At 59.7% G+C, this 56,885-nt stretch carries 53 protein-coding genes (1 of these 53 only partly in view); 25 read left to right on the forward strand and 28 right to left on the reverse strand.

Annotated elements, in window-relative coordinates; genetic code table 11:
* A protein-coding gene (locus tag FHP24_RS17200) for a MarR family winged helix-turn-helix transcriptional regulator (protein WP_139677447.1) crosses the window boundary here: on the reverse strand, positions 1-298 show its 5' portion. The gene continues 194 nt to the left of window position 1, outside the view; only the first 298 of its 492 coding nucleotides appear in the window; the start codon lies at positions 296-298; its stop codon lies off the left edge, out of view.
* A 302-nt stretch (positions 299-600) separates the two neighbouring features.
* On the opposite strand from FHP24_RS17200, the gene FHP24_RS17205 reads away from it, so the two are divergent.
* Together FHP24_RS17205 and queF are read left to right on the forward strand one after the other, a co-directional pair.
* A complete protein-coding gene (locus FHP24_RS17205; protein WP_281287448.1) occupies positions 601-1,545 on the forward strand; it encodes a cation diffusion facilitator family transporter in 945 nt (314 codons plus the stop codon).
* Complete coding sequence (queF, locus tag FHP24_RS17210) at positions 1,542-2,006, forward strand: preQ(1) synthase (RefSeq protein WP_139677449.1); 465 nt, start codon at positions 1,542-1,544, stop codon at positions 2,004-2,006. The genes FHP24_RS17205 and queF overlap by 4 nt, the downstream gene beginning before the upstream one ends.
* Positions 2,007-2,115: 109 nt before the next feature.
* Here the strand turns inward: queF and FHP24_RS17215 are convergent, their stop codons facing one another.
* Positions 2,116-2,943, reverse strand: a complete 828-nt coding sequence (locus FHP24_RS17215; protein WP_139677450.1) for a DUF2076 domain-containing protein — start codon at positions 2,941-2,943, stop codon at positions 2,116-2,118.
* A 97-nt stretch (positions 2,944-3,040) separates the two neighbouring features.
* Positions 3,041-3,625 carry a HupE/UreJ family protein gene (locus tag FHP24_RS17220; RefSeq protein WP_139677451.1) on the reverse strand — a complete coding sequence of 195 codons (585 nt, stop codon included), beginning with the start codon at positions 3,623-3,625 and terminating at the stop codon, positions 3,041-3,043.
* A 178-nt stretch (positions 3,626-3,803) separates the two neighbouring features.
* Between FHP24_RS17220 and FHP24_RS17225 the strand changes: the two genes are divergently transcribed.
* Positions 3,804-4,433: an ATP-dependent Clp protease proteolytic subunit gene (locus tag FHP24_RS17225; RefSeq protein ID WP_246091792.1), complete on the forward strand. Its 630-nt coding sequence runs from the start codon at positions 3,804-3,806 to the stop codon at positions 4,431-4,433.
* A gap of 126 nt (positions 4,434-4,559) precedes the next feature.
* On the opposite strand, the gene FHP24_RS17230 is transcribed toward FHP24_RS17225, so the two are convergent.
* Positions 4,560-7,256, reverse strand: a complete 2,697-nt coding sequence (locus FHP24_RS17230; RefSeq protein ID WP_139677452.1) for a bifunctional diguanylate cyclase/phosphodiesterase — start codon at positions 7,254-7,256, stop codon at positions 4,560-4,562.
* A gap of 225 nt (positions 7,257-7,481) precedes the next feature.
* Between FHP24_RS17230 and FHP24_RS17235 the strand changes: the two genes are divergently transcribed.
* The 5 genes from FHP24_RS17235 (at position 7,482) to leuA (ending at position 14,192) form a co-directional block, all read left to right on the forward strand.
* Entirely contained in the window at positions 7,482-8,165 is a 684-nt protein-coding gene (locus tag FHP24_RS17235) for a winged helix-turn-helix transcriptional regulator (RefSeq protein ID WP_139677453.1), read from the forward strand.
* A gap of 120 nt (positions 8,166-8,285) precedes the next feature.
* Entirely contained in the window at positions 8,286-9,131 is an 846-nt protein-coding gene (locus tag FHP24_RS17240) for a class I SAM-dependent methyltransferase (protein WP_139677454.1), read from the forward strand.
* A gap of 265 nt (positions 9,132-9,396) precedes the next feature.
* Positions 9,397-10,833 carry an endo-1,3-1,4-beta-glycanase EglC gene (locus tag FHP24_RS17245; protein WP_139677455.1) on the forward strand — a complete coding sequence of 479 codons (1,437 nt, stop codon included), beginning with the start codon at positions 9,397-9,399 and terminating at the stop codon, positions 10,831-10,833.
* A gap of 107 nt (positions 10,834-10,940) precedes the next feature.
* Positions 10,941-12,122: a benzoate/H(+) symporter BenE family transporter gene (locus tag FHP24_RS17250; RefSeq protein ID WP_139677605.1), complete on the forward strand. Its 1,182-nt coding sequence runs from the start codon at positions 10,941-10,943 to the stop codon at positions 12,120-12,122.
* A 357-nt stretch (positions 12,123-12,479) separates the two neighbouring features.
* Entirely contained in the window at positions 12,480-14,192 is a 1,713-nt protein-coding gene (gene leuA, locus FHP24_RS17255; RefSeq protein ID WP_139677456.1) for a 2-isopropylmalate synthase, read from the forward strand.
* Positions 14,193-14,267: 75 nt separating this feature from the next.
* Here leuA and FHP24_RS17260 read toward each other — a convergent pair whose 3' ends face one another.
* From FHP24_RS17260 to FHP24_RS17270, 3 genes are all read right to left on the reverse strand, one after another.
* Positions 14,268-15,125 carry an anti-sigma factor family protein gene (locus FHP24_RS17260; protein ID WP_139677457.1) on the reverse strand — a complete coding sequence of 286 codons (858 nt, stop codon included), beginning with the start codon at positions 15,123-15,125 and terminating at the stop codon, positions 14,268-14,270.
* Complete coding sequence (locus FHP24_RS17265; RefSeq protein WP_139677458.1) at positions 15,122-15,607, reverse strand: RNA polymerase sigma factor; 486 nt, start codon at positions 15,605-15,607, stop codon at positions 15,122-15,124. The genes FHP24_RS17260 and FHP24_RS17265 overlap by 4 nt, the downstream gene beginning before the upstream one ends.
* A 90-nt stretch (positions 15,608-15,697) precedes the next feature.
* Positions 15,698-16,657 carry a metallophosphoesterase family protein gene (locus FHP24_RS17270; protein WP_139677606.1) on the reverse strand — a complete coding sequence of 320 codons (960 nt, stop codon included), beginning with the start codon at positions 16,655-16,657 and terminating at the stop codon, positions 15,698-15,700.
* A 65-nt stretch (positions 16,658-16,722) separates the two neighbouring features.
* Here FHP24_RS17270 and FHP24_RS17275 point away from each other — a divergent pair, with 65 nt between their 5' ends.
* On the forward strand, positions 16,723-17,211 hold the full coding sequence (locus tag FHP24_RS17275) for an NUDIX domain-containing protein (protein WP_139677459.1): 489 nt from the start codon (positions 16,723-16,725) through the stop codon (positions 17,209-17,211).
* A gap of 143 nt (positions 17,212-17,354) precedes the next feature.
* Here FHP24_RS17275 and FHP24_RS17280 read toward each other — a convergent pair whose 3' ends face one another.
* Together FHP24_RS17280 and FHP24_RS17285 are read right to left on the reverse strand one after the other, a co-directional pair.
* Positions 17,355-17,804: a hypothetical protein gene (locus FHP24_RS17280; protein ID WP_139677460.1), complete on the reverse strand. Its 450-nt coding sequence runs from the start codon at positions 17,802-17,804 to the stop codon at positions 17,355-17,357.
* Between the two features lie 211 nt (positions 17,805-18,015).
* The gene (locus tag FHP24_RS17285) at positions 18,016-18,999 is read right to left on the reverse strand and encodes a glutathione S-transferase family protein (protein ID WP_139677461.1); all 984 of its coding nucleotides are present in this window, start codon (positions 18,997-18,999) and stop codon (positions 18,016-18,018) included.
* Positions 19,000-19,300: 301 nt separating this feature from the next.
* Here FHP24_RS17285 and FHP24_RS17290 point away from each other — a divergent pair, with 301 nt between their 5' ends.
* A complete protein-coding gene (locus FHP24_RS17290) occupies positions 19,301-19,801 on the forward strand; it encodes a GNAT family N-acetyltransferase (protein WP_139677607.1) in 501 nt (166 codons plus the stop codon).
* 70 nt (positions 19,802-19,871) lie between these two features.
* Positions 19,872-21,185 carry an MFS transporter gene (locus FHP24_RS17295; protein WP_139677462.1) on the forward strand — a complete coding sequence of 438 codons (1,314 nt, stop codon included), beginning with the start codon at positions 19,872-19,874 and terminating at the stop codon, positions 21,183-21,185.
* Between the two features lie 40 nt (positions 21,186-21,225).
* Here the strand turns inward: FHP24_RS17295 and FHP24_RS17300 are convergent, their stop codons facing one another.
* Positions 21,226-22,200: an MBL fold metallo-hydrolase gene (locus FHP24_RS17300; RefSeq protein ID WP_139677463.1), complete on the reverse strand. Its 975-nt coding sequence runs from the start codon at positions 22,198-22,200 to the stop codon at positions 21,226-21,228.
* A gap of 94 nt (positions 22,201-22,294) precedes the next feature.
* Between FHP24_RS17300 and FHP24_RS17305 the strand changes: the two genes are divergently transcribed.
* Entirely contained in the window at positions 22,295-23,281 is a 987-nt protein-coding gene (locus FHP24_RS17305) for a LysR family transcriptional regulator (RefSeq protein WP_139677464.1), read from the forward strand.
* Between the two features lie 3 nt (positions 23,282-23,284).
* On the opposite strand, the gene FHP24_RS17310 is transcribed toward FHP24_RS17305, so the two are convergent.
* Genes FHP24_RS17310 through FHP24_RS17335 form a run of 6 tightly spaced genes read right to left on the reverse strand, consistent with a single transcriptional unit; the run spans position 23,285 to position 31,045 of the window.
* On the reverse strand, positions 23,285-23,704 hold the full coding sequence (locus tag FHP24_RS17310; RefSeq protein WP_139677465.1) for a GNAT family N-acetyltransferase: 420 nt from the start codon (positions 23,702-23,704) through the stop codon (positions 23,285-23,287).
* Positions 23,705-23,735: 31 nt separating this feature from the next.
* A complete protein-coding gene (locus FHP24_RS17315) occupies positions 23,736-24,155 on the reverse strand; it encodes a GNAT family N-acetyltransferase (protein ID WP_139677466.1) in 420 nt (139 codons plus the stop codon).
* A complete protein-coding gene (locus FHP24_RS17320) occupies positions 24,155-26,221 on the reverse strand; it encodes a hypothetical protein (protein WP_139677467.1) in 2,067 nt (688 codons plus the stop codon). The genes FHP24_RS17315 and FHP24_RS17320 overlap by 1 nt, the downstream gene beginning before the upstream one ends.
* 12 nt (positions 26,222-26,233) lie before the next feature.
* Positions 26,234-29,089 carry a DUF4159 domain-containing protein gene (locus FHP24_RS17325; RefSeq protein ID WP_139677468.1) on the reverse strand — a complete coding sequence of 952 codons (2,856 nt, stop codon included), beginning with the start codon at positions 29,087-29,089 and terminating at the stop codon, positions 26,234-26,236.
* Positions 29,086-30,003, reverse strand: coding sequence for a DUF58 domain-containing protein (locus tag FHP24_RS17330; protein WP_139677469.1), 918 nt, complete (start codon positions 30,001-30,003; stop codon positions 29,086-29,088). The genes FHP24_RS17325 and FHP24_RS17330 overlap by 4 nt, the downstream gene beginning before the upstream one ends.
* Before the next feature lie 28 nt (positions 30,004-30,031).
* On the reverse strand, positions 30,032-31,045 hold the full coding sequence (locus FHP24_RS17335; RefSeq protein WP_139677470.1) for an AAA family ATPase: 1,014 nt from the start codon (positions 31,043-31,045) through the stop codon (positions 30,032-30,034).
* 195 nt (positions 31,046-31,240) lie between these two features.
* Between FHP24_RS17335 and FHP24_RS17340 the strand changes: the two genes are divergently transcribed.
* Genes FHP24_RS17340 through FHP24_RS17350 form a run of 3 tightly spaced genes read left to right on the forward strand, consistent with a single transcriptional unit; the run spans position 31,241 to position 33,770 of the window.
* Positions 31,241-31,864 carry a DUF1285 domain-containing protein gene (locus FHP24_RS17340; protein ID WP_139677608.1) on the forward strand — a complete coding sequence of 208 codons (624 nt, stop codon included), beginning with the start codon at positions 31,241-31,243 and terminating at the stop codon, positions 31,862-31,864.
* Positions 31,861-32,511: a CoA pyrophosphatase gene (locus tag FHP24_RS17345; protein WP_139677471.1), complete on the forward strand. Its 651-nt coding sequence runs from the start codon at positions 31,861-31,863 to the stop codon at positions 32,509-32,511. The genes FHP24_RS17340 and FHP24_RS17345 overlap by 4 nt, the downstream gene beginning before the upstream one ends.
* Positions 32,508-33,770, forward strand: coding sequence for a CCA tRNA nucleotidyltransferase (locus FHP24_RS17350; protein WP_139677472.1), 1,263 nt, complete (start codon positions 32,508-32,510; stop codon positions 33,768-33,770). Before FHP24_RS17345 ends, FHP24_RS17350 begins: the two co-directional genes overlap by 4 nt.
* Before the next feature lie 57 nt (positions 33,771-33,827).
* Here the strand turns inward: FHP24_RS17350 and FHP24_RS17355 are convergent, their stop codons facing one another.
* The 3 genes from FHP24_RS17355 to hemF all read right to left on the reverse strand — a co-directional run bounded on the left by FHP24_RS17355 (position 33,828) and on the right by hemF (position 35,448).
* Entirely contained in the window at positions 33,828-34,016 is a 189-nt protein-coding gene (locus FHP24_RS17355; RefSeq protein ID WP_139677473.1) for a DUF1059 domain-containing protein, read from the reverse strand.
* A gap of 119 nt (positions 34,017-34,135) precedes the next feature.
* Entirely contained in the window at positions 34,136-34,408 is a 273-nt protein-coding gene (locus tag FHP24_RS17360; protein ID WP_139677474.1) for a hypothetical protein, read from the reverse strand.
* 125 nt (positions 34,409-34,533) lie between these two features.
* Entirely contained in the window at positions 34,534-35,448 is a 915-nt protein-coding gene (hemF, locus tag FHP24_RS17365) for an oxygen-dependent coproporphyrinogen oxidase (protein ID WP_139677475.1), read from the reverse strand.
* 181 nt (positions 35,449-35,629) lie between these two features.
* Here hemF and FHP24_RS17370 point away from each other — a divergent pair, with 181 nt between their 5' ends.
* Positions 35,630-35,887, forward strand: a complete 258-nt coding sequence (locus FHP24_RS17370; protein ID WP_139677476.1) for a hypothetical protein — start codon at positions 35,630-35,632, stop codon at positions 35,885-35,887.
* Positions 35,888-35,915: 28 nt separating this feature from the next.
* Here the strand turns inward: FHP24_RS17370 and FHP24_RS17375 are convergent, their stop codons facing one another.
* Together FHP24_RS17375 and FHP24_RS17380 are read right to left on the reverse strand one after the other, a co-directional pair.
* A complete protein-coding gene (locus tag FHP24_RS17375; protein ID WP_139677477.1) occupies positions 35,916-37,568 on the reverse strand; it encodes a Na/Pi cotransporter family protein in 1,653 nt (550 codons plus the stop codon).
* A 126-nt stretch (positions 37,569-37,694) separates the two neighbouring features.
* Positions 37,695-38,159 carry a tRNA (cytidine(34)-2'-O)-methyltransferase gene (locus FHP24_RS17380; RefSeq protein WP_139677478.1) on the reverse strand — a complete coding sequence of 155 codons (465 nt, stop codon included), beginning with the start codon at positions 38,157-38,159 and terminating at the stop codon, positions 37,695-37,697.
* 370 nt (positions 38,160-38,529) lie between these two features.
* Here FHP24_RS17380 and FHP24_RS17385 point away from each other — a divergent pair, with 370 nt between their 5' ends.
* The 3 genes from FHP24_RS17385 to FHP24_RS17395 all read left to right on the forward strand — a co-directional run bounded on the left by FHP24_RS17385 (position 38,530) and on the right by FHP24_RS17395 (position 44,522).
* A complete protein-coding gene (locus FHP24_RS17385; protein WP_139677479.1) occupies positions 38,530-40,383 on the forward strand; it encodes an ABC transporter ATP-binding protein in 1,854 nt (617 codons plus the stop codon).
* 213 nt (positions 40,384-40,596) lie between these two features.
* Positions 40,597-42,525, forward strand: coding sequence for a HAMP domain-containing methyl-accepting chemotaxis protein (locus FHP24_RS17390; protein ID WP_139677480.1), 1,929 nt, complete (start codon positions 40,597-40,599; stop codon positions 42,523-42,525).
* Positions 42,526-42,656: 131 nt separating this feature from the next.
* Positions 42,657-44,522 carry an ABC transporter ATP-binding protein gene (locus FHP24_RS17395; RefSeq protein ID WP_139677481.1) on the forward strand — a complete coding sequence of 622 codons (1,866 nt, stop codon included), beginning with the start codon at positions 42,657-42,659 and terminating at the stop codon, positions 44,520-44,522.
* Positions 44,523-44,527: 5 nt separating this feature from the next.
* Here the strand turns inward: FHP24_RS17395 and FHP24_RS17400 are convergent, their stop codons facing one another.
* A complete protein-coding gene (locus FHP24_RS17400; RefSeq protein WP_139677482.1) occupies positions 44,528-45,472 on the reverse strand; it encodes an endonuclease/exonuclease/phosphatase family protein in 945 nt (314 codons plus the stop codon).
* A gap of 378 nt (positions 45,473-45,850) precedes the next feature.
* Here FHP24_RS17400 and petA point away from each other — a divergent pair, with 378 nt between their 5' ends.
* From petA to FHP24_RS17425, 5 genes are all read left to right on the forward strand, one after another.
* Positions 45,851-46,429 (forward strand): ubiquinol-cytochrome c reductase iron-sulfur subunit, encoded by a 579-nt coding sequence (petA, locus tag FHP24_RS17405; RefSeq protein WP_139677483.1) that lies wholly within the window; start codon positions 45,851-45,853, stop codon positions 46,427-46,429.
* Between the two features lie 11 nt (positions 46,430-46,440).
* A complete protein-coding gene (locus tag FHP24_RS17410) occupies positions 46,441-47,775 on the forward strand; it encodes a cytochrome b (RefSeq protein ID WP_139677484.1) in 1,335 nt (444 codons plus the stop codon).
* A gap of 23 nt (positions 47,776-47,798) precedes the next feature.
* Positions 47,799-48,680, forward strand: a complete 882-nt coding sequence (locus tag FHP24_RS17415; protein ID WP_139677485.1) for a cytochrome c1 — start codon at positions 47,799-47,801, stop codon at positions 48,678-48,680.
* Positions 48,681-48,775: 95 nt separating this feature from the next.
* On the forward strand, positions 48,776-49,321 hold the full coding sequence (locus FHP24_RS17420; protein WP_139677486.1) for an adenine phosphoribosyltransferase: 546 nt from the start codon (positions 48,776-48,778) through the stop codon (positions 49,319-49,321).
* 82 nt (positions 49,322-49,403) lie between these two features.
* Positions 49,404-50,015, forward strand: coding sequence for a LysE family translocator (locus tag FHP24_RS17425; protein WP_139677487.1), 612 nt, complete (start codon positions 49,404-49,406; stop codon positions 50,013-50,015).
* On the opposite strand, the gene FHP24_RS17430 is transcribed toward FHP24_RS17425, so the two are convergent.
* From FHP24_RS17430 to ychF, 3 genes are all read right to left on the reverse strand, one after another.
* Positions 50,012-50,479 carry a MaoC family dehydratase gene (locus FHP24_RS17430; RefSeq protein WP_139677488.1) on the reverse strand — a complete coding sequence of 156 codons (468 nt, stop codon included), beginning with the start codon at positions 50,477-50,479 and terminating at the stop codon, positions 50,012-50,014. The two genes, FHP24_RS17425 and FHP24_RS17430, sit on opposite strands and share 4 nt — an antisense overlap.
* Entirely contained in the window at positions 50,476-50,946 is a 471-nt protein-coding gene (locus FHP24_RS17435; protein WP_139677489.1) for a MaoC family dehydratase, read from the reverse strand. Before FHP24_RS17435 ends, FHP24_RS17430 begins: the two co-directional genes overlap by 4 nt.
* Positions 50,947-51,014: 68 nt before the next feature.
* Positions 51,015-52,118, reverse strand: a complete 1,104-nt coding sequence (ychF, locus tag FHP24_RS17440; RefSeq protein ID WP_139677490.1) for a redox-regulated ATPase YchF — start codon at positions 52,116-52,118, stop codon at positions 51,015-51,017.
* A gap of 212 nt (positions 52,119-52,330) precedes the next feature.
* On the opposite strand from ychF, the gene clpS reads away from it, so the two are divergent.
* A complete protein-coding gene (gene clpS / locus FHP24_RS17445) occupies positions 52,331-52,639 on the forward strand; it encodes an ATP-dependent Clp protease adapter ClpS (protein WP_139677491.1) in 309 nt (102 codons plus the stop codon).
* 10 nt (positions 52,640-52,649) lie between these two features.
* On the opposite strand, the gene pth is transcribed toward clpS, so the two are convergent.
* The 3 genes from pth to FHP24_RS17460 all read right to left on the reverse strand — a co-directional run bounded on the left by pth (position 52,650) and on the right by FHP24_RS17460 (position 56,696).
* Positions 52,650-53,372: an aminoacyl-tRNA hydrolase gene (gene pth, locus FHP24_RS17450; RefSeq protein WP_139677492.1), complete on the reverse strand. Its 723-nt coding sequence runs from the start codon at positions 53,370-53,372 to the stop codon at positions 52,650-52,652.
* Between the two features lie 154 nt (positions 53,373-53,526).
* Positions 53,527-54,264, reverse strand: coding sequence for a substrate-binding periplasmic protein (locus FHP24_RS17455; RefSeq protein WP_139677493.1), 738 nt, complete (start codon positions 54,262-54,264; stop codon positions 53,527-53,529).
* Between the two features lie 56 nt (positions 54,265-54,320).
* Entirely contained in the window at positions 54,321-56,696 is a 2,376-nt protein-coding gene (locus tag FHP24_RS17460; protein WP_139677494.1) for a putative bifunctional diguanylate cyclase/phosphodiesterase, read from the reverse strand.
* Positions 56,697-56,885: the final 189 nt, after the last annotated feature.

Here is a 56,885-nt window from a genome sequence, read left to right on the forward strand (position 1 = left end):
TCTGACGGCGGCGCTGGTCGTCGTCGCTGACGGAGATATCCACAAGTCCGGCGTCTGCCAGCTGTCCAACGGCGCGGGTCGCTCCCGGCTGGGAAATGCCGACTGCTTCGGCGATTTCACCGACGGTCAATGCGCCATCCCTGTGGAGCGCAGCCAGGTAAGGATACTGGGTGACCTGAACGGTGACGCCATGCCCCTGCATGATGCGTTGCGTATCGGCCTGAAGGTTTTCTCCGATGCGCTTGAGGCGACTGCCCAGCGTCAAAAGGCCCAGATCACGGACGATATCCTCGGTCACAAAGTCAATCCTCAGGTTCATATGCAGTGTTATATAACGTGTTATGTTTATTTCGGCAAGCCTCTTTTTTCAACGGAACTGTGGCGTGATGGAGTCACAGCAAGATGCGAGCGGTGCAGGTGTGAATAATGGGGTTTTGACAATCCTGATCGATTGCGCCATATGCTGCTGCATCAGAAACCGCCGCTGCGACACACTCGCAGCGGCGGTTTCGCCGTTTTGGAGCATAGTTTCTGCAAGTCGTTTGCACCTGCAGGAAGGCGCACCCGCAAAGGGTGCCAAGGTTTGAAAAGGATAGACCGGTGAATACGGCGCTTACGAGAGATCGGGCCATTGTCGAACGGCTCGCATTCTGGGGCATCCCCATCTCAATTGGGGTCATGGGCCTGAAGATGCTGGCCTGGTGGGTGACCGGCTCCGTCGCGCTGCTGTCGGACGGGATGGAATCCTTTGTCAACGTCACCGCGGCGTTCATCGCCTATTTCGTCATCCGTTATGCGCAGCGGCCGGCCGACCACGACCACCAGTTCGGTCACCACAAGGCGGAATATATTTCTGCCGTCATCGAAGGCGTGCTGATCGTCGTCGCCGCAATCCTGATCATTCAGGAGGCGTGGGGTGCGCTATTTGCGCCGTCCGTGATGGAAGCGCCGGCGCTCGGCCTGGCGATCAATGCCGCCGCCGGTGTGGTCAACGCCATATGGGCAACGATCCTGATCCGGGTCGGTACGGCGCATCGGTCGCCGGCGCTGACGGCAGACGGCCATCACATCATGTCGGATGTTGTCACCTCCGCCGGTGTTTTCGTCGGTCTTATCCTCGCGGTCGTCACCGGTTATGCGATCCTCGATCCGCTGCTCGCCATCCTCGTCGCCATCAACATTCTCTGGCAGGGCTACAAGGTGATTTCCCACTCGCTCGGCGGGCTGATGGACAAGGCACTCGAGCCGGAGGAAGAGGCCGCGGTGCGCGAGGCGATCACCACCCATTCCGAGGGTGCGCTCAACGTGCACGACCTGAAATCGCGGCGGGCAGGGGCCGTTGCCTTCATCGATTTTCACCTCGTCGTGCCGGCTTCGATGTCGGTCGGGCAGGCACATGATATCTGCGACCGCTTGGAAGATGCGATCAAAGAGGTTATTCCCGGCGCCACATTGGCGATCCATGTGGAGCCCGAAGGCGAGCGCGTCCATGGACAGAAGGTGGAAATCGAAGCGCATATCAGCGCGGAAGGAATAGCAAAATGACAATGACGGATGTCAGCGGGCTGTCACAGCTCGGAAAACAGGTGGACGCGCCGAAGAGCCCGGAAGAAGCGGTTCTGGAACGGGTGCCGAACAGCAATCAGGGCATGGATTACGTGACGCGCTTCACTGCGCCGGAATTCACCTCGCTCTGCCCGATGACGGGCCAGCCGGATTTCGCCCATATCGTGATCGACTACATTCCGGATGCCTATCTGGTGGAATCGAAGTCGCTGAAACTGTTTCTGACGTCGTTCCGCAACCACGGTGCGTTTCACGAGGACTGCTCGGTCTATATTGCCAAGCGGCTGGTCGATCTGCTTGCGCCGAAATGGCTGAGGATCGGCGCCTACTGGTATCCGCGCGGCGGCATTCCGATCGACGTCTTCTGGCAAACGGGTGCAGTGCCTGAAGGGGTGTGGCTGCCGGATCAGGGCGTGCCGACTTATCGCGGCCGCGGATGAGAAACGGTTGGGCTTAATTGGTTTAAAGCATCGGGAACTAATGCCTTAAACCTCAACACAAAAAGCGCCGGCATCGCTGCCCGGCGCTTTTTCCTTGCTGTCGTGGTGGTCAGACGTCGAAGCTGTCGTCGTTGCTGCCGAAGTCATTGCTGTCGGAAGCCGCGCCGTTGTCGTCGTTCGGAAAATCGGCCTGCTGCCAGCCGTCATTGTTGTTGTCGTTACCGTTGTTATCCGAATTGTCGGATGCTTCGCGGATCGCGTCGTCGCCGTAATAATTGTTGACGACGGTTTCCTCGACGGCCGGTTGCTCCGAAGCGCCGAAGGAACTGGCGCCTGCCAGTGGATTGCCGAGACCTGCACCGGCCATATGGTTGCTGAATATGCCAGAAAGCGAATTGGCAAGCAGCATGCCGCCGGCAACGCCGGCCGCGGTGCCGAGTGCACCGGTGAGAAAACTGCTGCCGGCCGAGGGGCCGCGATTCGCGTTGCTGCTCCATGGAGCCGAAGCCTGAGGGCTGTATGGCGGGGGAGGTGCGCGGTAACCGTCATCATAACCGCGCGGGCCTTCATAACTCGGGCGCGCACCCCAAGGGCCGGACGCCGGAGCAGAAGATTGCTGCACCGGAGCCTGCTGGCGAGACTGCTGCGAGCCGAAGATCGAGCTGAGGAAGCCGCCGCCCTGTTCTGTCTGCCGATGGTCGCTCTGACTTGCCTCAAGCTCGTGGATGCGATCTTCCAGTTCGCGGATGCGGTTGGATGCGGCTTCCAGCCCTTTTTCCTGCACGGCGACCGCCTGGGCGAGATAATAGGTCGCGTAGGGTTGCTTGCGGGTTTCGCTATCGATCAGCTCTTCCGCTTCCCGATCCCGCGGCGTGGCCGAGGCGGTGCGGACGCGATCGAATAGGCCGTTGAGAAGCTGGCGTTCTTCCGGTGACATATCTGCCTCCTTGGGCAAGTTGGATGCCCAAGGACGTAGGAGGCGATTGCGGCTTTTCCAATCGCAGTCGGATTAAATTGCGGTAATGCGCGAGGGCTCAGCCGAAGGCCAGCGACAGGCCAAGCAGAGCCGTGGCACCGCCGAGAATGCGGGCAACGTGGGGGCTGAAGCGGGAAATTCCGAGGCCGAGGGCAATGCCTGCAAGGTGCAGAAACGCTGTCGCGAAGACGAAGCCGATGCCGAACTGGAGTGCGCCGGCGGAGCCGAGTTCACCACCATGGGCATGGCCGTGGAACAGCGCGAATACAGCCACGATCGCTGCGCAGACCGCCGTCGGCAGGCGGACCGCGATGGCGACGAGGAGACCGAGAGCGATGACGGACGCCAGAATCGCCGGTTCGACGAAGGGAAGGCCGATGCCGGACAATGCCAGCGCAAAGCCGATTGCCATCGTGCCGACAAAGGCTGCCGGGACGATCCACAGCGCACTCCTGCCGCCGCCCTGCGAGATCTGCGCGGCCCAGAGACCGACTGCGGTCATCACCAGAATATGGTCCATGCCGAAGAGCGGGTGTGAGAAACCGGCCATGAAGGAGCCATGCTCCTCCGGGTTGAGATGCGCAAAGGCGGGTGCCGCCGCGGCAGCAAAAATGACAGCGGACAAGGAAAGGCGTCTAAACATTATGGTCCCCTTTATTCTGTAAGGCCTTCAAATAAGGCAGAGAATAGGACGCCGAACTTCCCGATGTCCACCGCAATTGCAGGCTCTGTGCCCACAGGTTTCTACGTCATTCACCTTATGAACGAGGTTCGTGGGAGCTTCGAACCACTCTCCATTGTTTTGTGGCCGCGAACGCATTATGTCCGATGTTATGAATCCCATGCAGGAGACACTGACTGTGCTGAACGACGAAGACGACAACGACGACAAGACCAAGGAATTGCCGCTCGGCAAGGAAACAGAGGCGAATCTTTTCAAGTCGCGCTCGATCTTCATTTACGGTCCGATTACCCAGGAATTGGCGCAGAAGGTCAACACGCAGCTCGTCGCACTTTCGGCAGCAAGCGACGACGATATTCGCATCTATGTGAATTCCCCCGGCGGCCACGTCGAATCGGGTGATTCCATCCATGACATGATTAAGTTCATCAAGCCGAATGTCTGGATGATCGGAACCGGCTGGGTGGCTTCTGCAGGCGCGCTGATCTATGCGGCTGCTCCGAAGGAACGCCGGGTCGCTCTGCCGAACACGCGTTTCCTCATCCATCAGCCGTCCGGCGGCACGCGTGGCATGGCATCGGATATCGAGATCCAGGCCCGCGAAATCATCAAGATGAACCAGCGCCTGATCAAGATCTTCTCGGTGGCCACAGGCCAGACGGAAGAAAAGATCGCCAAGGACATCGACCGTGACTATTGGCTTTCCGCCGAGGAAGCGGTGTCCTACGGCCTGGTGTCGAAGATCGTGACCTCGCAGAGCGAAATCTGAGACGGCACGTCCGATAGTCAAATTTGAAAAGCCCCGCGGTCGTGGACGTGCGGGGCTTCTTTGTGATTACCACCGCGAGTGGTGCGCGGGGATTAACGTTCTACGACGTCAGAGCTGGCGAGGATATCATACCGCTTCTCTGACCTGTAATCCGCTATGCTCGGTTCGCGCCTGCCAGTTCTCGACGAAGGTGATGAAGTCCGAGGCCGGAAGAGGCTTGGAGAAGGCGTAGCCCTGAAGCACATGGCATCCGAGATTGCGCAGGATTTCGATATGTCCGCTCGTTTCGACCCCTTCGGCGACGATTTCGATGTCCTGTGATTTCCCGATTTCGATGATCGAGGCGACCAGCCTGCGCTGGGATGCCGAGGCCTCGATGGGGGAGATCAGCTTGCGGTCGATCTTCAGGCGCTTCGGCCCGAGTTCGATCAGGCTGACGATCGACGCATGGCCGGTGCCGAAGTCGTCGATCTCGATGTCTATGCCGAGCGATTTCAGCCGGGTGATTGCCGTGCGCAGGTCTTCATCCTGATCATCGAAGGAAATCGATTCCAGAAGCTCGAACGACAGGCTGCCGGGCGCAAATTGCAGACCCGCCAGCCGGTCGAACATACGTCCATCCTTCAATCTCTGCGCCGATATGTTGACCGAAAGATGCGGGACATCCAGCCCGAGCGCTTTCCAGCGAACCGACTGGAACAACGCCTTTTCCAGAATGATCGCATCAAGGTCTGCCGCGCGGTTCAAACTCTCGGCGATATCGAGAAAGCGATCCGGTGCAAGCGTGCCGCGGTCTGGGTGCTGCCAGCGTGCCAGTGCCTCCACGCCGACGATCTGCAGCGTCCTGGCATCGAATTGGGGTTGGAAATAGGGAATGATCTGGTCGTGTTCCAGCGCCGTCAGGAACTCATCCGAGATCGTCTTGCGCAACACGGCTGCCATTCGAAGCTCGTCGGAGAAGATTTCGAAGCGGTTGCGGCCGCGCTTCTTTGCCTCATAAAGCGCGATATCGGCGTTGACCAGAAGCTCGCGGGGTTCTTCCATTGCCACCGTCTGGCAGGAGATGCCGGCGCTGCAACCGATACGGCATTTCTGGCCGCCTATGTCTATCGGTCTTGCCAGCGACCTGACGATCGCCTGGGCAAGTTCACGCGAGCGCCGCTCGACGGATGGGCCGATTGTGGCGATGACGAATTCGTCGCCGCCCACGCGGGAGGCGAATTCATCCGGGGTGACGAGGTCAAGCAGGCGCACCGTGGTCTGTCTCAGAACCTCATCGCCGGCGGCATGGCCGAGCGTGTCGTTGACTTCCTTGAAGCGGTCGAGATCCACATGAATGAAGGCAATTCGGTGGCTTGCTTCCGCCTTACCGCTGCCTGCTTCCATGAACTGGTCCAGGAAGCGCCGGTTGGGAAGGCCGGTGAGTGCGTCGTGGAGCGACTGGTGCTCCAGTGTCCTGCGTGTAGCCCTGAGCTGGACATTCTGCTCTTCCGCCTGCGACTGCGCCTCGCGCAGCTCTGCCTGCAGAAGCATGTCCTTCGTCACATCCCAATTGGCTCCGACGACCCGCATCTCGCGGCCGACTGGACGGTAGAACCTGCCATTGGCACGGATATGTCTGACTTCGCCCGCCGAGGACACAACCCGAAACTGGGTATTGTATGCCCTCTCTTCGGTAATCGCCTGTTGGAAGACATGTTGGACATTGCTGAGGTCATCTGGGTGAATCGCGTTCTTCCAGTCATCGTAGGAAAACATCTCGCGATCGGGAGCCCCGTCATACATTTCGCGCATCCGCCTGTCCCAGATCAGGCTGCCGCTGGCGGGATCGAATTCCCAGACCCCGATTCCTGAAGCGTCGAGAGCGAGACCCAGGCGGTGGGTGACGGCTGCAAGCTCCTCCTCACGGTGCTGCAGCGTGACGAGGTTGCGATGCCGCTGTCTCATCAGCAGGCCGGCCCAGATGAGAGGCGCGATGATGCCGATCGCGACCAAGGCGGCGTAGATCCGGAATGTGAAGATCGACGGAGGTGCCTGGACCCAACCTCCCTTCGGGACCGCAGCCAGATACCATGTGTCGTATCCGAGTTCGATACGTGTACGCACCGCGTCTTCGGCAAAGACTGTGGGATCGCCGACAAAGACATCCTTGTCGGAAGGCTGTGGCCGACGCGCTATGGCAATGTCCAGAGATTGTTGGTCGGAGCTGAGATTGCTGTCCCGATAAAGCCGCTCGGCATCGATCACGGCAGAAACGATACCCCAGAAGTGGCCGTTGCCGATCGCAAATACCGGGTAGCGGGCAAGCAACCCGTGGCCGCCCTGTGAGAGCTTCACCGGGCCTGCGACGGTGGTCTTGCGCCGTTTGATGGCTTCGAAAACCGATCCGGCCTGTTTCGGATGGGCATTGTAATCCTGCCCGATGAGTTGCTTGTTCTCGTCGAAGGGATAGACGTGCTGGACCACGAGGTTTGGGGCTGCGACGACGTTTCGCAATTGCGAGGGAACGCTGAAAATTCGTTCTGACAAGGCGGAAAACTGCGACTGCGTCATGTTGGGATTGGCCGCGATCGCTGCAACAAGTCCCTGGATGAGGTTCACATTGCCATGGATCTGGGTTTCGAGGCGGGATGAAACCTGGGCCAGGCGCTCGGACGCGACAAGCCTCTGTTCTGACAGAAAACGCTCGTGCTCTTCATGGTCTGCCTGAACAAAGCCGATAGCCACCGCAACAATGACGGCGATGGCGGGAATAAAATAGCTGAACCCAAAAGTCTTATGGATTGGCCGCACGGATTTGTCCCAGGAAGAAAAAATAGCCATCGAATATTCCGGTCGTATGATGGCATAAGGTCACAGACAAACTTTAAGATTATGCTTTTGTGACACTGGTTTGGCCTCGAAAACGGTCCTTCTACTGCAAATGAGGAGCCGGTTCGGTGGTAGCCGGCACCCTTTCCGTGTCTCCATTTGTTCTTGCTCGCTACAGTTTATGGACTGGACCCTCCAAATCCGAAGGCGCATAATTTCCAGCGGGGAGGGGTGGCGATGCAGGATGATGGATACAATCAGTTTTGCCCGATCGCCAAGGCCTGCGAACTGATCGAGCCGCGCTGGACCCTGTTGCTGCTTTCCGAAATGTGGTCCGGGTCTACGCATTTCAATGAAATTCGCCGTGGAGTGCCCGGCATGTCGCCGACGCTGATGTCCAAGCGGCTGAAGCAGATGGAGGTGAACGGGTTGGTGACCCGTTCAATCAATGAAAGCACCGGTGAGATCACCTACCTGACGACGAGGATTGCCGACGAACTCGGGCCTATTGTCCGGGAACTCGGCCTCTGGGCGCATCGCAATATCGACGCCGATGTGACTCTCGAAAACCTCGATGCCCGGCTTCTGATGTGGAACATGCGCCGCAAGATCGATGCGGAAGCGCTGCCCAAACGGCGGCGCAGCGTCATCGAGTTCAGTTACCCCGAACTGCCACGTGAAGAGCGCCACTACTGGCTGGTGAACAAGCCGGGTCAGCCGGTGGACCTCTGCCTGATCGATCCCGGTTATGACGTCGATCTCTACATAACGGCAGAGCTGAAGGCGATGACGGCGGCATGGATGGGGCTTTCAGGCCTCAAGGCCGAGATTGAGCGAGGCAGGATTTCATTGGTCGGCGACGCGGATCTAGCATCGCGGATCGACAATTGGATGGTGCGCAGTTCGTTTGCCGCCTGTTGATCCGATCCATTTTCTGTATCGGGTCCGGTTCATTTTCTACACTGGAAACACCGGCATGCGATGGAGCATCCTCCAATCACCACCCGATCCATCGGGCAGTTGCAAACGGGAGGAATGACAATGCAGACAGCAAATCTCAACCTGTCGCATCCTGCGGCAACAGCGGCAGCAGACCTTGCCGCCGTCAAGGCGCGCCAGCAGGGCGCCTGGGCATCGGGCAATTATGCGGTCGTGGGCACGACGTTGCAGATCGTCGGCGAGACGCTTTGCGAGGCTCTCGATCTCAGGGCTGGCGAAACGGTTCTGGATGTCGCGGCTGGCAACGGAAATGCGACGCTTGCTGCGGCCAGACGATGGTGCCAGGTCACATCGACCGATTATGTGCCGGCCTTGCTGGAACAGGGCAGGCGGCGTGCCGAGGCGGAAGGCCTCAGCGTGAACTTTCAGACAGCCGATGCCGAAGCTCTGTCCTTTGCCGACAATCATTTCGACGTCGTGCTTTCCACCTTCGGCGTGATGTTCACGCCCGATCAGGAGAAAGCTGCCTCCGAGTTGCTGAGGGTGTGCCGTTCAGGGGGGCGGATCGGTCTTGCCAACTGGACGCCGGACGGCTTCATCGGGCAATTGTTCAAGACGATCGGGCGTCATGTGCCGCCACCGGCCGGCGTGCGACCACCTTCACTTTGGGGGACGTCCGGGCGGCTGGAGGAGCTGTTCGGCCATGCGGCCGGGATATCCATCACGCAGCAGGATTTCGTCTTCCGCTATCGTTCGGCGGATCACTGGGTACAGGTGTTCCGCACATGGTACGGACCTGTCCACAAGGCCTTCGCCGCGTTGCCGACCGAGAAGCAGGCCGACCTGGAAAAGGAGCTTGTTGATCTCATCGATCGCTTCAACCGGGCCGAGGACGGCACGATGGTGGTGCCAAGCGACTATCTCGAGGTGATCATCGCGAAGCGCTGATCACTGGCGGGCCGGCGTCTGCAAACGAGGATGCAGGCGTTCCAAGCGCCGTGTGCCGGTATTGGCACACGGCGCCGGTCGCATGATCAAAAATAGACGGATGTTCCGCTTCGATACGGAAAAGCCGGTTGTTTAGCTCAGGCTTAACTCTGCAGTCCGGTTGTCGGACAAAAGTGATGCATTGTTGGAAAACTTAACCGATCAAGCTGTTAGAGTGGCTGCGGGAGGATTTTGGAGGAGAGCCACTCAAACAGGAGCAGTTTCAATGACGAACTCCATTTCGAATGCGCTTGGTGTCGCACTTTATTACAGCGGCAGCTCGAAAGCCTGGTTTTCTGCGACAGGCTCCGGCCCGATCCAGTACGGCACCGCAGGGAACGACTCCATGTGGGGCGACAGTTCCGTCAACGTCACCATGACGGGCGGAACAGGTGATGACATCTACTATCTCTATTCCGATAAGAACCGCGCCGAGGAAAAAGCCGGCGAAGGCGTCGATACGATCGACACATGGATGAGCTACACACTGCCGGAGAATTTCGAGAATCTCAGGGTAACCGGCGACAACCGCTATGCCTTCGGTAACTCGGCCGACAACATCATTACGGGCAGTTCGAGCCGGCAGACGATTGATGGCGGGGCTGGAAATGACGTGCTGATCGGCGGAGGCGGTGCCGACACATTCATCATTTCTAAGGGGAACGGCACCGATCTCATCGCTGATTTCAGTAGCGACGATAGGATACGGCTCGACGGTTATGGTGTGACGTCTTTCGACCAATTGATCAGCCAATCCTCGCAGCAGGGCAATGATCTCTGGCTGAATCTGGGGAATGGCGAAAGTGTCGTGCTGGCCGGTACGACGGCTGATGATCTCAGTGCGGACCAGTTCGAACTGAATCTCGATCGTTCCAGCCTGACGCTGAGCTTCAACGAGGATTTCAATTCGCTCTCGCTTTTCGATGGCCAGGACGGCGTCTGGGAGGCCAAATACTGGTGGGCACCGGAGAAGGGCGCCTCGCTTCACACCAACGGCGAGCAGCAATGGTACGTCAACCCCGCATACGATCCGACAGCATCCGCCAATCCGTTCTCGGTGACGGATGGCGTGCTGACGATCAGGGCGGAGCAGACGCCGGATGCGCTTTCCGGTGAAGTCGAAGGTTACGACTATACGTCCGGCATGCTGACGACCCATGCTTCCTTTGCGCAGACCTATGGTTATTTCGAAATTCGTGCGGACATGCCGGATGAACAGGGCGCTTGGCCTGCCTTCTGGTTGCTTCCGGAAGACGGTTCGTGGCCGCCGGAACTGGATGTGATCGAGATGCGCGGGCAGGACCCGAATACGTTGATCATGTCGGCCCATTCGAACGAAACAGGTCAGCAGACATCGGTCATCAAAAATGTCGCCGTGACGGATACCGAGGGTTTTCACACCTACGGTTTGCTGTGGGACGAAGACCATATCACCTGGTATTTTGACGATGTGGCCGTTGCGCAAACGGACACGCCGGCCGACATGCATGATCCGATGTATATGATCGTCAATCTGGCGGTCGGCGGCATGGCTGGCACACCGTCTGACGAGCTTCCCGATGGCTCGGAAATGAATATCGACTACATCCGCGCCTATTCGCTGGACGACCTGGAAGCATCGAATACCGCTTCTGCCGTTCAACCCAGCGAGTGGCTTCTCTGATCGATCGCTTCAGGCGAACGGTTTTGGCGTGACGAGGCTTGCAAGGGGCAATGGATTTTGATCTTGAGGGATCAGACTTCCACCCCTTGCCAAGTTTTCGGTCGCCCATGCTCAAGGATTTTTCTCCCTCGGCCCTGACGATGGGGCTGCTGACAGCCTTTGTCGGTTTTGTCAGTTCCTTTGCCGTGATCATGCAGGGATTGCAGGCTATGGGCGCGTCGTCCGAGGAAATTGCCTCGGCGCTGCTTGCCGTCTGCATCGCGCAAAGCTTGCTGACTGTATTCTTTTCGCTCCGCCATCGCATGCCGGTCATGATGGCGTGGACGACACCGGGCGGTGCGCTTCTGGCGGCAACCGGTGCGATCGAGGGCGGTTTCCCGGCGGCCGTCGGAGCCTTCGTGCTCTGCGGCGTGATGATCGCGCTGTCGGGGTTTTTCCGGCCGCTCGGACAGATGATCCGCAAGATCCCGGCACCGATTGCCAACGCCATGCTTGCCGGCATTCTCTTGAGTCTCTGCCTTGCGCCGGTGAAGGCAGTTGCCTTCAATGCGGCGCTCGGGTTGCCGATCGTGCTGACGTGGATGGTCGTGGTATCGAGGTGGCGGCTCTGGGCCGTGCCGGCGGCGCTCGGCGCCTTCATCCTCGTCTTGATCTTCGGCGTCGATCTGCCCGATGATGTATTCGGCCAGATCGGGGCTGCCATCCATCCGAGCCTGATCTGGGTGCCGCCGCTTTTCACCTGGCATGGTTTCATATCGGTCGGACTACCGCTGTTTATCGTCACCATGGCGTCGCAGAATATTCCGGGAATTGCTATTTTGAAGGCGCATCATTACGAGCCGGCGCCTGGGCCGCTGTTTGCCTCGACTGGCATATTCTCGACCATCATTGCTTTCTTCGGCAGCGTGCCGGTCAACCTTGCGGCGATTACGGCGGCCATGTGCGCCAGCGAGGATGCGCATCCCGATCCCAAGCGGCGCTACTGGGCTGCGGTGATCGGTGGGGCAGCCTATACCGTACTTGGGCTGATTGCTGGGGGGATCATCGCGTTTGTCTCGATGGCGCCACCGATTCTGCTTCAGGCGGTTGCGGGTCTTGGCTTGATCGGTGCGTTCTCGAATGCAGCTTTTGCCGCCTGGCGCGAGCCGGAGACGCGCGAAGCGGCGGCGATCACCTTCCTCGTCACTGCGTCGGGTGCCACGTTTGCCGGGATTTCCGGGGCTTTCTGGGGGCTTGTCGCGGGGGCTGCGATGATGGGCTTGTCGAAAGTGATGAAACGGCCCACCTGACCAGATGCGTACCGGAAGAGCGAAAGCCGTTCTTGCCGGATGCCTGATGTAAGGTTATACATCCATGCATGACCATGACAGGCGCGATCATGTTTGACCGTTTTGCAACCCGCAGCATCGCTGCCGGGGCGACGGTTTTCGCGCCTCTCTCGCTTCTTAGCCTCGACCTTACACTCGGTTGCCGGGTCCGTTGAGGAGCGCCCGGCGGCCGAAAAGCCAGCCGGCGTAAGAGCTCCTCGCATCCAATCCCAAAATGAAACCCGGACCTGAACAGGTCCAACATCCGCAGTCGAATGGCCACCCTTAGATGGCATCGAGCGAAACTGCTCCTGCGGATGGGAAGCGAAGGACAGACACATGGACAGCAAAACTTCCGCATCGGCCAAGGGCATGCAGTCGGCGGGCGTAAAGTACCGCGCTTACCCGGCCATCAATATCCCGGACCGCACATGGCCGGGCAAGACCATCGAGAAGGCGCCGATCTGGTGTTCGGTCGATTTGCGCGACGGTAACCAGTCGCTGGTCAATCCGATGGGCCACGACCGCAAGGCACGCATGTTCAAGCTGTTGCTGGATATGGGTTTCAAGGAAATCGAGATCGGGTTTCCGTCCGCCTCGCAGACCGACTTCGACTTCGCCCGCTGGTGCGTGGAAGAGGGCGGCGTGCCGGAGGACGTGTCCTTGCAGGTGCTGGTGCAGTGCCGGCCGGAGCTGATTACCCGCACGTTCGAATCGCTGGAAGGTGCGCACAAGCCGATCATTCATTTCTACAATTCGACCTCGGAACTGCAGCGCCGTGTCGTGTTCGGCAAGGATGTACACGGCATCAAGCAGATCGCCGTCGATGCGGCGAAGATGATCACCGACATGGCCGCCAAGGCCGGCGGCGGCTACCGGTTCGAATATTCACCGGAAAGCTTTACCGGCACTGAGCTGGATGTGGCGCTGGAGATCTGCAACGCGGTAATCGAGGTGGTGAAACCGACGGCGGACAACAAGTTGATCCTCAACCTGCCATCCACCGTCGAGATGGCGACGCCGAACATCTATGCCGACCAGATCGAATGGATGTGCCGCAATATCGACAACCGCGAGAACGTCATCATCTCGCTCCATCCGCACAATGACCGGGGCACCGGCATTGCCGCGACCGAACTGGGGTTGATGGCGGGTGCCGACCGTGTCGAAGGCACGCTGTTCGGCAATGGCGAGCGTACGGGCAATGTCGACGTGGTAACGTTGGCGCTGAACATGTTCACGCAGGGTGTCGATCCGGAACTGGATTGCTCCGACATCGAGCGGATCAAGGACGTCTACGAATATTCCAACGAGATGGTCATTCCCGAGCGTCATCCTTATGTCGGCGAACTGGTCTATACCGCGTTTTCCGGCTCGCATCAGGATGCGATCAACAAGGGCATGAAGGCGATCAAGGTCGCCAATCATCCCGTCTGGGAAGTGCCGTATCTGCCGATCGACCCGCAGGATGTGGGGCGTTCCTATGAAGCGATCATCCGCATCAATTCACAGTCGGGCAAGGGCGGCATCGCCTATATCCTGCAGCAGGATTACGGCATCAACCTGCCGCGTAACCTGCAGGTCGAGTTCCGTGAGGATATCCAGCGGATCACGGATGAAGAGGGCAAGGAAGTCGGGTCAAAGCGCATCTATGAGCGCTTCATGGAGCGGTATGTCGAGCAGCCCGGCGCGCGGCTGGCCTTCGTCGATCATCACACCTACCCGTCCGAACCGAACCACAGGGGCGTGCGCGTGGTGGCGGCAGAGATCACCGATCGCGGCGAAACCAAGCGGATCGAAGGCAAGGGAACCGGCCCGATCGACGGGTTCATCAATGCGCTGTCAGTCTATCTCGGCATCGACCTGTCGGTGAATGATTACTCGGAACACTCGCTGCAACATGGCTCCAACGCATCGGCCATTGCCTATGTTGAGATGCAGCATCCCGGCGGCAAGCTGTTCGGTGCAGGCGTCAACACCAATATCGTTGCCGCATCGCTGGAAGCGATCGTCTCGGCAGCGAACCGGGTTCTGGAGGAGAGGGCGCGATAAGCGCCCTTGAGCTGAACAGACAAAAAAGCCGCCGCGGGATACCGCGGCGGCTTTTTCGTTTGAACTTGAATGTGGTCAGATCAGACCAGCTGCTTTGGCTGCGATCTCGTCAAGATCGGCCGCTGAAGAGGGGGCCACGATGACATATGTCGCAAGCGGCGTGCTCCAGGAGACGAGGCTGGTATCTAGGCGTATGTCCTCGATCGGTTTCGTGGTTTCGGGCCTTACCCTTGAAAAAGTAAGGGCCAGAATATCGCCGTCATTGTCGCCGGATGTCCGGCGATAGATAAGCACGCCTGTCGGCGTGTTTTCGGCTGCAACCAGACGTGCACCGACAAAGGCAAGCCCACTCTCCGTCAGATCCGGAATGCGAAAGCCGACGCCGGTGCCAGTGGTCAGCCATTCGAGAATATCGGCGGGCCTGTCGGCACCGATTTCCACCAGCCGGTTTTGCTGGCGGCTGTACAGGCGGTAATGGGAGACGATGTCATCCAGCCAGTCGCGTTGCTCGAATGCCTGGCCCGTCAGTGTTTCAGACGTCTGCATGCCGCCGGTGGGCCGGGCGCCAATCATGTATCCGAGACTGCTGCCCAGAAGAAGAGTGAGGATACAGGCCGATAAAGCCTGAAGACCCGAGGGGCGAAAGGCAGCGCTCCTGCGTGCCGATCCGGGAAGACGCACCGCCTTGCGGGGCAGAGGCGCATTCTTGATGCTGCGGACGAGGTCGAGCGGCACGGGCTCCTTCAGCAAATCGTCGAGGCGATGCCGCGCGGCCTGGCTACCGCGCTTCAGATCATCGTGCAGCGCCCGCGCGTGCGGATCGTTGACGAGCAGAGCTTCGACATCCTGACGCTCGGTATCCGAAACCTGGCTATCAACAAAAGCGGAGAGACGCCGTTCAAGCTGTGAAGGTTCGGTGCTTGCCACGGTCATGCTCTCCTCTCCGCCACTCCGGGCGGTTGAGAGGCGAGCGCGAGGCGTGCGGCACAAAGCCGCGACGAAAGCAGTTCCGGAGTGACGCCAAGGATCGATGCTGCCTCGGTGTAGTCGAAACCTTCTACATCAACGAGAAGCAATGCGCTCGCCAGCCCCTGAGGAAGACCGAGAAACGCCTTGGAAGCGCAATTTTCGTCGCTGCTCTTTGCTGCGGCCTGAGGTTTGGCCTGAGGCTCCTGGCGGCTTCGCTTGCGAGGCTCTTCGTTCCAGCCGGTGCGGATCTGATTGAAGACCCAGCTTTCGAGCCGGCCTTCGCCCTTCCAGTGATGGCTTTTCAGGACAACGCGCGGGCAGACCTCCTGCAGGAGGCCGTCCGCCGTATTCGCGTCTCCGGTCAGCGTCCAGGCGAACCGGCGCAAACGCGGCAGCAATGCCACAAGGTCGCGGCGGATGTCGTTCGAAGCTGCTGACGGATTCATAAAGGGGATATGGCCTTTTGCTCTCAGTCGAATAAATGCATCAAGGCATTAAGTATGAATCGAATGTGACGATTCTGCAACAAGCATCTACTATCCTTGCAGAACTCTGGCCGCTTCCTCCACCGAGATTTGCACCGGAGCCTCGCCGTAGAAGAGCTTTGTGTTCTCGAGATGGATGCCGTCACCGCTTTCCGTCAAGCCATAACGCTCGCAGGTGAGGTTCCATGCGCCCGGTTTGCCGGAAAGGTTGAAGAGATTGTAGGCGGCAGGCGGTTTATGTCCACCGGGGCCCTGCGAGGCGGATGCGATACCGACCACAGGCACGGGCCGGTCATGGGTTTTCAGCCAGTAGACCGTATTGAGGTGAGTATGGCCGTGCAGGATGAGTTCGGCACCGCCTGTGGAGATCGCCGCGGCAAAACGCCGGATGCCGATCATCCGTTTATGCGAAGCAGCTGCCCCGTGGATCGGCGGGTGATGGATAAGGACGACCCGGAACAGGCCCTCTTCGCCGGCTTTTTTCAGCAGGTTGACCGTCTCGCGAGCCTGTCTCGGACTGAAGAAACCCGAGGCTGAAAACGGGGGCGTGGCGTTCGATGTGGAGCAGCCGATGATCGCCAGCGGTCCGCGCTGGCGATAGGTCGGGAAGATATGATCGTCTTTCGGCCACTCGCCGGGGTCGTCGTCGCTCCTGATGAACGGGTACCAGGCTGCAACCGATTTATCATGGGCGCCGGGCACATAGGCATCGTGGTTTCCGGGAACGACGGTCGTATCCTCCGGGTTTCCGATCGTGTCCAGCCATTCCCTTGCCAGCCGCGTCTCTATCTTCGTCGCCAGATTGACCAGATCGCCGGTGATGACGAGCTGATCAGGATTGCGGGTCTTGAGATCGCTGAGCAAAAGATCGAGTGTATTGACGAACAGATGTTTGCGGCGGTTGCGATGCCAGTTGACGAAACCGGTGATACGCTTGGACATGAGTTCCCGAATCGAGAGTTTCGGAAGCGGTCCCAGGTGGATGTCGGAAATATGGGCGAATTTGAACATGGCCCAGACATAACGCACGAAACGGAAATTCGTTATGAAATTTACGCGAGCGGATCGGAGAGCTGATGAGTGCTACCGGCATAGCTGAAATCGGCACATGGCGCACGCGTGCTCTGGTGTGGCTGCTGCATCGTTTTTTTCTTCTCTCCCGTGGGATGACGATGGGTGTTCGAGCGGCCTGCTTCAACGATCGGGGCGAGGTATTTCTGGTGCGCCATACCTATGTTCCGGGCTGGTATATGCCGGGCGGCGGCATGGAGCACGGCGAAACGGCGCTGGAGGCGCTGGCCAAAGAATTGCGGGAGGAGGGTAATCTCGTCATGACCGCCGCGCCGGAGTTCGTGAATGTCTATTACAACTCAAAGACCAGCAAGCGCGATCATGTGCTGTTTTACCGCGTCACCGTCGAGCAGACGGCACCGCGGCTGCCGGATCGGGAAATCGCCGAGAGCGGTTTCTTCGCGCTGGATGCACTGCCGGACGAGGTGACGGATGCGACGCTCAGACGGTTGCAAGAATTAAGCAAAGAGGTCGAACTGTCGGACTTTTGGTAACCGCCTTGATGATGCCAAATGAAGGAAGTCGGCTCGGCCAGTCTGACGTCTTGCCGAGCCTTTAATCCCAGAGAATGTGATCGCCGTCTCGGGCCAGATGTCCGAGACGGCGGCTGATGATATTCAGTCGCTTGCGATTAACCTCAGCTCTTCAGAGCCGTATTGCACAGGCTCCAGAAGCCGCCGCCTTTCTGGATCCACTTAAGGTCGCCGAGTGTGCCGTCGTCCTTGTTTTTGTGATAGGTGTCGACACAGGTCTTGAGCCGAGCCTTGGCAGGGGTTTCGCTAGAATATTTCTTGCCGACCACCTTTGGGAAAATGACGCTTTTCGGGGCTTTGATGGTTGCCTTTTCTGGCTCTTTCTCCGTCGTTGCCGCAACTTCCTTGTTGTCGGCGGCGTCTTCGGCGGCAGCGTCCGTACCGCAGAATTTGGCGCGGTAGTCGTTCCATTTGACGTCCTTGGCGGAACCGTCCGTCTTGGCGGCCTGGTACTTGGTGCTGCACTCCTTCATTGTAAGAGCAGACGCCGGGGTCACAAAAGCGGCAGAAGCGAGCAGGGCAAAAGATGCAAGAATTATGGTGCGATTGGTCATCGGGACCTCCCATGTGCAAAATTGCGAACGGGACTATCGAACCGGCCATTTGTGTTGTCAATAATTCTCTAAAATAGTGCGCGATACTCCAGTTTTTGCAGGCTCACCCACTTCGGACTGGGTGCGGCGAGGCGCGCGCAGCCGGCTTATTCATCCGTCTGCTACGGGTTCGGTGAGCTGTCGAAAATATCGTCGCGAATAGCGTCTAGCTTCAGCCTCCGATCCGCTCGCGACCATGAGCAGCCGCAAGGTCGAGTGCCGGACCGACAGGGACGATCCCGGTTGGGTTGATCGTCTTGTGACTACCGTAATAGTGGTTCTTTATATGGAAGAGATTGCAGGTTTCGGCCACACCCGACTGTTGATAAAGATCCCGCAAGTAGCCGGAAAGGTTGGGGTAATCGGCGATGCTTCGGATGTTGCATTTGAAATGGCCGACATAGACCGGATCGAAGCGCAACAGTGTGGTGAACAGCCGCCAGTCGGCTTCCGTCAGTTCGTTGCCGAAGAGGTATCGGCTTGTTTCGAGGCGCTGGTCCAGCATGTCGAGCGTTTCGAAAAGGGCGACGACCGCTTCCTCGTAGGCCGCCTGGGTAGTTGCGAAACCTGCCTTGTAGACGCCGTTGTTGACCCGGTCGTAGACGATGGCATTGAGCGCATCGATCTCCTGTCGCAACTCGGTGGGATAGAGGTCCAGATCGGAACCGGTCAATCCGTCGAAGGCGCTGTTCATCATGCGGATGATCTCGGCGCTTTCATTCGAGACGATGGTGTTCTGCTGCTTGTCCCATAAAACCGGCACGGTCACGCGGCCGGAATAGTTTGGATCGGCCTTGAGATAGACATGATAGAGATAATCGGAGCCGAAGAGGTCGTCACCGGTCGCGCCATCACGAGTTTTGAATTCCCAACCGTTTTCCAGCATCAGGTAATCGACGACCGAAACGGAAATGAGATCTTCCAGCTTTTTCAGCTTGCGGAAGATCAGGGTGCGGTGTGCCCAGGGGCATGCGTATGAGACGTAGAGGTGGTACCGCCCGGCTTCGGCCTTGAAGCCGCCTTTACCTGACGGGCCGGCGGAACCATCGGCTGTGACCCAGTTGCGGAACTGTGACTGCGACCGCTCGAAACGTCCCTTCGTTGCCTGCGTATCGTACCAGACGTCCTGCCATATACCGTCGACGAGCCTGCCCATGGCGCTCTCCTTTTCTTTTGCCGGATAGATACGGCAGCCGCTTGATATTGCGAGCCGCATTTTTTCGAACAGTGCGTTTTTGCATTGGACGGGCGAAAAAAATCCTGCTAGTTGCGTTTTCACATTTTCGTGGGATCACACCTTTACATGACCGAAGTACGGACACTGCGACGACGCTGAAGATCGACCAAGACGCCAGACGAGGCGTCATCGACTTCGCATGTCCTGTCCGCTCTTTATCTACGGCTTCGGTTATCCCATGTCCTCATCTGCTTCCCTGCACCTTGTCGCCCGGAAATCTCTGGCAAAGCACGAACTCGTCTATCTGACGGAAGACGCATCGCATGATGCGGCGATCGAGCTGATCAACGAAGAGGCATTTGGCCCGGGCCGCCATGTCCGTGCTGCCGCCCGGATCCGCGAGCAGGGCCCTCACGACCGGTCGATTTCCTTCATCTGCGCCGACGATGGCGAGACGATCGCTTCCGTCCGGATGACGCCGGTTCTTGCCGGAACGGTCAAAGGGCACATGCTTGGGCCGCTTGCGGTGCGGCCGACACACAAGAACATGGGCATCGGCCGGGAACTGGTGCGGATCGCAATCGAGGCGGCAAGGCGCAAGGGCTCGGAGGGCGTGATCCTGATCGGCGACCCGCCGTATTACATGCCGCTCGGTTTCGAGAAGGTCGCTTATAACGCGCTGGATTTTCCAGGTCCCGTCGATCCGGCACGGGTGCTGATCGTTCCGCTTGCCGACGACGTGCATCCACGTCTCAAAGGCGTCATCGGCTGGCGCAAATAACACAAATCAACTATGCCTCGAATGGGCCGGCAATATGGGGAGCCGGTCGTATCACAACGAAGGCAGTCGGATGAGACCAATTACGGTGGACGAGGCGCTCGACCGCGCCGGGGCTGGACGATATCAACGCAGACTGATCGGAGTTTTCGGTCTCGTCTGGGCGGCAGATGCAATGCAGGTGCTGGCCGTCGGCTTCACCGCGGCATCCATTGCCGCGAGTTTCGGGCTCACTATTCCCGAGGCATTGCAGACCGGTACGCTGTTCTTTCTCGGCATGTTTCTCGGCGCAATGGGATTTGGCCGGTTGGCGGACAGGATCGGCCGTCGCAACGTACTGATCGTCACCGTTTCCTGTGATGCATTGTTCGGGCTGCTCTCGGTTTTCGCGCCGGATTTCACCATTCTTCTGATCCTGCGGTTTCTGACGGGGATCGCCGTCGGCGGCACGCTTCCGGTTGATTACGCGATGATGTCGGAGTTTCTGCCGGCGAAAAATCGTGGACGGTGGCTGGTGGCGCTCGAAGGGTTCTGGGCCATCGGCACGCTGATTGTCGCACTGACCGCCTGGGCCGCGAGCGCGGCAGGCATGACGGATGCATGGCGCCTGATCTTTGCCGTGACTGCACTACCGGCACTGGTGGGGATCGGGATGCGGCTGCTTATCCCCGAATCGCCCATTTATCTCTTGCGCACGGGACGGGGCGAAGAGGCACGCGAGGTGATAAACCGGATACTGACGGTCAATAACGGTCGTGGACTTGCTGACTACGAAGAACTTACACCTCCGCCAGCCGTGCCGCGGGAGGGGATTTTTTCACCGGCACTGCGCCGCACCAGTACGGTGATCCTGGCGATCTGGTTCCTCGTTTCGGTCTCCTATTACGGGATTTTCACCTGGATGCCGGCAAAGCTTGCGAGCGAAGGGTTCGGCTTCGTGCGTGGTTACGGTTTTCTGGTTCTGGTGGCGCTGGCGCAACTCCCGGGCTACGCGCTGGCTGCCTACGGCGTCGAAAAATGGGGCAGGAAGCCGACCTTGACCGGTTTCTGCATTCTGTCAGCGGCTGGGTGCCTGCTTTTTGTTCTCGCGTCGGGGCCGGTCGTCATCGGTGCGTCGCTGCTGATCATGAGTTTTGCGCTGCTCGGCACCTGGGGCGCGCTTTACGCCTATACGCCTGAACTGTTTCCCACCCGTTCGCGGGCGACCGGCATGGGCGCGGCGGGGGCCATGGCCCGGCTCGGGGGCCTGCTTGCCCCGTCGGCAATGGTCTATGTCGTCAGCCATGGTTTCGGACTGACGATCGGAATTTTCGCTGCCCTTCTGGCGCTTGCAGCCGTTGCTTCGACGATGATCCGGGTCGAGACAAAGGATGTTTCGCTTTCCTGAGATAACAGGCACCGCCTTACGGGCGGTGCCTGAAGTACATTCAGTAATTGGCGCTGTAGAGCAGCGGTACCCAGTCGTAATTGGTCTCATCCCGCCTTACGTGGCCGATGCCGGGGAAGGCGTGGTGGGCACCGGCAACCAGATATTTCTCGTCGGCGGCCTCGGCAAAAGCGATGGCACGGGTGGCGGCTGCCTGTTTCTGGTCGACGTCGAACTCGACGGTGATTTCAGGCCTGTCGTATTGCAGAACGTCGCCATGGGCGATGTCGCCCCAGAAGACGATTTTCTCGCCCTTGCTTTCTACCGCAATGGCACTGTGACCGGGGGTATGGCCCTTCCTGAGGACCGATGTGAAGCCGGGAACGGGAGCCGCATCGTCTGCAAAGGTTTTGAATTTTTCCGCTGCGATATAGGAGCCGACTGCTGCCTCTGCCTGAACGATCTGTGGGCCGAGGCCCGCATCAGCCTTCGCCGCAGCATCCGCCTTCAACCAGAACTTTGCCTCGCGTTCGTTGACGTGCAGGACTGCATTTTCGAAGACGCGCTTGCCGTTCCTCGACAGGCCGCCGGAATGGTCGGCATGGATATGGGTGAGGATCACGTCGTCGATCTCGCCCGTCTTGTAACCGGCCGCCTCGATATTGGTGACGAGCTTGCCAAGCGATGGCCCCATCAGGTCGCCGGTGCCGGCGTCGATCAGGACCAGCCGGTCGCCTGTGTTGACGAGAAAGGCGTTGACCGAAGTTTCCGTCGGGTTTTTCTGGAAATAGCCGGCGAGATAGGTCTCTGCATCCTTTTCCTCAATGCCTTCGTAGATCTTCGCCATGGGAAGCGCCACTGTGCCGTCGGACAGGGCGGTGATTTCGCAATCGCCGAGCTTCAGGCGGTAATAGCCAGCGGCCTGTCTGCCGACGATCGGCGCTCTGGCGAGGACGGCAGAGGGCAGGGCGGCGATGGCGCCGACCGCAAGCGTCAGGCCTGCTGAGGTTTTGAGAAGAGCGCGTCGGGTCTGCATGGGAAAGCTCCAGGTGAGTATTGAAACGATGGTCTTGAACTGACCTGGAGAGCACGTATGTATCGATGCATCAGCAAACAAATCGATGCGGCTCATGACAACTATCGATCATTTCAATCTGCGTTCCTTCGACCTCAACCTGCTCGTCGCCTTCGATGCGCTGATTTCGGAAGGCAGCGTTACCAAGGCGGCGAAGCGGTTGAAGATCCAGCAGCCGGCGATGAGCCATTCGCTCTCGACCTTGCGGGTGTTGTTGCAGGACGAGTTGTTCATTCGCGTCGGACAGGTGATGCAGCCGACGTCGAGGGCGCGCAGTCTGGCGGTGCCGGTGCGTCAGGCCCTGAAACAGGCACAACTGGCACTGACCGGCGGGGAGGCGTTCGATGTGGCAACCGAACAGCGGACGTTTCGCATTGCCATGTCGCCCGAGGTGGAGCTGTTGCTGATCCCGGACCTTACGGCGCGTCTGCGAAAGCTTTCCCCCGGTATCAGGGTGTTGGCGCGGGTTTTCCCCTACGAGGCGATGGATCCGTCGCTGGAGGATGGCAGTATCGATCTCGCGGTCGGGTGCACCTATACGCAGAGCAGCCGAAAATCATTCGAGACGCTCTACAAAACCGAATTTGCCTGCTGTTACAATCCGCAGCTTCTGGATCTCGCCAAACCCGTCGAGCTGGAAGCCTATCTTGCGGCAGACCATGCGACGATTTCCCAGAACGAGACGTTGCAGGGCTGCATCAAGGACGCGCTGGAAATTGCCGGCGTCGAGCTGAATGTGGTGACGGCTGCGCCGGGATATATGTCGGTTCTCTCCGCAGCTCAAAGCAGTCCTTTGATTGCGACCGTGCCAAGCCGGATTGCCGAGCGTTACGCGCCGTTGCTCGGGCTCGAAATCAGCCCGCTGCCGGTATCGCTAAGCTTTCCGCCGGTCAACATGGTCTGGGCGAACCACGCAGATGGCGATCCTGCCAATGCCTGGCTGCGCCAACAGATCCGCGAGAGCTTCGCTTCCACCAGAATTTCCGGTGAGAATGACGTTCGCACTCTGCAGGTGCTCGAAGCTGAGCTGGAAACGGCCTAGCTTTCAGAAACGCTTGGCAAGCCAGGTGACGATATGTCCACCGGACAATGCATCCAGCTCGCCGATCTCGGCGTAGCCAAGTTTACGGTAAAGGCTGCGCGCGTCGGGGTTCATCGTGTCGATATAGGCGCCGATGCAGCCACGCTTGCGGGCTTCACCCTCGGCCATTTCCAGCATGCGCGTGGCAAACCCTTGGCCGCGCAGGTTTTCAGGGATGTAGAGCATCGAGATATACAGCCAGCCGCGCCCCGTATAGCCGACGAGGCCACCGTTGACCTCGCCTGCATCATCATAAAGGGGGATCGTCAGCTCGCGGCGATTGCTCTCGCCGAATGTCGCGATGTTGAACGCACGCAGCTTCTGCAGGATGCGTTCTTCCTCCTGTGGCGCGATGCCTTCGGTCACTTTCAGTTTTATGCTCATGCGCTCCTCCCAAAACGGGCGCATCGATAAACTAAAGCGCCTTTTTAAGGAAGGTGCGGGTGCGATCTCCGACGAATGCCGGCAGTTCGCCGAACATTTCATAACCTTGGCGCTGGTAGGCTTTCAGGGCTTGCGGATTGAATGTGTCGATCCAGGCACCGCGGCAGCCGCGGCGACGGGCTTCGGCCTCCGCTTGCTCGAGGAGTTTTGCCGCCATTCCCTGACCGCGCAACGTTTCCGGAATGAACAGCAGTTGCGTGAACAGCCAGCCCCAGGATGTGTATCCCGACAGCCCGCCTATCACCCGGTCCTGTTCGTCCCGGATGAAGACCGCAAGAGACGCTCGATCGGCAGGCCCAACTTCCGCTCCGTTATACGCCGTCAGTCCCTTGAGAATGACGTCCAGATCGTCGCTTGAGGGTGCAGCGGTCACTTCGGTGCGGACGCCCATTACCTTCCCTCGCGCCACCACATGGCGGCGACGGCGAAGAGCAGTGCCGAGAGGCCGGCGAAACCCGCAAACAGCGGCAGGCTGTTGACCCCGCGCAGCACGGATTCATCTGTCATGCGGATCGACATCCGGTTGGGATTGCTGATCCGCACCTCACCGCGCACCGGCAGGATATCGGGCAGGGTAATGTTTTCGCCGGAGGCGACCCGCGTTACCAGACCGTGGGTCCTTTCCGCATAAGGTTTCAGCGTCTCTTCCGTCGAGATCATCGCCTTGAACTCGGGTGCATCGACGGCGCCGACATGCACGAGGGTCGAGAACTCGCCGTTCGAGACCTGGAAGAGGCCGACTTCATCCATCCGGCGTTCCAATCGGTACTGGCCGGGTTCCGCCTGCGTCATCGGGATGGTTTCCGTGCGACCGGAGGGGAAACGAACGGTTGCCGGACCGGGATCGTCGCCGATCGTCTGGCGCGTCGCTTCCAGCGTGCGGCCGGAGGAGCGGGCGGTCAACGCCTCTTCCTCGAGCTCCGGTTCCTTCATCAGCCAGTGGGCAATACGACGGTAGAGCGCCACATGCGGGCCGCCGCCTTCGAAGCCGCGCGCCCAGAGCCAGCCCTGATCGGAAAGCAGCATGGCGACGCGGCCCTGCCCCTGACGGTTGAGGACGAGAAGCGGACGATTGCCATCGCCTTCCATCACGGTCTGCCCACGCGGCTGATCGACATCGATCGTGCGGAACCAGCGCCCCCATGCGGGCGGCGTCTGGCCGGAGCCGTCGAGACCACGTGTCACCGGATGTTTCTGTCCGACCTCGGAGAGGTGGGGGTAGAAGCCGGCGCTGTGGACTTCGCCGGTGGGGGAGGCGGGAAGCACCTGCTCGAGCGGAGTGAGCGCGATGGAATCCTCGCTCGCATGTTCGGGGCCTGCCGCGATCAGCAGGGCGCCGCCGTTCTGCACATATTGCGAAATGTAATCGTAATAGAGGATCGGCAGCACGCCGCGGTGCTTGTAGCGATCGAAGATGATCAGATCGAAATCCTTGATCTTCTCGACGAACAGTTCGCGGGTGGGGAAGGCGATCAGCGACAGTTCGTTGATCGGCGTGCCGTCCTGCTTTTCCGGCGGACGAAGAATGGTGAAGTGGACGAGATCGACCGAGGCGTCGGATTTCAGCAGGTTGCGCCATGCACGTTCGCCGGCATGCGGTTCGCCGGACACCAGCAGCACGCGCAGGTTCTGGCGGATTCCGTCGATGACATGGACGGCGCGGTTGTTTGCGGTCGTCACTTCGCCCGGCAATTCATCGACGGAAAATTCCATGACGTTGTTGCCGGCGCGCGGGACCGTGAAGGGGAAGGGCGTGTTGGCGCCGGGAGAGGCACGGAAGGTGGCGATCTGGTCGCCGTTCATCCGCACGGTCACCTGAGCGGGCGTGTTGGTGGCGCGGCCGTCATCGACCACCCGCAACGTCAGTTCCTGTTCTTCGTTGACGATGCCGAAGCGCGGGGCACGCACGACTTCGACGCGCCGGTCGAATTCGTCCGGTTGTCCGGTGATCAGACCGTGGACGGGAGCGGTGAAGCCGAGATCCTGATTGGTGCCGGGCAGATCGTGGATCTGTCCGTCGGTCACAAAGATTGCGGCACCTAGGCGTGCCGGGGGAACGTCGGAAACTGCAGAGCGAAGTGCCGTGTAGAGCCGGGTCGAGGGCGTGTCGCTATCCGGGTCATCTGCCACTTCGACGATGCGCGTCTCGATATTCGGGTACCTCGAAAAACGGTCTCGAAGCTCGGCAAGCGCCTCATCCGTCTGCCGCTTGCGTTCATCCGTCTGCTGGCTCTGGGAGCGATCGACGACGATCGGCACGATTGTAGAGAGCTGCTCGCGGTCTTCCTGCAGCAGGGTGGGGTTGGAGAGCGCCAGAAGCAGGGCGGCAAGTGCAATCGTCCGCAGGCTGGCACCACGGACACGACGCCAGAAAGAGAGGACGCAAAGTACGAGTGCGAGGATGCCAAAGCCAATCAGGACAGGCCAGGGGAAGAAGGGCGAAAACTCAAGGGTCATCGATGTTCTTTCCTACTGGCCAAGCCGTTCGAGCAGGGCCGGGACATGAACCTGATCAGCCTTGTAGTTGCCGGTCAGCATGTACATCATGATGTTGACGCCGGCGCGGTAGGCGTATTCGCGCTGCATGTCGTCCGGGGGCACGGTCGGCAGGACCGGTGCGCCCTGCTGGTCGACCGCCCAGGCGCCGGCCAGATCGTTGCCGGTGATCATGATCGGCGAAACACCGTCGCCACCCGAAGAAACCTGATTGGCACTGTTGCGCGCATCCTGACGCGCCTCCACCCAAAGAGCGCTGCCATTGTAGCGGCCGGGGAAATTCGTCAGCAGATAAAAGGACCGCGCCAGGACGTGGTTTTCCGGTACGGGCTCCAGCGGCGGAATGTCGATATTGGCTAGAATCTGCTGTAGTCGTTCGCCATTCGGAGAGTTGCCGCCACCGCCGAGAGACGAATACTGGTCGCGGGTATCAAACAATACGGTGCCGCCGTTGCGCATATAGGCATCGATGCGCGAGATCGCCGCCTGAGAAGGCATCGGTGCGTTGGCCGAGATCGGCCAGTAGATAATCGGATAGAAGGAAAGCTCGTCTTTGGTGATGTCGATGCCGACAGGGTCGCCGGGCTCCAGCGTCGTGCGATAGGTGAGGAATTCGCTGAGGCCCATAAGCCCCTGTTCGGAAATGCGATCGACGTCTGCCTCACCTGTCACGACATAGGCAAGATGGGTCGTGTCGAGATGTTCGAGGATCTGTTCGTCGCCGGCCTTCGCACCGCTGCCTTCCGGCATTTCCTGCGCGGAAAGCGGGTTCGGGTGGGCGGTAACAAGGCCGAAGGCTATAGCTGCGATTGCGGCTGCTGCGGCACCCGAACGGCGGCTTTTGCCACCTCTGGCGTTCTTCGGCATACGGGAGAAGGCGCCGTTGATGAACAGCACGATCAGGCTATCGAGAATGAGCATGGCGAAAGCGGCCGCAAACAAAGCAGGGCGCAGCGATACGGCTTCACCACCGGCAAGCCCCTCGGGGGTAACGGCGCGGCCGATCGGGGCCGGGTCGAAAGCTGCAAGCTCTGCGCCGGGCGGCAAAAGGTTGACGGCGGAAAAACCGTCCTCGGTGCCGTAAAGGCCCGGTGGATGGTCGAAGGTCGCAGAGGGCGTCTCTCCAGCACGGATCATGATCGGACGCACTCCACTTGTTTCGGTCGACAGCAGGCCGTCGGCAGTCAGAAGGCGATAGGCAGGAAGTGTTGCAGCTGCACCTTCCGAGCCTGCCGATGCGGTGGTTGCTCCACCGGCACGGGCAAGCTGAACGACACGGCGCAGCATTTCGACGAAATTGCCCGACAGCGGCAGGTTGGACCATGTGGCTTCGGCACTTGTGTGGAAGAGGACGAGGCGGCCGGCATCCACGTCCCGCGTGGTCACCAGCGGCGTGCCGTCCGCAAGGCTTGCCCAGGTGCGCTCGGCCAGATCCGGTGTCGGTTCGGCAAGAACCTGGCGGGTAACGGTGATGTCGGTCGCGCGCGGCATTCCAGCGAAGGGGCCGAAATTGGGGAAGTCTGCGAGCGATTGCGGCTCCGACCAGGACATGGCGCCGCCGAGCGCGCGTTCGCCCTGGCGCAGTCTGACTGGCACGAGCGGATCGTCTGCGGGGGCAGCCGCAAGTCGCGGGCCGGCGAAACGGATCAGCGTGCCGCCACGGGAAATCCACTGCTGAAGCGGCTGGTAGGTTTCGGCCGGCAGACGGCCGACATCGGCCATGATGATCGCAGACGGGTTGTTTTCGAGGATCTGCGGAATGGCGACGGCAAGATCCGCGGTGTTGGTCTGGATGATGTCGGCATAAGGCGTCAGTGCGCGGTTGATGTAATAGAGCGGCTGCAGAAGGGGCTGGAAATCGCTGCCGCTCTCGCCGGAAATCAGCGCGATACGGCGACGCTTGAAGCCGTCATCGAGCAGGTGCGTGGCGCCGGCGGTCGCCATGCCGTCGATGCTGAGGCGGGCGAAGTCGTTGCGCAGTTCGAAGGGCGCTGAAATCTCGGCTGTCGCCATGCCGGAGCCGGCGGCAAAATCGACCGTGCCTGAGGCGAGCGAGCGGCCCTGCTGGTCGAGCGCATTAACGGTCAACTGCTGTGGAGCGGCCGTATCGAGGCGGGTCGCGGTGACGGCCATGGTCTCGGAATTGTTGGTGGCACCGGTGAGGGCCACTGCGCCACGGCCGTCGCCCTGATACAGACGGATATCGGCGGGTGCGATGGCGGAGAGCGCCGTCATCGCGTCAGCGTCACCGGGTGCAGCCACGCCATCGGAAATCAGCGCTACGGTGCCAAGCCGGTTGCCGTCGAGCGCCTCCTGCAGGGAGCGCACGGCGCGCAGGCGATCAGGGACAAGCGGCTTGGGTTCAGCAGCGGCAAGCTTGTCGCGTGCGGCGGCTGCCGTGCCGGCGGCCGGCTCGTTGCTGGTGTCAGCGGTGAAGGTCAGTGAAACCGGGACGTCGGCGCTTTCGGCCTCGTCGATCAGCATATTGACGGTTTCGACACGGCGCTCCCAGTCGATCGCGCTCGACCAGCCATTGTCGATCACCAGCGCAAGCGGGCCGCCGGAATTCAGCGAGCTGGCACGCGGGTTCATCACCGGATCGGCAATCGCCAGGATGACGGCTGCGGCGAGCAGCATGCGCAACAGCGTCAACCACCAGGGGCTCTGTGACGGGGTTTCCTCGCGCTTCAATACGGTCGCGAGGATTCTCAGCGGCGGAAAAACCTCGGTTTTCGGGCGTGGCGGGGTGAGCCGCAGCAGCCACCAGATGGCCGGCAGAGACAGGAGGCCGAAGAGGATAAGCGGGTTGGCGAAGGCAAACGCGCTCATGTGCGGCCTCCCGGAAATGCTACGGGCATGCCGGAAAGATGGCTGTGAATGGTGACAAGCGCCTCTGAAGCCAGATGGTCGGTCCGATGGAAGGTGAAACTCCAGCCGAGACGGCGCAGGCCTTCGCCAAGCGCTTCGCGACGGGCGAGATAGGCGCGTTGGTAATCCTCGCGGATCGTTTCAGCGCGGCCGGAAGTCAGCTTCTCGCCGGTTTCCGGATCGGTGAATTCGGTGCGGCCGGTATAGGGGAATGTTTCCTCTGCCGGATCGGCGACCTCTATGACGTGGCCGCGCAGACCGCGCTTTCCGAGCGGCGAGATGCGCGACATGACGCTGTCGGCGTCATCGAGGAAATCACCGATCAAGACGATATCGCTCTGGCCGCGGATCATGTTGGTTTCCGGCAGGCCGGTGGTCAGCGGCGCGTGCATGATGGCCGTCGCCAGCCGCTCGGCGGCGTTGCGGGCCGAAACCGGCTCCATGATGCCGGGACATCCGATGCGTTCGCCGGAGCGGGCCAGGATTTCGGCGAGTGCCAGTATCAGCACCAGCGCGCGGCTTTCCTTGGAGACCATGGCGAAGGTCGATTTGTACATCATCGACGGCGACATGTCGGCCCAGAGCCAGATCGTATGGGCCGCTTCCCATTCGCGGTCGCGGACATAGGTATGGTCGTCGCGGGCGGAGCGGCGCCAGTCGATGCGCGACAGGCTTTCGCCTTCCGCATAGGGGCGGAACTGCCAGAAGTTTTCGCCCATGCCACGCTTGCGCCGACCGTGCCAGCCGGCGATCACCGTGTTGGCGATGCGCTTGGCTTCCACCATGCAATCGGGCACGAGCGCCGCACGCGCCTGGGCGCGGGAGAGGACTTCGCTGCTGGGTGTCTGCTCGACGATCTGGCCGATTGATGCCACGCATTAGTCCTTTCAAGGAACCGGAGGATTAACCTCGGGCCTGTTTTACCAGTCCGGCGATCACGTCACGCACCGACATGCCTTCGGCACGGGCGGCGAAGTTCAGGGCCATGCGGTGTTCGAGAACCGGTTCCGCCAACGCATAAACGTCGTCGAGCGAGGGGGCGAGACGTCCCTCGTAGAGCGCACGGGCACGGGCCGTCAGCATCAGCGACTGGCCGGCGCGCGGGCCGGGACCCCAGGCTACATGCCTGTCGGTATCGGCATTGCCGTGACCTGGACGGGCCGAGCGCACCAGCGAGAGGATGGCATCGACCACCTTGTCCGAGACCGGCATCTGGCGGATCAGCATCTGGATTTCCTGCAGGCGGGTACTGTCGATGACGCTGCGCGGCCGCGCTTCGGCAATGCCGGTGGTACCAAGCAGGATCTGCCTTTCGGCGGCGAGGTCCGGATAAAGAACGTCGACCTGCAGGAGGAAGCGGTCGAGCTGCGCTTCCGGCAGCGGATAGGTGCCTTCCTGCTCAAGCGGGTTCTGGGTCGCGAGCACGTGGAAGGGGGCGGGAAGGTCGAAACGCTGGCCGGCGACGGTTATGTGATATTCCTGCATGGACTGCAGAAGCGCCGACTGGGTGCGTGGCGAGGCACGGTTGATTTCGTCGGCCATCAGCAGTTGGGCGAAGATTGGTCCCTTGACGAAGCGGAACGAGCGTCTGCCATTCTCGTCGCTGTCCATGACTTCCGAGCCGAGAATATCCGAAGGCATCAGGTCGGGGGTGAACTGGATGCGGTTGGAATCCAGTCCGAGCACGGTGCCGAGCGTGGTCACCAGTTTGGTCTTGGCGAGGCCGGGAACACCGACGAGCAGGGCATGGCCGCCGGAGAGAACGGCGAGAAGCGTGTTTTCCACCACCCGTTCCTGGCCGAAGATGACTTTTGCCACTTCCTCGCGGATGGCGGCAATATCGGCCAGCGCTTTTTCGGCAGCGGCGACGATCGCCTTCTCGTCAAGAACGGCCTCGGTTGGATTCATCACGCCCATGTCGTTCTCCATGATCAAGGTCGATATTCACACGCCGGTCGGCCTTTTGCCCTCAGCACGAGTCGTTGCACTGCAGCAAGCACATTAGCCTCAGAAGTTATTACCCGAAATAAGGCTGACAAGCTCGCTTCGAATGACTATCTCGTGAGGAACGAACGCGACGGTCAACGATTAATTTCGAACCGGGACTGAATGATGGCAGCAGAAACGATTAATTCGGCCTCCGACGCCGCCGGCCTTGCGGCCATGATTTCGCGCGCTGCCGAGCAATCGGGGGCCGGAAAGCGTGGCCTGCCGCCCGTCGACAGATGGAATCCGCCCTTTTGCGGCGATCTCGACATGGAAATCCGCGCAGATGGCACATGGTTCTATATGGGCACACCAATCGGTCGCGAACCGCTGGTGAGGCTGTTTTCCACCGTTCTTCGTCGCGACGAGGACGGTAAAACATATCTCGTCACGCCTGTGGAAAAGGTGGGAATTCGCGTGGCCGATGCGCCGTTCCTGGCTGTCGAGATGCAGGTCGGCGAACGTGACGGTTCTCCGCTCATCACATTCCGCACGAATGTTGGTGACGTGGTGGAGGTCGATTCCGCTCATCCGCTACGTTTCGAGACGGTTGGCGATGATCGGCAGCTTAAGCCCTATCTGCTGGTGCGGGGCAGGCTGGAGGCGCTGGTTTCGCGAGCTGTCATGTATGATCTGGTCGAGTTGGGGGACGTAATCGAGATCGACGGCGTCGAGATGTTCGCCCTGCGGTCCGGTGGCGAGGTTTTTCCGATCATGCCGGCGGCTGAACTGGAGCGGCTGGCCTCATGAGTGATCTCACCCTCGATAATGTGGCGCGGTTTTCGGCCGACGGGTTTCGACAGCGCGCTCTGCACCAGAGCGGCGGACCGCTCGATACTGCCTGGCGCGATCATGGCGATCATCTGCTCAATCCGCAATTCGTCGATATTACTCGGGAGCTGAAGCTTCGCGACGCGGCCGTGCTCGTACCGGTCGTCGATGACGGCGATGAAGCGAAGATTATCCTGACGCAGCGGACGGCGACACTGCGGAAACATTCCGGCCAGATCGCTTTTCCTGGTGGTGCGGTAGACCCGGAGGACGGGTCGCCGGAAGACGCTGCCTTGCGCGAGGCGCGCGAGGAGATCGGGCTCGATCCGCGCTTCGTCGAACCGCTGGCGCGGCTGCCGCAATATTACGCGATGACGGGCTTTCGCATCACGCCGGTTCTGTCGGTCGTCCAGCGCGGCTTCGACCTGAAGCTCAATCCGACCGAAGTGGACGACGTTTTCGAGGTGCCGCTGTCGTTTCTGATGAACGAGGCGAACCATCAGCGGGGCAGCCGCCAGTTCAATGGCAGCGAACGGCATTTTTATCTCATGCCATACGAGAACCGCAATATATGGGGGATCACGGCGGGTATCCTCCGCACCCTTTATGAAAGGCTTTATGCATGACTTCTGTGGCTGGCGAGACCTGGTTCCGGGATGCTGCCGTACAGCGCATTCTGGCGCTGCTCAACGCAGACGGTGGCGAGGCGCGGGTTGCCGGCGGTGCCGTGCGCAATGCTCTCATGGGGATCGCCGTCGCGGATGTGGATATCGCAACGACGCTCAGACCCGAGGTGGTTGTCGAGCGGGCGAGCGGGGCCGGTATCAAGGCGGTGCCGACCGGGATCGAACACGGAACCGTGACATTGGTCCTCGATGGCCGTGGTTTCGAGGTGACGACGCTTCGTCGCGATATCGAGACGGACGGACGACATGCCGTTGTCGAGTTCGGCACCGACTGGAAGGCGGATGCCGAACGGCGCGACCTGACCATCAACGCGCTCTATGCGGATATGCGGGGCGAGGTGATCGATCTCGTCGAAGGTTTGAAGGATATCAGCAGCCGAACGGTGCGCTTCATCGGCGATGCCTCACAGCGGATTGCCGAGGACCATCTTCGCATCCTGCGGTTCTTTCGCTTCTTCGCCTATTACGGTTCCGGCCGTCCCGATGCGGATGGATTGCGGGCCTGTGCGCGGGCAAAGGAAAAGCTTTCCAGCCTTTCGGCCGAGCGTGTGTGGACGGAAACGAAGAAGCTGCTTGCGGCACCCGATCCGTCGCGGGCGCTTTTGTGGATGCGCCAGTCCGGAGTTCTGACGCAGATACTGCCCGAGAGCGAGAAATGGGGCATCGACGGTATCCACAGTCTTGTCGCCGCTGAAAAGTCACTTGGATGGAAAGCGGAGCCGCTGCTGCGGCTTTCGGCCATGGTGCCGCCCGACGGGCAAAGGCTTGAAGCGCTTGCCAAGCGTCTGAGGCTGTCGAATGCGGATGCGCTGAAACTTGAGCGGTGGGCGTCGACGCCCATGCCGCCGGACGAGGTGACGGATGTCGGTTTTACCCGGCTGCTTTATCGTCACGGGACGGATGGCATTCTTACCCGTATCAAGCTGGCGCTGGCATCTGCACGGGCCGCCGTCGAGGGCGATCCGGTGGCGATGCGCAAGAGCGCCCGCCTGTCGCAACTGCTGACGACGGCGGAAAACTACGTGAAGCCGAATTTCCCGCTTTCGGGTGCGGATGTCGTGGCCGCGGGCGTACCCGCAGGCAAGCGGGTCGGCGAGGTGCTGAAGGAACTCGAAGAGTTCTGGATCAGCCGCAATTTTCTGCCCGAGCGGCCCGAACTGGCCGCCCGGCTGGAAACCATGGTGAGCGAGAAAAACTAGAGCAATTCCGGACGCAAAACCGGTTCTCGCTTTTGCTGGAATTGCTTTAGCGACCGTTCAGGCCGGCGCCTTCTCCTCGTTACGGATACGCGCCTTGATGTTCTCCACCATGGTTTCGCGGATGATCTGCTCGCCGTGATCGCTACGCATGTGGGCAACGGCCCGGCGTACGACCTCTGCATCTTCTTCGGCGCGCGTGTGCCACTGGCAGCCGGGCACGAGTGTGCCGCATTCGAAAAGCCGCATGGCGATTACCTCCCTGTGGTTGATGTCGGCCGCCCTCTCATCGGGCGACCGAAACTAAACCGGCAGAAGCTGCAGGAGTTCCGCGATGTTTCTGCCTTTGGTCTTCCAGAGGCTGCGGGTTAATCCCGCATGGCCCAGGAGTGGAATACCGAGCCGACCGCGGGTCTCGCCGTTGCAGCGGGCTTGTTATTGGCTGCGGATGATTCCGACTGCTTGCCAGCGAGCTGGCGTTTTACCTGGGCGATGCAGAAGGAAAGCGGCAGCTCACCGCCGCTCTTGACCCTCATCTCCGTCGCGAGGCGGTCGATCAGGTCGGATTTGTCGATTATTCTGGAGTCTGTGCCGCTATTGGTGGGTGCGGCAGGCAGGGGCATGCTCTTCGATGCAGTCATCGGATACTCCTCCCAGTGGATCTTCACAGATTAACACCGGGAGAGACGATTCGTGTATGATATTTGTCAAATGTACGATGCCGTACGAAAAATAAATCGTGAGCTGTCGTGATCCTGCCGGCCTATCAAAGCCAGCGAACGGCCGGGGGCAGGGACGACAGGATGGATTCGACATTGCCGCCTGTTTTCAGGCCGAAGATCGTGCCACGGTCGTAAAGCAGGTTGAACTCCACATAGCGGCCACGGCGAACAAGCTGCTCGTCACGCTGTTCTTCCGTCCAGGGTTTGTTGAAATTGGCCCGGACGATGCGCGGGTAGACGAGGTTGAAGGCGCGTCCGACATCCTGAACGAAGGCCAGATCCGCATTCCAGCCGCCTTTTTCTTCCGAGGATTGCAGCCAGTCGAAAAAGATACCGCCGATGCCGCGATGCTCGTTGCGATGCTTCAAAAAGAAATACTCGTCGCACCAGGCCTTGTACCGCGGGTAATCAGCCACCGCCTCGTGCCGCTGGCAGGTGATTTCCATCACTCTGTGGAAAAGCTGGGTGTCCGGATCTTCCTGCGTGCGCCGGTCATTCAGCATGGGTGTCAGGTCGGCACCGCCGCCGAACCAGTGGCTGGAGGTCACGACCATGCGGGTGTTCATGTGAACGGTCGGCACATTGGGATTGACCGGATGGGCGATCAGCGAAATGCCGGATGCCCAGAAACGCGGATCCTGTTCGGCACCGGGGATCTGATTGCGAAAATCCGCAGAAAACTCGCCATGGACGGTGGATGTGTGGACGCCGACCTTTTCGAACACCCGGCCTTCCATCATCGACATGCGGCCACCGCCACCGGCGCCGCCATCCCGAAACCAGTCCTTACCCGTGAACGTGCCTGCCGGCTGGTCTGACAGGACACCCGTCAGTTCCTGTTCGAGAGTTTCGAACGACGTGCAGATCTTGTCGCGCAGGCTTTCGAACCAGGCGCGGGCAATCTGCTTCCGGTCCTCGATGTCCTCGGGCAGGCCTTTCGGCAGGTTCGGTCGTTCCATTGCGTTTCCTCTCGTCGTCAGGCGGTCGATTCGTCTCCTCGAGCATGGCCATAACAGCAATGGCTTTCGCAGGCCATTCCATGAACGATACCGGAGTTTCTTAGCTGTCAAAATCTGACTCGCAAAACGTGCAGACCACGCTTATCTTCGTTCATTAGCAAGGTGCGGATGAGAGGCTCTCATGGCGAAATTCACACCACCGCCGCTCGATGGCTTGAAGCGGCGCATCGACCGCCACCGGCAGCAAATGGCCGGCGAGCGTTCCGGCATGTTCGTGCGCGAAACCTTTCAGATGTCGCGAATAGAGGCGCGCGAAAAGGCGCGGGAATGGTTCGAGGAATTCCCCAAGGCTGCCTACTGGACCGAAGTGGAAAGCTGGCGCCAGCTGGACGGAGACCAGATCGAATTCACCATGCGCCGCCTGCCGACAGCCGACTGATCTTGCCAGTGGCATTATATCGCCGATCTCAAGACCGCTGATCCAACTGCCTCAGCCTGCTTTCGATGAGCGAGCCGCTTTCATCCAGAATGGGATGGGCGACGGAGACGATGTGGGCATTGATGCGTTTCAGGTCGCGCAGCATGTCGAGATGCACCGAACTTGTCTGCAGGCTCTCCAGCTTGCCGTCTCTCAGACGTTCAAGGTGCTTCTCCGCCGAGCGCTTTTCCAACCGCCGGACGTCCACCTTTATCTCCATCAGCCGCCTTGCGAGGTTGACGTCGCCGGTGACGAAGACGGTCTGGGCGGTGCGTAGATTGTCGATCGTGAGGTCGAAGAGATCGGCCAGTTCCTTGTATCCGTCATCAGAAAACTTCAGCCCCTTGGCGATCTTCTTGCCCAGCTGATCGCAAAGGCCTTTTTCGATGATGTCGCCCATATGCTCAAGGTTGATCGCGTAATCGATGATCGCGATCGAACGTCTCGCATTCTCGTCATTCAGGCCCTGCTGACCGAGCTTCGACAAATAGAGTTTTACGTCCTGCTGCAGCCTGTCGACCCGGCGTTCAATCAGGGCGATTTCCTTCAACGGCGCCGGATCATTGTGCTTGAAGGCGTTTTCAGTGCGGATCAGCATGCGTTCGATCTGGTCGCCCACGCCGAGCACTTCACGCGTCGCATTGGCGAGCGCGCGGACGGGGTCGTGCAACTCCTCCGGATCGAGGAATTGCGGGCCGGTCTCCTTTTCCGGCTCGTCCGGGATCAGGCGGGTCATCAGATCCGAAATCAGGCAGCCGAAAGGCCAGGCGATGAGCGCGAGAAGAAGGTTGAAGGCGAGATGTGCATCGACGGGCATTTTTTCGGGTGAGATCGGCAGCGACTGCAGCAGTTCGGCCGCAATGCCGGCAAGCGGAAGGGCGAGTGCGCAGCCGATGGTGCGGACGAGAAGGTTGCCGCGGGTGATGCGGCGTGCCTCGGGTGGGCTCGCTAATGTGGCGATGACCGGCGGAATGGCGCCGCCGAGGTTCGCCCCGAGGATGAGCACGACGATGAGGCCCGGCGAGGCGATGCCGCTCGATGCCAGCGAAAGGATGAGGATGACGATGGCAAGGCTTGACGAGGACACGAAGGCAAGGGCTGCGGAAAACAGCAGCGCGACAAGCCAGCTGGAATCGAGCAAGTTCAGAAATGCCGCAAGAGCGGGCGATTGCCGCATGGGTTCGGTCGCCATGCCGAGAACCTGAAGCGACAGGAGCATCAGGCCGATGCCGATCAGCGCCGTGCCCAAGCCTTTACGGGCGGCAGAGCCGTTGCGCAGAAGCATAACTCCGACGAGGAGCAGAAGCGGGGCAAAGACTTCGGTTCCGGCAGCGACCAGCCAGGCGGTTACGGCCGTGCCTATATTGGCGCCGAGCAGCACGATCTGCGCCATGCGCGGGTTGACGAGGCCACGTTCGGCAAAGGAGGCCGTCATCAGGGCGGTGGCAGTCGAGCTTTGCAGCGCGATCGTGGCGACAAGGCCGGACAGGAAGGAGCGCAGACCGCTTCTCGTGCTATTGGCAAGCCCGGTTCTCAGACGTGCGCCAAAGGCTCGGGTCACCCCTTCCTTGACCTGCGCAAGGCCGAAAAGAAGCAGAGCGACTGCACCCAGGATGTTGATGACGACGAGCGTCGACTGCACTCCAAACTCCCCGATGTGATCATGGAAAAGAGAGGGCGATTCCGTTGCCGGCTAATGAATAATAGACCTTTTGCAAGCCCGTTCAAGGCACTTTACGCGACAGATTCGACGGTTTTCGCGGCATGCCTATGGTTGCCAGGCGGTCTGGCGCATGGCCTCGCCGGCGATCATCGCGGCCGACATGGCAAGGTTGATCGAGCGTTGGCCTTCGACCATCGGAATAAGGATTCTGCCTTCGACCGCTTCATGTACGTGTTCGGGCACGCCGGCGCTTTCCCGGCCGAAGAGGAGGATATCATCCGGGCGATAGCTGAACCGCGTATAGGGTTCGGGTGACTTCGTCGTCGCCAGCACAAGCCTGCGGCGGCTCGTCCTGCGCCACTCATCGAATTTCTGCCAGTTGACATGGCGCGTCAGGGAGACTGCAGATAGGTAATCCATTCCGGCGCGCTTGAGGTTGCGGTCGGAAATATCGAAACCTGCCGGCTCGATGATGTCGACGCCAAGTCCGAGGCATGCGGCGAGACGCAGGATCGTTCCGGTATTGCCGGGAATGTCGGGTTGATAGAGGGCAATGCGCAAGTCTGTCATGGCGTCTGATTAGCGGATGTGAGGCTTGCTGCTCAAGTCTTTTCAGCCATATCGATGCATCGCGCGTGCATCGATATGGCCGATTTGGTCTTTTCAATTTTGCCGCGAGCGTGTAGAAGAGCGGCCTGTTCAACGCCCATTTTGGAGGCCTACATGGATATGACCGTGCTCACGCGCCTCCGCCAGTCGGATATTCGTCTGGCCTGAGGCGTTTCGCGGTTCACGCAAAGCCTTTTCTCTTCACTGATCCGCTTTTCTATTTCCGTTCGTGGCCGAACGAGGCCATGCCTGTTCTTTCCTCAACCGTTGCCGGGTATGACGTTTTCGCCCCCGGATCGCTTGAGAGCCGTCCGTCTGTCGGAGCCTGTTCATGTTCTCGTGGTTTGAAAGCCGCCTCAATCCCTATCCTGAAGACCAGCCAACTTTGCCGCCCAAGGGGCTTTTTGCGTTCTGCTGGCATTACACCAAACCGGCATGGCCGTGGTTGCTGCTGCTGGGTAGCTGCTCGCTTGCCATCGCGGTAGCGGAAGTCCTGCTTTACCAGTTCCTCGGCAATATTGTGGATTGGCTGGCCGGCGCTGATCGCCAGACGTTTTTTGCCGACGAGGGAAACAAGCTTCTGTGGATGGCAGCACTGGTGCTTGTCGGTCTGCCGCTTGTCGGTGCGATCCATACGGTGACCATGCATCAGGTGCTTGCCGGCAACTATCCGATGATTGCCCGCTGGCAGATGCACCGGTTCCTGCTGCGGCATTCCATGGCATTCTTCGCCAACGAGTTTGCCGGGCGTGTTTCGACCAAGGTGATGCAGACCTCGCTTGCGGTGCGCGAAGCGACGATGAAGATCATCGACGTCTTCGTCTATGCAATCGGCTTTTTCGTCTCGATGCTGGCACTCGTCGTTGCCGTCGAGTGGCGGCTGGTGCTGCCGCTGATCATGTGGTTCGTGCTCTATGTGCTGATCCTGCGCTATTTCATTCCGAGACTTCGCAAGCTTTCGAGCGAACAGGCAGATGCGCGCTCGATGATGACCGGCCGGATCGTCGACAGCTATACGAATATTGGTACGGTGAAGCTGTTTTCCCATGCGGGGCGTGAGGAGAGCTATGCCAAGGAAGGCATGAACGAGTTCCTCGGCTCGGTTCATCGGCAGATGCGCCAGATCAGCCTCTTGAACATCTGCGTCGATCTCAATAATGCGCTGACGGTGTTCGCCGTTGCAGGTCTTGGTATCTGGCTGTGGATCAATGCAGGCGTGAGTGTCGGCTCGATCGCGGTTGCCATCGGTCTTGCCATGCGCATCAATGGCATGTCGCAATGGATTATGTGGGAAGTCACGGCGCTCTTCGAAGCGATCGGCACCGTCTATGACGGCATGAACATGATGACAAAGCCGCATGACGTGACGGATGCGAATGGTGCTCGCGCGCTCGCCACCCAGAAAGGGCATATCCTGTACGAAAACGTCCGCTTCCACTACGGCAAGAGCAAGGGCGTGATCGACGGGCTGACGCTCGATATTGCCGCCGGCCAGAAGGTCGGTCTGGTGGGACGTTCGGGGGCGGGCAAAACGACGCTGATGAACCTGCTCCTGCGCTTCTACGATCTGGAGAGCGGCAGGATCACTATCGATGGCGAGGATATCTCGTCGGTGACGCAGGACAGCCTGCGCGGGATGATCGGCGTTGTGACGCAGGATACCTCGCTGCTGCATCGTTCTATCCGCGACAACATTGCCTATGGGCGCCCGGATGCAAGCGATGCCGAGATCATCCTGGCGGCGAAACGGGCCAATGCCCTGGAGTTCATCGAAGGACTTTCCGACCTGCAGGGCCGTACCGGTCTCGATGCGCATGTGGGCGAGCGGGGCGTAAAGCTTTCCGGCGGCCAGCGGCAGCGCATCGCGATCGCCCGCGTCTTCCTCAAGGATGCGCCGATTCTGGTGCTCGACGAGGCGACATCGGCGCTCGACTCGGAAGTAGAAGCCGCGATCCAGGAAAACCTGTTCGCGCTGATGGAAGGCAAGACAGTGATCGCGATCGCGCACCGGCTGTCGACGCTGACTGAGATGGACCGTCTGATCGTGCTCGACAAGGGGCATATCGTCGAGACCGGAACCCATGAGCAACTGGCTGCTGCCGGCGGCATCTATGGCGATCTCTGGCATCGCCAGTCGGGCGGTTTTCTCGGCGATCAATCGACTGAAGAGGAGGCGGCGGAGTAGTCCGCCGCATTCGTTTTATGTGCCACTTCGGAGGCCTGGCCTGCGACGAAATGCGCGGAGCGATTTCCACCCCATCTGTTTTTAGGGGTATTGGTTGTCGCACTTTTTTCGATGCGATCAATTAGCATCGGCTGGTAAGCCTTTGTTTATCTGTAACTGTCAGGGATGCGTAGGGTGCATGGCACCATTGCGTATTCCTGATGGTTTGAGACGATGAACACGATAAAAATCAAATTACTCCTCCCCGCCCTTTTCGGAATGGTCGTTCTCATCCTTATCGTTCAGGGTGCACTCGGGATGCGGTCGGTGGCGCAGATCGAGGGCCAGGCGGACACGATCGGTCGCCGTATGGAGCGCGCTCTCCTGATCGCCAACATGGACCGTCTGTTATCGGATGTTCGCCAGCTCTATCTGATGACGCTCGCCGCGCCAAATGCCGCGGAGAAAAAGCAGATGATCGAGCGGCTTCAAGCCGCCGACAAGGTGCGCATCGAGGCTTTCGACAATTACGGACAAGGCGTGACCATCCCCGCCGCGAAGGAAAAATACGCAGCTCTGCAGAAGCTCGTTGCAGATTATGATGCCATGGGCGCTCAGTTCGTGCAGCTGATCAGTACATCGCGAGTCTATGAGGCAAGGGATATGATTGCCCAGATGGTGCCGAAAGGTGCCGAAGCAAGCGACGTGCTCAAGGGGCTGATCGAAGACAACAAGGCTCGTAGTCTGGATGACCGCAGTGTCACCGAGGAGATGGCGCAGTTCGTCTATGTCTCGACGATCATTGGCGTTCTCGTCGCCGTTGTCATCGCGCTCGGTGCTGCATTGCTGAGCCTTTTTCGCGTGACACGACCGATCACGGAGATCACCGGCTCGATGCAGGCGCTGGCTGCCGGTAACAATCAGGTCGAGATTCCCTATGCTGGTCGCACGGATGAGATTGGCGATATGGCCGCTGCCGTGGCGGTGTTCCGCGACAATGCGCTGGAGCGTGTTCGTCTCGAACAGCAGACCGAGGCCAATCGCTCGATGAGCGAGCGGGAGCGGATCGCCAACGAGGAGCAGAAGGCGCGTGACGCGGCCGAAGTGTCGTTTGCCGTAGAGGCTCTGGCAGGCGGGCTGAAGAACCTTTCCGATGGTGACATGACGGTTCGTCTAAATCAGCAGTTCGCTGGTCGGCTGGATCAGTTGCGTGTGAATTTCAACGAATCGGTCGGCAAGTTGCAGACCGCACTGCGTTCGGTCGGCGACAATGCGCGAATGATCGATGCGGGCGCGAACGAAATCCGCTCGGCGGCAGACGATCTGTCGAAGCGTACCGAACAGCAGGCGGCTTCCGTCGAGCAGACGGCTGCGGCGCTGGAAGAAGTGACCACGGCCGTCAAGGATTCCGCCGTACGTGCCGGTGAGGCCGGCAAGCTGGTCGATCAGACGCGGGTGGGTGCGGAGCGCTCGGGCGAGGTGGTTCGACAGGCTGTTGCAGCGATGGAAGCGATCGAGCAGTCGTCGGGCGAAATTGGCAATATCGTCGGCGTCATCGATGAAATTGCCTTCCAGACCAACCTGCTTGCTCTCAATGCTGGCGTCGAGGCTGCCCGTGCGGGCGAAGCCGGCAAGGGCTTTGCCGTCGTGGCGCAGGAAGTCCGCGAGCTGGCGCAGCGTTCTGCCAATGCTGCCCGCGAGATAAAGGCTCTCATCAGCAAGTCCGGCGAGAAGGTGCGCGATGGCGTGACGCTGGTTGGCGAGACGGGCATGGCGCTGGAGACGATCGTTTCCGAAGTGCAGCGGATCAACACCAATGTCGGCTCCATCGTCGTCTCGGCACGCCAACAGTCGACCGGTCTAAGCGAGATCAGCACGTCGGTTCATCACATGGACCAAGGCACGCAGCAGAACGCCGCAATGGTCGAGCAGACGACGGCTGCAAGCCACAGCCTTGCCACCCAGGCTGCAGCGCTCACCGAATTGCTGGCTCAGTTCAATCTCGGTGAAGGCGCAAGGGCGGCAGGATCCGCCCCACGCGCAGCCACGCAGACATCGCGCCCAGCGGCATCGCCGGCCCGTGCTCTCGGCACCAGGATTGCTTCGGCTTTCGGTGGCGGATCTTCTGCCGCGGCCGTGAAGCAGGAATGGTCGGAGTTCTAAGCTCCAGCCACTATGATCGGGAATGGACGGCGGCTTCGGCCGCCGTTCGCGTTTTGGCGACGTGCACATCCTTGCCGAAATGTAATGCGGGAGCCCTTTGCCGCATTGCGGAAGCGGCATATATCCGTCGCATGGCCATCACCCAGTTCTTCCGCTTCTTCGAGACCCGTATCCGCCCCTTCGCACAGAAGGGAGATCTCCGTCCGCCGGAAGGAACGCTGGCATTCATCTGGTTTTACGTGAGGCAGGCGAAGGCGCCGTTTCTGGCGATGCTGGTGCTGGGCGGCGTGACGGCTGCGATCGAGGCGGCATTGTTCTGGTTCGTTGGCCGGCTTGTCGACATCCTGGCGAGCATCGACCGTGCTCAAGGGTGGGGTGGGCTTCTTGCATCCCACGGCTGGGAATTGGGTGGGATGCTGGTTCTGATCGGCGTCGTGCGCTTCCTGGTGACGCTGGTGACGGCGCTTGTCGATCAGCAGATGATCACGCCGGGTTTTTATAATCTCGTGCGCTGGCAGTCCTACCAGCATGTTGCGCGCCAGTCCCTGTCCTTTTTTCAGAACGATTTTGCCGGCCGAATTGTCACCAAGGTCTGGTCCGGCGGGCAGGCGGCGGGCGATCTCGTGACCTCGCTGATGGAAAGCGTCTGGTTCGTCTGCATCTATTCGGTGTCGATGCTGATGCTGGTCGGCGGGCTCGACTGGCGGCTGGCGGTGCTGGTCTTGGCCTGGGTCGGGATCTTTGCCGCACTTGCGCGTTATTTCGTGCCGCGTATCCGTTATCATTCGAAGGAAACGGCGGAAGCCGCCTCGATGCTTTCGGGCCGGATGGTCGATGCCTATAGCAATATCCAGACGTTGCGCCTGTTCGGTCGCGACGAGGCAAACGACCGCTATATGCGCGACGCTTTCGACACGTTCCAGTCGACGACGCTGATGTTCACCCGGTTCATCACAGGCGTTCGGGCCTCGATGGCGCTCTTGTCCGGCGTGATGATCACCTCGATGGCGGCGCTCTGCATCGATCTCTGGCTGCAGGGCAAGATCAGCTCCGGCGCTGTTGCCTTCACGCTTGCGCTGGTGCTGCGGCTGAATTTCCTGCTTGGCCGCCTGATGACGCAGTTCAACGGTATCATGCGCAATTTCGGCACCGTGCAGAATGCGGCCGAACTGATCTCGAAGCCTATCGAGCTGACTGATGTACCCGGTGCGCCTGCGCTTCAGGTCAAAAAGCCGGAGATCCACTTCAACGACGTCAGTTTCCATTACGGTAGGCAATCAGGCGTTATCGATCACTTGACCCTCAAGGTCCGTGCCGGCGAGAAGGTTGGTATTATCGGCCGGTCCGGCGCCGGAAAATCGACGCTCGTCAATCTGCTGCTGCGTTTCTACGACCTCGAAGGTGGCCGGATTGAGATCGATGGCCAGGATATCGCAAAGGTCAGTCAGGAAACGCTGAGGGCGCAGATCGGCATGGTCACGCAGGATACGTCGCTGCTGCATCGCTCGATCCGCGACAACATTCTTTTCGGTCGTCCCAATGCGTCCGATGCGCAGCTGCTCGCCGCAGCCGAGAAGGCTCAGGCCGACGGGTTTATCGGCAGTCTCGTGGATCAGCGCGGGCGCAAAGGTTTTGACGCGCATGTGGGCGAGCGGGGCGTCAAACTGTCGGGCGGGCAGCGGCAGCGGATCGCGATTGCCCGCGTCATGCTGAAGGACGCGCCGATCCTCATTCTCGACGAAGCGACGTCGGCTCTCGATTCCGAAGTTGAGGCGGCGATCCAGGCCAGTCTCGACGGTCTTATGCAAGGCAAGACCGTGCTTGCTATCGCGCATCGGCTTTCAACCATTGCGATGCTCGATCGCCTGATCGTGATGGACAAGGGGCGGATCGTGGAAGAGGGCACGCATAGCGAGCTGATTTCAGCTGGCGGTCTTTATGCCGAACTCTGGTCACGCCAGACGGGCGGTTTTCTCGCTGCCGATGCGGCGCAATAGGTCTGTCACTGACCGCTGATGACAATATCGGCCATCAGGCCGGCATGATTTGATCCATAGGCACTTGGCAAGGTGGAGATCGATCTGATCTTCAGTGGCAGGCGCACATAGACATGGTCGATCGGCAGGCCGAACGCGCCGAGGCTGACAGGCCATGTCGGTGGCTCATAGGATGCTGTCCGCAGCCCGGTCCAGGTGAAGAAACTGCGGATATTAGGGGCAAGTGACGAGGCGTTGAAATCACCAGAAAGGACGAGCGGTCCTTGCATTTCCTCCATGGCAAGGGTGGCGCGGACCAGTTCCACGGTCTGGAATTCATCGAAATAGGGTTTGGTCGTGTGAATACCGGCAATATTGATCTTATGGCCCCGGATTTCCGTCTCGGCCATGATGAAGCGGTTTTCAAAAATAGGGCTCAGGCTTCGGATGCTTCCTCGCCTGAGCGGTGTTTTCGACAGCATCAACTGATCGCAATCCTTGGTCAGAATACCGCAGCCGATGCGGTAGGGGTAAGCCGCACTGAGTTGCGAGAGATGCGACTCGAGCGGCTCGGCTTCCATGATGTTGACCACATCCGCACCCGACGCGGCGATCATCCTGGCAATCGCTTCGCCATTCGCTTGATTATCCCTCAGGATATTGAAGGAGAGCAGTTTGACGCTTGGAGCATTGGCATCGCTTTCCGTTGCCATCGCCGTGTAGTCCTGGCCCATGATCACGGCATGTGCCGCCAGTGCGATCGATCCGGCGAGCAGAAGGAAGGCCACGATGTTCCGATAGAGAGCGAGTGCGAAAATCATGGCCACGATACAGGCCGCGGCGGCATGTAATTGCAGGCTATGGAGTGTGGCGAAAGCCCAGTGCGGATGAAGGTATCGCGAGCCGATTGCTAGCATTACGAGCGACACGATGACGCAGATTGCAACGGAAAGGATCGTTCTTGGTGTCATGATCGGGTCCGAAGCTTTTCTTGGCCGATGAATTAGCACGGGCAAATGTCTCTTGCAACGCAACATGTTTGCATGCAATCGCCGCAAAATGCGCTTGATCCAAATCAAGTTCCCCTCTGATATCGCAGGCTAAATCATGGCCGCTGCATAGTGTCGCAAGACAATGTTGCAGTGCCCTATTGATTACATGCCAAAATAGAAATCGTGTTCCTTCATTCGGTCATGGGCCTTGCCAAGCGGCAAGTTTATCTGCGATCAAATCAGTGATCGCACTGGCTTGCTGGGGAATCGGTGTTCGATCTATGGTGACGGAGGTTAACCATAGCCAGGAGGAGGCATGCGGATGACAGGGACATTGCATGAGAGGATGGTTGAACCGTGAGTGAGCATAATCCAAATGAAGGAACGCTAAGCGAACCCACGCGCCGCGATTTCCTCTATCTGACGACCGGCATGGCCGGTGCGGTGGGTGCCGCGGCCGTTGCCTGGCCTTTCATCGACCAGATGCGTCCCGATGCATCGACGCTGGCGCTGGCCTCTATAGAGGTGAATGTCGCGGCATTGCAACCAGGCATGTCCCTGACCGTCAAATGGCGCGGCAAGCCCGTTTTCATCCGTAACCGCACGCCCAAGGAAATAGAAGAAGCCAATGCCGTCGCACTGTCCGACCTGAAGGATCCCGTCGCCCGCAACGCCAATATCGCAGCGGACGCGGAAGCGACCGGCGTCGACCGTTCTGCCGGCGAGGGCAAGGAGAACTGGATCGTCATGATCGGCTCCTGCACTCATCTCGGTTGTGTTCCGCTCGGCCAGTCCGGCGATTTTGGCGGATGGTTCTGTCCCTGCCATGGCTCGCATTACGATACGGCGGGCCGCATCCGAAAAGGTCCTGCACCGCAGAACCTGGCAATTCCGACATTCGCTTTCGCAAGCGATACCGTGATCAGGATCGGGTGAGGGGCTGACATATGAGTGGACATTCGTCTTATCAACCGTCGACGGGGATCGAACGGTGGATCGATCAGCGGCTGCCTTTGCCGCGCATGGTGTATGACAGTTTCGTCGCCTATCCGGTGCCGCGTAACCTGAACTACGCCTATACGTTCGGCGCGATGCTGTCGGTCATGCTGATCGTGCAGATATTGAGCGGCGTCGTGCTGGCAATGCATTACACGGCATCGACGGCCGAGGCTTTCGTCTCGGTCGAAAAGATCATGCGCGACGTCAACCATGGCTGGCTGTTGCGCTACATGCATTCCAACGGTGCGTCGTTCTTCTTCATCGCGGTCTATCTGCATATTGCCCGCGGCCTTTATTACGGTTCCTACAAGGCGCCGCGCGAAATCCTCTGGATTCTTGGCGTCGTCATCTACCTGCTGATGATGGCGACCGGCTTTATGGGCTACGTACTTCCCTGGGGGCAGATGTCCTTCTGGGGTGCAACGGTCATCACCGGCTTCTTCACCGCCTTTCCGCTGGTGGGCGAATGGATCCAGCAGTTCCTGCTCGGCGGCTTTGCTGTCGACCAGCCGACGCTGAACCGGTTCTTCTCTCTGCATTATCTGTTGCCGTTCATGATCGCCGGCGTGGTCGTCCTGCACGTCTGGGCGCTGCATGTCACCGGCCAGACGAACCCTACCGGCGTCGAGGTGAAGTCGAAGACCGATACGGTGCCCTTCACGCCATATGCGACGCTGAAGGATGCGTTCGGCGTGTCGGTCTTCCTGATCGTCTACGCCTGGTTCATCTTCTATATGCCGAACTATCTCGGCCATCCGGACAATTACATCCCGGCAGATGCCCTGAAGACCCCGGCGCATATCGTGCCCGAATGGTATTATCTGCCGTTCTACGCGATGCTGCGTGCGATCACCTTCAATGTTGGCCCGATCGACAGCAAGCTGGGCGGCGTGCTCGTCATGTTCGGTTCGATCATAATCCTGTTCTTCCTGCCCTGGCTCGATACATCCAAGGTCAGGTCGGCTGTCTACCGTCCCTGGTACAAGCTGTTCTTCTGGATCTTCGTTGCCAACTCGATCTTCCTCGGCTGGCTCGGCGCCATGCCGGCAGAAGGCGGCGGGCTCATCGCGTTGCTGTTCGGCGGCGACCTGAAGGGCAATTATGTCGGTTATTCGCAGCTCGGAACGCTCTATTACTTCGGCTTCTTCCTGGTGATCATGCCGCTTCTCGGTCTGTTCGAGACACCGCGGCGGATCCCCAACTCGATCACCGAAGCCGTGCTGGAGCAACAGAGCAAGAAGGCGGGATCGGCTACGCCCGAACCTGCCAAGGCAACAGTGTGATCGGCGGGAGAGGGACAAGACCCATGAAAAAGCTTGCTACAAGCCTTCTGTCGCTGGCGCTTCTGGCCGGACTGGGCATCGCCCAGGCAGGTGCGCAGGAAAACCACGAGGCTGCAGGGGCAGAAGCCCATGCGGAAGGTGCCACGCCGCATTATCCGATCCATCATCCGAAAAACGTGAAGTGGAGCTTTGCCGGGCCTTTTGGCCATTACGACAAGCAGCAGCTGCAGCGCGGATTGAAGATCTACACCGAAGTCTGTTCCGCCTGCCATTCGATGCAGCTTCTGCCCTTCCGTACTCTGGAAGACCTGGGATATTCGGAAGCGCAGGTGAAAGCCTTCGCCGCCAATTATCAGGTTCAGGACGGGCCGAATGACGAAGGCGAAATGTTCGAACGCGCCGGTGTGCCGTCCGACCATTTCCCGTCGCCGTTCCCGAACACGCAGGCTGCTGCGGCGGCAAATAACGGTGCCGCCCCGCCGGACTTTTCGCTGATCGGCAAGGCGCGCGGGATTACGCGCGGTTTCCCGCAATTTGTTGTCGACATCTTCACCCAGTACCAGGAAGGCGGGCCGGATTATATCTACTCGCTGATCACCGGGTATCAGGAGCCGCCGCAAGGTGTGGAAGTGCCGGAAGGGGGGCATTACAACCCCTATTTCGCCAATGCCGCATCGCTTGCCATGGCGCCGCCGATTGCGGACGATCAGGTGACCTTCGACGACGGTTCGCCGCAGACGGTGGACCAGTATGCCAAGGACGTCTCGGCGTTCCTGATGTGGGCTGCAGAACCGCATCTGGAAGAACGCAAGCGGACCGGCTTCATGGTCATGGTGTTCCTGGTGATCTTCAGCGGGCTTATCTACCTGACGAAGAAGTCGGTCTATGCCAATAAGGGACATTGATCCGAAGTCGGGTCAAAGATAGAGATAGGGAAGGCGGCTTCGGCCGCCTTTTTCATGTGTGCACCAAGCGCCGCAGAAATACGAACAGGGTTTTCATGACTGCCTCGACCAAGGACATTCTCGCCGCCGCGATCCGCTCCATCCCGGATTATCCGAAACCCGGCATCATTTTTCGCGATATCACCACGTTGCTCGGTGATGCGGCGGCTTTCCGTCTTGCTGTCGACGAGCTGGTAAAGCCTTACGAGGGGCTCGGAGTGGACAAGATCGCCGGTATGGAGGCACGCGGCTTCATTCTCGGCGGCGCGATGGCGCATCAGCTTTCTGCCGGCTTCGTGCCTATCCGCAAGAAGGGCAAGTTGCCTTACCGCACGGTCAGCATGGCCTACGCTTTGGAATACGGTACCGACGAGATGGAAATCCATGTCGATGCGGTGAAGCCGGGCGAGAAGGTAATTCTCTGCGACGACCTGATTGCCACGGGAGGTACCGCCGTGGGTGCGGTCAAGCTGTTGCGCCAGATCGGGGCGGAGGTCGTCTCCGCTTGCTTCGTCATCGACCTACCGGATCTCGGCGGCCGCAAAAATCTCGAAGCACTCGGCGTCGAAGTTCGCACGCTGGCGGAATTTTCCGGCCACTGACGGATAAGCATCCCCCCAATTCGTGAGGGATGGCAGAGCAGGCTGCGGCTGCTACTCTGCCATCTTTCCGATGGAGGATCCGATGGACATTGCTGCGCTTGCCACCTTCGCCGCCGCTTTCCTTTTCTTCGCGGCCAGTCCCGGCCCGGACAACGTGACGATCGTTGCTCGCACGATTTCGCAGGGCGCTCTATCGGGGATCGCCTATGGTGCGGGTACCTGCACCGGCATTCTGCTGTTTCTGGCGCTTGCGGTATTTGGCCTTTCGGTCGTTGCCAGCGAGATGGGCTTCGTGATGACCGTCTTGCGTTATGGCGGCGCGCTCTACCTGATCTGGACGGGAATCAAACTCTGGACAGCTGAGCCACTCGTACCCGCGTTGGCGCCGCAACCGAACGGAAGCCTGCTCGGCGCTTACCTGACGGGTGTTGTTCTCAATCTCGGCAATCCGAAGATGCCGTTGTTCTATATCGCGCTGTTGCCGAATGTGGTCGGAACGCAAATAACCGTCGCAGACGGTGGCATGCTGGCTGTGGTTATCCTCGCGGTAGAGGTGGCCGTCATAGGCGGGCATGTTGCGCTTGCCAGCCGTGCGCGGAGTGCCCTTCGCAATCCTTTTCTCGTCCGGCGGGTCAACCGCGCTGCGGGGACCGTGATGATCGGTGCGGGTGCAGCCGTGGTCGCGGTGCGTTAATCGAACTCCAGAACCGTGCTCTCGAAGCGCAGAACGGTCTCGCCCTTCTGGTTGACACCTTGGTTGGCCGTCAGGTTGATCGAGGTTCCAGGCCGCGACATCAGCGGCCGGCTTTCGATGAGCGTCACCGAATAGGTGACCGTGTCGCCGGCATAGACGGGTTTCAGCCATTGCAGTTTCTTGAAGCCGGGCGAGGGGCCGAGCTTTGGCGGAACGATGCCTTCGGCGATAAGGCGATCCTGTTCTTTCGCCCAGTAGGCAATGAAGGTCTTCATCCAGCCTGCGCAGGTATGCCAACCGGAGGCACAGAGCCCGCCGAAAACGTAGTTCCTGGCGGCTTCCGGGTCGGTATGGAAAGGCTGGGGATCGAATTTCTTCGCAAACGTGATGATGTCTTCCGCGGCGAAGAGAAGCGAGCCGGTGACAACCGTGTGGCCGGGTGGGGAGAGATCGATGAGTTTCATGCGGCGTCTCCTGCCGCATCACCTTCATTAGTGCGGGCGCGGAACATGATCGGGTTTTCGCCGCGCATGACGACTTCCCCGTTCTGGTTGATGACTTCGTGGAGGAATTTGACGAGGCCGAGGCCGGGGCGCGAGCGCAGGGCTCTCGCTTCGATGACCGTCGAGTGGCCGGAGAGCCTGTCTCCGGCGAGAACAGGTTTTTTCCATTCCATGAAGTCTATTCCGGGCGATCCTTCCGACGAGGAGTCCGCCAGCCAGCCGTCATACATCATCCGCATGAAGAGGCTTGCCGTGTGCCAGCCCGATGCTGCCAGTCCGCCGAGGATGCTGGCCTTACCTGCGTCTTCATCGAGATGCATCGGCTGCGGATCGAATTCAAGGGCAAATTCGACGATCGCCCTTGCCTCTACGCTGCAGGAGGCGAGGGGCAGAACACGGCCGGGTGTGAAATCCTCGAGATAAAGCATGCAGTGCCTCGGCAATGGAGGATCGGGTCACGACGCGGGAGACCGCGCCGTGACGCCCGGATGTCGACTTACGTGTTGAAGCGGAAGTGGATGACGTCGCCGTCATGCACGACATATTCCTTGCCTTCGTCGCGGCCCTTGCCGGCTTCCTTGGCTCCGACTTCGCCCTTGTAGGCGATGTAGTCGTCAAAGCTGATGGTGAAGGCGCGGATGAAGCCGCGTTCGAAATCGGTGTGGATGACGCCGGCAGCGGCGGGCGCCTTGGTGCCGCGGCGGATGGTCCAGGCGCGGGTTTCCTTGGGGCCGACGGTGAAATAGGTGATCAGGTCGAGCAGGTGGTAACCGGCGCGGATCAGGCGGTCGAGACCGGCTTCTTCAAGACCCAGCGCACCGAGGAATTCCTTTGCTTCCTCGTCGGGAAGCTGGGCGACTTCGGATTCGATCGCAGCGGAAATGATGACGCATTCCGCCCCTTGCGCCTTCGCCATCTCGGCGACGGCCTTGGTGTGTGCGTTGCCGTCCACGGCATCGCCTTCCGCGACGTTGCAGACATAAAGAACCGGATGCGAGGTCAGGAGGTTGAGGCCCTTGAGGATCTCGATGTCTTCCGGCGCCAGCGTCTTCAGCAGAATGCGGGCCGGCTTGCCATCGTTGAGGAGCTTGATGACCTCTTCCATTACCGGCAACTGGGCGACCGATTCCTTGTCCTTGCCGGTTGCGCGCTTGCGGGTCTGTTCGACGCGGCGCTCCAGGCTTTCGAGATCGGCGAGCATAAGCTCGGTCTCGATCGTGTCGGCGTCGCCGACCGGATTGATCTTGCCCTCGACATGGGTGATGTCGTCGTCTTCGAAACAGCGCAGCACATGCACGACGGCATCGACTTCGCGTATGTTGGCGAGGAACTTGTTGCCGAGGCCTTCACCCTTGGATGCGCCGCGCACGAGGCCGGCAATGTCGACGAAGGAGATGCGGGTCGGAATGATTTCCTTCGAGCCTGCGATGGTCGCCAGCTGCTGCATGCGCGCATCCGGCACCGCGACTTCGCCGGTATTCGGCTCGATCGTGCAGAACGGATAGTTCGCAGCCTGTGCGGCCGCGGTCTTGGTCAGCGCGTTGAAGAGGGTGGACTTGCCGACATTGGGCAGTCCGACGATACCGCATTTGAAGCCCATCGGGGATGAAACCTATCGTTTAACTGATTTTGCAGTCGCTATGGGGGAAAGTGCCTTGCGGGTCAAGGCTTGCCGGGCGACGCATGCTCGTTTCAAGAGGGAGTGAAGGGCCGATAGGCGACTCGCAATAAGCGACGACTTGAAATATCGATACTGCGGCGCAAAATAACTCTCATGCCCGTTGAGGCTTTCCTCACATGGAGGTCAAGCTGATGGCCGAAGATACGGTTGTTAATCCGAAAACGAAATCGAAACCCAAGCTGGAGCGACCGAAGCTCTACAAGGTGATCCTGCTCAACGACGATTATACCCCGCGTGAATTCGTCACGATGGTTCTGAAGGCGGTGTTTCGCATGAGCGAGGAGACCGGCCTGCGGGTGATGATAACAGCTCACCGGCTCGGTTCCTGCGTGGTCGTCGTCTGCGCCAAGGACATTGCCGAGACGAAAGCCAAGGAGGCTGTGGATCTCGCCAAGGAAGCCGGTTTCCCGCTGATGTTCACGACGGAGCCAGAGGAGTAGGGATTTTCGGCTATTCCTTTGGCCCGAACATCTTCTTCAGCATATCGGCCATAGGGCCCGATGTCGGAAGGCTGGGTTTGCCGCCGCGGGCCTGACGGATATGGGATTGGCCGGCCGGCTTTGGGGGCCGTGCCTGCTTGGTTGCCGCTTTCTCCGGCTCCGGCTTGCCGCCGACGGCGAGCGTCAGCTTGTTCATCAGCTGCGAATCCTCGCCCTTGACCAGCATGCCGGCGTTATCGGCGAGCGTTTCCATCAGCGGTTCCAGCCAGACACGGTCGCTTTTGGCGAAATCGCCGAGAACGTGATTTTGGACCTGTTCCTTGTTTCCCGGATGGCCGATGCCGATGCGCAGTCGCCGATAATCCTTGCCGCAATGGGCGTCGAGCGACTTGATGCCGTTATGGCCGCCATGGCCGCCGGCCGTCTTGATCCGCGCTCTTCCGGGCGGCAGATCGAGTTCGTCATAGATGGCGACAATACTTGCGGGTGTCAGCTTGTAGAAGCGCATGGCCTCGCCGACGGATTCGCCGGACAGGTTCATGAAAGTCTGCGGCTTCATCAGCAGGACCTTCTCGCCATCGATCTCGCCTTCCGAAATCTCGGCCTTGAACTTCTTCGACCAGGGGGAAAAGCTTGCCCGACGCTGGATGGCATCGACCGCCATGAAACCGACATTGTGGCGGTTGCCTGCGTATTTCGATCCGGGATTGCCCAGTCCGGCAATGATCAACATTGAAACTCTCCGTCTTCTTACGCTCGTTGACCGCGAAATGACGTCACTGTCAACGCCTAGACGATTTCCGCTTTTCTACGAAACGCGAAACTCCTCTATCTCTTAGCTTCTACGCAAAACCGGTGCCCGCTTTTGCTGGAACTGCTTTCTGTGTCTATTTTTCCCACAAACGGAGAGGTTTCAGCCCGTAGCGTTGAAGGATTTCATCCTGGCCTTTTTCGCTGATCAGTGCGTCGAGCCCGTTCTGCATGCGGCTGATCAGGTCATCAGGCATCTGTTTGTTGCAGGCTATGCCGAAGTGACTTTCAGAGAACGGCAGGACGATTTCGATCGGCTTGCCTTCTGATTTCAGCCGCTCGTAGATGTTGTCCGACATCGGCATCATATCGACACGCTGCTCGAGGAGCTTGTTCAGGGTGATCTCGAAATCCGAGCTCAGGTCGATTGAGGGGAAGTCCCGTTCGCGCAAAAGGGTCTCTGTGAAATCAGCCCGGTGCGTGCCGATCGTATAGCGTTTGGCCTCTTCAAGGGTTTTGGCTGTCACGCCTGAGCCTGCGAGCCGGACCAGTACGTGGCGGCTGATGCTGAGCGGGGTCACCCATTTGAACCGTTTTTCCCGCTCGGGAATGCGCGCCGTGGAGAAGACGCAATGCATGGGCTGCGTTTCCGCCAAGGTGATCGCCCGCGCCCATGGCATGATTTCCATTGTGAACGGAATGCCCGCATTGCGCATCAGCGCTTCGACCTGTTCGACGCTCGATCCGTGATACGTCCCGTCCGGGTTACGGTAGATGAACGGAGGATATGACTCCGTCGTCAGGGTGACGGCACTCTGCGCCAACGCCGGCGAGCCCAGTCCCAACATGCAGATCAGCGCAATCGTCATCTTCATCGCGTGCCTCCGAAAGGTCGCTGAAAGCATTGCACTCGAATGTTTCATTCCACCGGTCAACTGGCGAGGGACGTTTTGCTGGGCTGCCCGGAAAAGTCCGCCAGCAGGTCATTGATCTCGCGAGGCCGAGAGAAGTGATAACCCTGCGCGTAATCGACGCCGATCTGCATCAGCTGCTGTCGTTGCTGCGCCGTCTCCACCCCCTCGGCAACCACCTGGCACTGCATCTGATGCGAGATGGTCGTGATGCCCTCGATCAGCATCCGGCTCTTTCGTTCCACGTCGGTGTCGCCGCCAAGCAACGATTGTACGAAGGATTGATCGATCTTGACGATATCGACAGGGAAGCGGTTCAGGTAGCTCAGAGACGAATAGCCGGTGCCGAAATCGTCCAGCGCGATGCGGCAGCCGAATTCATGAAGTTCGGACAGGGTTCTGCGGATTTCGGGGTCGTCATGCATCAGTACGGCTTCAGTGATCTCGATTACCAGACGGGAGGGCAGGATGCCCCCGTCGGCAAGCAGGTTGGCCAGCCGGGTTGGAAGGCCAGGTTCGAATTGCAATGGCGAGAAGTTCACGGCGACATAGGAATTGCCGAGGCCGGGAAGGCGGGAGACCCGATTGAGATTGGCAAGCGCGTCTTCCAGAATGAGATTGCCGATCGCGGCGATCGACCCGTTCTCCTCGGCGACGCTGACAAGCGGGCCGGGGGCAAGAAGACCCTTGCGGGGATGGCGCAGGCGCATGAGCGCCTCGAAGCCGACGGGCAGGCCGCTGGCTATGCCGACGATCGGCTGGAAATGGGCCTCGAACCAGTTGGCTGCGATGCCGACTTCGATGTCGCTTTCGATTTCGGCCTTTTCCCTGGTTTTGGTCAGGATGGCAGGGTCATAGACCTTTGCACCATTCTTGCCGTCGCGTTTGCGCGCATACATCGCCAGATCGGACTTTTGCAGTAGTTCCGCAGCGGTCGCGGCATGTTGCGGATAAAAGGCGACGCCAACACTGGCGCTCAGTCTTAGACTGGTTCCTTCAGTGCGGAACGGCGACTCGAACATGTCGATGATCTGCTGGCACAGTTCGGCGCTGCGGCTCTCGGCATCCGGGCCGGCGATCACTATGGCGAATTCATCTCCGCCCAGCCGGGAGGCCGTATCTGAAACGCGCAGCATCGGCTGAAGCCTCGTAACGAATTCCTGCAAAACCAGATCGCCCGCGGCATGGCCGTGATTGTCGTTGATGGCCTTGAAGCGGTCGAGATCGACGAAGAGGCAGGCCAGTTGCGTCGCCATCCGGTCGGCATCGATAATGTGTCGATCGAGAGCAGCCTCAAATCCTTGCCGGTTCAACAGTCCGGTCAGATGATCCGATATCGCCTGCTGGTGGTTGCGGAATTCGGATTGCTTCAATTCCGTCACGTCGGTCATGACGCTCAGCGAGCCGGCAAGGTGCGTTGTGGTTGCCCCGAGATCGGCTTCGGCGATCAGCACATCGAGAAGGCGACCGTTCTTGCACAGGAAGCGAACGGTGATTTCTATTGTGACGCTGTCGGTATGGGCGTCCCGTCTGCGATTTTCGAAGGAAGCCCTATCTGCCGCAAATACGAAATCCGAAAAGTGGTGCCCGATGACTTCTTCCCGCTGGTAGCCGGTGGCCAACAGCCAATAGTCGCTGACGGCGGCAACCGTATCGCCGGCGGTCAATGAGAACAGCATTGCGGGGGTAAGATTGTAGATTTCTATCGTCTGCTGATGCGCCCGCTTCAACTCCTGCTCCTCGCGCTCCAGCAGGAGTTGCATCTCGTTGAAGCTTCTGGCTAGCCGGCCCATCTCATCGGCGGAACGCCAGTCGACATGGTGGCGCGAGCCAAGCCTGCGGGTCGCTTCGATCGCGGCCGTCAGGCGTGTCAACGGGCGGACGACCATGATCCGATTGCCGAATACGGCTGCGCCAAAAACGGTCAGGATCGCAATGATGAAGATCGAAATGAACGCAAACTCGATCTGATGCAGGCCAGAAAACCAGCTTGCGACAGGCACATAAATAGTCAGCGTGCCGACTTCGCGAGGCCCCTGCAGCGATCGATATATCACCGTCTGGCTGCGGGATTCGAGAGTATCGAGATCGGGTGCCCCTGGAACTGCTTCAGAGACACTGAGCTTGCCCGTCGTGTCGTTGATCTGGACGGCATGGACCATCTGATCCAGCAGGATCATCTGGGCGACCTGGCGAATGCTGTCCAGGTCCAGATCCCACAACGGCTTTCCGAGTGCCTGGGTGTTGCTGTTCATCACCACATCGACGTGTTCGCCGATGCTCTGGGAAGCCTGCTGAGACGAAAGAGCGAGGAAAAGCGTGAAAAGCGGAGCCACGACGACGAGAAGCGCGCCAGATATTATGGCAATGAAACGACTCTCTACAGAATGAGTCATTCGTTTTCCCCGGCCCAATATTGCTCTTCTAAAATACTACCCCGTATTTCCGGCTATCCTTCCACTCAAATGTTTAAACTTCCCTGACGCGTTCTCTTAAATCTTTGCTGAGATGCGTTAGATTCGGACCTTGGTAAAAAGCAAAAGCCCGCCAAGGGGCGGGCTTTCTCTGTCTCGATAGAAGAATAT

The organism is Aliirhizobium smilacinae (genome assembly GCF_006335145.1).
In the GTDB taxonomy this organism is placed as follows: Bacteria; Pseudomonadota; Alphaproteobacteria; order Rhizobiales; family Rhizobiaceae; genus Neorhizobium; species Neorhizobium smilacinae.

Coding starts and splice junctions, on each gene's coding strand:
- FHP24_RS17265 (WP_139677458.1), bottom strand. CDS start 15,607: ATGAATCCGTCAGCAGCTTCGAACGACATCCGCCGCGACCTTGTGGCA.
- clpS (WP_139677491.1), top strand. CDS start 52,331: ATGGCCGAAGATACGGTTGTTAATCCGAAAACGAAATCGAAACCCAAG.
- queF (WP_139677449.1), top strand. CDS start 1,542: ATGACAATGACGGATGTCAGCGGGCTGTCACAGCTCGGAAAACAGGTG.
- FHP24_RS17460 (WP_139677494.1), bottom strand. CDS start 56,696: ATGACTCATTCTGTAGAGAGTCGTTTCATTGCCATAATATCTGGCGCG.
- FHP24_RS17385 (WP_139677479.1), top strand. CDS start 38,530: ATGTTCTCGTGGTTTGAAAGCCGCCTCAATCCCTATCCTGAAGACCAG.
- FHP24_RS17215 (WP_139677450.1), bottom strand. CDS start 2,943: ATGTCACCGGAAGAACGCCAGCTTCTCAACGGCCTATTCGATCGCGTC.
- FHP24_RS17295 (WP_139677462.1), top strand. CDS start 19,872: ATGAGACCAATTACGGTGGACGAGGCGCTCGACCGCGCCGGGGCTGGA.
- FHP24_RS17240 (WP_139677454.1), top strand. CDS start 8,286: ATGCAGACAGCAAATCTCAACCTGTCGCATCCTGCGGCAACAGCGGCA.
- FHP24_RS17300 (WP_139677463.1), bottom strand. CDS start 22,200: ATGCAGACCCGACGCGCTCTTCTCAAAACCTCAGCAGGCCTGACGCTT.
- FHP24_RS17305 (WP_139677464.1), top strand. CDS start 22,295: ATGACAACTATCGATCATTTCAATCTGCGTTCCTTCGACCTCAACCTG.
- FHP24_RS17245 (WP_139677455.1), top strand. CDS start 9,397: ATGACGAACTCCATTTCGAATGCGCTTGGTGTCGCACTTTATTACAGC.
- FHP24_RS17285 (WP_139677461.1), bottom strand. CDS start 18,999: ATGGGCAGGCTCGTCGACGGTATATGGCAGGACGTCTGGTACGATACG.
- FHP24_RS17345 (WP_139677471.1), top strand. CDS start 31,861: ATGAGTGATCTCACCCTCGATAATGTGGCGCGGTTTTCGGCCGACGGG.
- FHP24_RS17435 (WP_139677489.1), bottom strand. CDS start 50,946: ATGCTTTATCTCGAGGATTTCACACCCGGCCGTGTTCTGCCCCTCGCC.
- FHP24_RS17455 (WP_139677493.1), bottom strand. CDS start 54,264: ATGAAGATGACGATTGCGCTGATCTGCATGTTGGGACTGGGCTCGCCG.
- hemF (WP_139677475.1), bottom strand. CDS start 35,448: ATGGAACGACCGAACCTGCCGAAAGGCCTGCCCGAGGACATCGAGGAC.
- FHP24_RS17235 (WP_139677453.1), top strand. CDS start 7,482: ATGCAGGATGATGGATACAATCAGTTTTGCCCGATCGCCAAGGCCTGC.
- FHP24_RS17250 (WP_139677605.1), top strand. CDS start 10,941: ATGCTCAAGGATTTTTCTCCCTCGGCCCTGACGATGGGGCTGCTGACA.
- FHP24_RS17230 (WP_139677452.1), bottom strand. CDS start 7,256: ATGGCTATTTTTTCTTCCTGGGACAAATCCGTGCGGCCAATCCATAAG.
- FHP24_RS17410 (WP_139677484.1), top strand. CDS start 46,441: ATGAGTGGACATTCGTCTTATCAACCGTCGACGGGGATCGAACGGTGG.
- FHP24_RS17225 (WP_246091792.1), top strand. CDS start 3,804: ATGTCCGATGTTATGAATCCCATGCAGGAGACACTGACTGTGCTGAAC.
- leuA (WP_139677456.1), top strand. CDS start 12,480: ATGGACAGCAAAACTTCCGCATCGGCCAAGGGCATGCAGTCGGCGGGC.
- FHP24_RS17370 (WP_139677476.1), top strand. CDS start 35,630: ATGGCGAAATTCACACCACCGCCGCTCGATGGCTTGAAGCGGCGCATC.
- FHP24_RS17340 (WP_139677608.1), top strand. CDS start 31,241: ATGGCAGCAGAAACGATTAATTCGGCCTCCGACGCCGCCGGCCTTGCG.
- pth (WP_139677492.1), bottom strand. CDS start 53,372: ATGTTGATCATTGCCGGACTGGGCAATCCCGGATCGAAATACGCAGGC.
- FHP24_RS17335 (WP_139677470.1), bottom strand. CDS start 31,045: ATGGGCGTGATGAATCCAACCGAGGCCGTTCTTGACGAGAAGGCGATC.
- FHP24_RS17280 (WP_139677460.1), bottom strand. CDS start 17,804: ATGACCAATCGCACCATAATTCTTGCATCTTTTGCCCTGCTCGCTTCT.
- FHP24_RS17415 (WP_139677485.1), top strand. CDS start 47,799: ATGAAAAAGCTTGCTACAAGCCTTCTGTCGCTGGCGCTTCTGGCCGGA.
- FHP24_RS17380 (WP_139677478.1), bottom strand. CDS start 38,159: ATGACAGACTTGCGCATTGCCCTCTATCAACCCGACATTCCCGGCAAT.
- FHP24_RS17360 (WP_139677474.1), bottom strand. CDS start 34,408: ATGACTGCATCGAAGAGCATGCCCCTGCCTGCCGCACCCACCAATAGC.
- FHP24_RS17310 (WP_139677465.1), bottom strand. CDS start 23,704: ATGAGCATAAAACTGAAAGTGACCGAAGGCATCGCGCCACAGGAGGAA.
- FHP24_RS17325 (WP_139677468.1), bottom strand. CDS start 29,089: ATGAGCGCGTTTGCCTTCGCCAACCCGCTTATCCTCTTCGGCCTCCTG.
- FHP24_RS17425 (WP_139677487.1), top strand. CDS start 49,404: ATGGACATTGCTGCGCTTGCCACCTTCGCCGCCGCTTTCCTTTTCTTC.
- FHP24_RS17395 (WP_139677481.1), top strand. CDS start 42,657: ATGGCCATCACCCAGTTCTTCCGCTTCTTCGAGACCCGTATCCGCCCC.
- FHP24_RS17275 (WP_139677459.1), top strand. CDS start 16,723: ATGAGTGCTACCGGCATAGCTGAAATCGGCACATGGCGCACGCGTGCT.
- FHP24_RS17320 (WP_139677467.1), bottom strand. CDS start 26,221: ATGACCCTTGAGTTTTCGCCCTTCTTCCCCTGGCCTGTCCTGATTGGC.
- FHP24_RS17350 (WP_139677472.1), top strand. CDS start 32,508: ATGACTTCTGTGGCTGGCGAGACCTGGTTCCGGGATGCTGCCGTACAG.
- FHP24_RS17270 (WP_139677606.1), bottom strand. CDS start 16,657: ATGTTCAAATTCGCCCATATTTCCGACATCCACCTGGGACCGCTTCCG.
- FHP24_RS17315 (WP_139677466.1), bottom strand. CDS start 24,155: ATGGGCGTCCGCACCGAAGTGACCGCTGCACCCTCAAGCGACGATCTG.
- FHP24_RS17355 (WP_139677473.1), bottom strand. CDS start 34,016: ATGCGGCTTTTCGAATGCGGCACACTCGTGCCCGGCTGCCAGTGGCAC.
- FHP24_RS17220 (WP_139677451.1), bottom strand. CDS start 3,625: ATGTTTAGACGCCTTTCCTTGTCCGCTGTCATTTTTGCTGCCGCGGCG.
- FHP24_RS17260 (WP_139677457.1), bottom strand. CDS start 15,125: ATGACCGTGGCAAGCACCGAACCTTCACAGCTTGAACGGCGTCTCTCC.
- FHP24_RS17420 (WP_139677486.1), top strand. CDS start 48,776: ATGACTGCCTCGACCAAGGACATTCTCGCCGCCGCGATCCGCTCCATC.
- FHP24_RS17400 (WP_139677482.1), bottom strand. CDS start 45,472: ATGACACCAAGAACGATCCTTTCCGTTGCAATCTGCGTCATCGTGTCG.
- FHP24_RS17390 (WP_139677480.1), top strand. CDS start 40,597: ATGAACACGATAAAAATCAAATTACTCCTCCCCGCCCTTTTCGGAATG.
- ychF (WP_139677490.1), bottom strand. CDS start 52,118: ATGGGCTTCAAATGCGGTATCGTCGGACTGCCCAATGTCGGCAAGTCC.
- FHP24_RS17430 (WP_139677488.1), bottom strand. CDS start 50,479: ATGAAACTCATCGATCTCTCCCCACCCGGCCACACGGTTGTCACCGGC.